The organism is Streptomyces sp. NPDC014861, from assembly GCF_043081625.1.
Lineage (GTDB): Bacteria > Actinomycetota > Actinomycetes > Streptomycetales > Streptomycetaceae > Streptomyces.
On the sequence record NZ_JBIBWV010000009.1, the window covers coordinates 1 to 57,671 of the forward strand.

48 protein-coding genes, 1 tRNA gene and 5 pseudogenes (1 of these 54 running past the window's edge) are annotated in these 57,671 nt (G+C 69.7%); 16 read left to right on the forward strand and 38 right to left on the reverse strand.

The window, feature by feature from the left end:
- Positions 1-6,396: 6,396 nt before the first annotated feature.
- The 4 genes from ACF1BN_RS20085 to ACF1BN_RS20100 form a co-directional block, all read right to left on the reverse strand.
- Positions 6,397-6,636 (reverse strand): hypothetical protein, encoded by a 240-nt coding sequence (locus tag ACF1BN_RS20085; protein ID WP_392332925.1) that lies wholly within the window; start codon positions 6,634-6,636, stop codon positions 6,397-6,399.
- Positions 6,637-7,623: 987 nt separating this feature from the next.
- Entirely contained in the window at positions 7,624-8,775 is a 1,152-nt protein-coding gene (locus ACF1BN_RS20090) for a GDSL-type esterase/lipase family protein (RefSeq protein ID WP_392332926.1), read from the reverse strand.
- Between the two features lie 61 nt (positions 8,776-8,836).
- A complete protein-coding gene (locus ACF1BN_RS20095; RefSeq protein ID WP_392332927.1) occupies positions 8,837-9,385 on the reverse strand; it encodes a YciI family protein in 549 nt (182 codons plus the stop codon).
- A 596-nt stretch (positions 9,386-9,981) separates the two neighbouring features.
- Positions 9,982-10,686 carry a DUF998 domain-containing protein gene (locus tag ACF1BN_RS20100; RefSeq protein WP_392332928.1) on the reverse strand — a complete coding sequence of 235 codons (705 nt, stop codon included), beginning with the start codon at positions 10,684-10,686 and terminating at the stop codon, positions 9,982-9,984.
- A 174-nt stretch (positions 10,687-10,860) separates the two neighbouring features.
- Between ACF1BN_RS20100 and ACF1BN_RS20105 the strand changes: the two genes are divergently transcribed.
- Both ACF1BN_RS20105 and ACF1BN_RS20110 read left to right on the forward strand, forming a co-directional pair.
- On the forward strand, positions 10,861-11,184 hold the full coding sequence (locus ACF1BN_RS20105; protein ID WP_392332929.1) for a YciI family protein: 324 nt from the start codon (positions 10,861-10,863) through the stop codon (positions 11,182-11,184).
- 122 nt (positions 11,185-11,306) lie between these two features.
- Positions 11,307-13,277 carry a sigma-70 family RNA polymerase sigma factor gene (locus tag ACF1BN_RS20110; protein WP_392332930.1) on the forward strand — a complete coding sequence of 657 codons (1,971 nt, stop codon included), beginning with the start codon at positions 11,307-11,309 and terminating at the stop codon, positions 13,275-13,277.
- Between the two features lie 853 nt (positions 13,278-14,130).
- On the opposite strand, the gene ACF1BN_RS20115 is transcribed toward ACF1BN_RS20110, so the two are convergent.
- Positions 14,131-14,694: a hypothetical protein gene (locus tag ACF1BN_RS20115; protein WP_392332931.1), complete on the reverse strand. Its 564-nt coding sequence runs from the start codon at positions 14,692-14,694 to the stop codon at positions 14,131-14,133.
- A gap of 435 nt (positions 14,695-15,129) precedes the next feature.
- Between ACF1BN_RS20115 and ACF1BN_RS20120 the strand changes: the two genes are divergently transcribed.
- Complete coding sequence (locus ACF1BN_RS20120) at positions 15,130-16,737, forward strand: ISL3 family transposase (RefSeq protein ID WP_392332932.1); 1,608 nt, start codon at positions 15,130-15,132, stop codon at positions 16,735-16,737.
- A 23-nt stretch (positions 16,738-16,760) separates the two neighbouring features.
- On the opposite strand, the gene ACF1BN_RS20125 is transcribed toward ACF1BN_RS20120, so the two are convergent.
- From ACF1BN_RS20125 to mobF, 5 genes and pseudogenes are all read right to left on the reverse strand, one after another.
- Positions 16,761-17,315, reverse strand: coding sequence for a YrhB domain-containing protein (locus ACF1BN_RS20125; RefSeq protein WP_392332933.1), 555 nt, complete (start codon positions 17,313-17,315; stop codon positions 16,761-16,763).
- Between the two features lie 298 nt (positions 17,316-17,613).
- Positions 17,614-18,216 (reverse strand): Imm21 family immunity protein, encoded by a 603-nt coding sequence (locus tag ACF1BN_RS20130; protein ID WP_392332934.1) that lies wholly within the window; start codon positions 18,214-18,216, stop codon positions 17,614-17,616.
- A 222-nt stretch (positions 18,217-18,438) separates the two neighbouring features.
- Positions 18,439-19,230, reverse strand: a complete 792-nt coding sequence (locus ACF1BN_RS20135; RefSeq protein ID WP_392332935.1) for an ArsR/SmtB family transcription factor — start codon at positions 19,228-19,230, stop codon at positions 18,439-18,441.
- 359 nt (positions 19,231-19,589) lie between these two features.
- Positions 19,590-20,144, reverse strand: coding sequence for a hypothetical protein (locus ACF1BN_RS20140; RefSeq protein WP_392332936.1), 555 nt, complete (start codon positions 20,142-20,144; stop codon positions 19,590-19,592).
- Between the two features lie 712 nt (positions 20,145-20,856).
- A pseudogene (mobF, locus tag ACF1BN_RS20145) lies at positions 20,857-22,080 on the reverse strand (MobF family relaxase); the annotation flags it as partial.
- 172 nt (positions 22,081-22,252) lie between these two features.
- On the opposite strand from mobF, the gene ACF1BN_RS20150 reads away from it, so the two are divergent.
- A complete protein-coding gene (locus tag ACF1BN_RS20150) occupies positions 22,253-24,013 on the forward strand; it encodes an FAD-dependent oxidoreductase (protein WP_392332937.1) in 1,761 nt (586 codons plus the stop codon).
- Here ACF1BN_RS20150 and ACF1BN_RS20155 read toward each other — a convergent pair whose 3' ends face one another.
- The 4 genes and pseudogenes from ACF1BN_RS20155 to ACF1BN_RS20170 form a co-directional block, all read right to left on the reverse strand.
- On the reverse strand, positions 24,014-25,051 hold the full coding sequence (locus ACF1BN_RS20155; RefSeq protein WP_392332938.1) for a polyprenyl synthetase family protein: 1,038 nt from the start codon (positions 25,049-25,051) through the stop codon (positions 24,014-24,016). It abuts the gene before it with no gap.
- Between the two features lie 347 nt (positions 25,052-25,398).
- Complete coding sequence (locus ACF1BN_RS20160; RefSeq protein ID WP_392332939.1) at positions 25,399-27,081, reverse strand: RICIN domain-containing protein; 1,683 nt, start codon at positions 27,079-27,081, stop codon at positions 25,399-25,401.
- A gap of 337 nt (positions 27,082-27,418) precedes the next feature.
- Positions 27,419-27,649: pseudogene (locus ACF1BN_RS20165) on the reverse strand (sortase domain-bontaining protein); the annotation flags it as partial.
- A complete protein-coding gene (locus tag ACF1BN_RS20170) occupies positions 27,628-27,996 on the reverse strand; it encodes a hypothetical protein (protein ID WP_392332940.1) in 369 nt (122 codons plus the stop codon). The gene ACF1BN_RS20170 and the pseudogene ACF1BN_RS20165, both read right to left, overlap by 22 nt.
- A 587-nt stretch (positions 27,997-28,583) precedes the next feature.
- Between ACF1BN_RS20170 and ACF1BN_RS20175 the strand changes: the two genes are divergently transcribed.
- A complete protein-coding gene (locus tag ACF1BN_RS20175; RefSeq protein ID WP_392332941.1) occupies positions 28,584-28,829 on the forward strand; it encodes a hypothetical protein in 246 nt (81 codons plus the stop codon).
- Positions 28,830-30,075: 1,246 nt separating this feature from the next.
- Here the strand turns inward: ACF1BN_RS20175 and ACF1BN_RS20180 are convergent.
- Both ACF1BN_RS20180 and ACF1BN_RS20185 read right to left on the reverse strand, forming a co-directional pair.
- Positions 30,076-30,309 (reverse strand): annotated as a pseudogene (locus ACF1BN_RS20180) (hypothetical protein); the annotation flags it as partial.
- Positions 30,215-30,880, reverse strand: coding sequence for a class I SAM-dependent methyltransferase (locus ACF1BN_RS20185; protein ID WP_392332942.1), 666 nt, complete (start codon positions 30,878-30,880; stop codon positions 30,215-30,217). The gene ACF1BN_RS20185 and the pseudogene ACF1BN_RS20180, both read right to left, overlap by 95 nt.
- Before the next feature lie 255 nt (positions 30,881-31,135).
- Here ACF1BN_RS20185 and ACF1BN_RS20190 point away from each other — a divergent pair, with 255 nt between their 5' ends.
- Positions 31,136-32,164 carry a tetratricopeptide repeat protein gene (locus tag ACF1BN_RS20190; RefSeq protein WP_392332943.1) on the forward strand — a complete coding sequence of 343 codons (1,029 nt, stop codon included), beginning with the start codon at positions 31,136-31,138 and terminating at the stop codon, positions 32,162-32,164.
- A gap of 63 nt (positions 32,165-32,227) precedes the next feature.
- On the opposite strand, the gene ACF1BN_RS20195 is transcribed toward ACF1BN_RS20190, so the two are convergent.
- Both ACF1BN_RS20195 and ACF1BN_RS20200 read right to left on the reverse strand, forming a co-directional pair.
- Positions 32,228-32,755 carry an ATP-binding protein gene (locus tag ACF1BN_RS20195; protein ID WP_392332944.1) on the reverse strand — a complete coding sequence of 176 codons (528 nt, stop codon included), beginning with the start codon at positions 32,753-32,755 and terminating at the stop codon, positions 32,228-32,230.
- Complete coding sequence (locus ACF1BN_RS20200; protein WP_392333094.1) at positions 32,683-33,780, reverse strand: MerR family transcriptional regulator; 1,098 nt, start codon at positions 33,778-33,780, stop codon at positions 32,683-32,685. The genes ACF1BN_RS20195 and ACF1BN_RS20200 overlap by 73 nt, the downstream gene beginning before the upstream one ends.
- 226 nt (positions 33,781-34,006) lie before the next feature.
- On the opposite strand from ACF1BN_RS20200, the gene ACF1BN_RS20205 reads away from it, so the two are divergent.
- The 3 genes from ACF1BN_RS20205 to ACF1BN_RS20215 all read left to right on the forward strand — a co-directional run bounded on the left by ACF1BN_RS20205 (position 34,007) and on the right by ACF1BN_RS20215 (position 35,932).
- Positions 34,007-34,243: a hypothetical protein gene (locus ACF1BN_RS20205; protein ID WP_392332945.1), complete on the forward strand. Its 237-nt coding sequence runs from the start codon at positions 34,007-34,009 to the stop codon at positions 34,241-34,243.
- A 180-nt stretch (positions 34,244-34,423) separates the two neighbouring features.
- Positions 34,424-35,644, forward strand: a complete 1,221-nt coding sequence (locus tag ACF1BN_RS20210) for a lipase family protein (protein WP_392332946.1) — start codon at positions 34,424-34,426, stop codon at positions 35,642-35,644.
- A gap of 141 nt (positions 35,645-35,785) precedes the next feature.
- Entirely contained in the window at positions 35,786-35,932 is a 147-nt protein-coding gene (locus ACF1BN_RS20215; protein ID WP_392332947.1) for a hypothetical protein, read from the forward strand.
- Between the two features lie 52 nt (positions 35,933-35,984).
- Here ACF1BN_RS20215 and ACF1BN_RS20220 read toward each other — a convergent pair whose 3' ends face one another.
- From ACF1BN_RS20220 to ACF1BN_RS20235, 4 genes are all read right to left on the reverse strand, one after another.
- Complete coding sequence (locus ACF1BN_RS20220; protein ID WP_392332948.1) at positions 35,985-36,689, reverse strand: cation transporter; 705 nt, start codon at positions 36,687-36,689, stop codon at positions 35,985-35,987.
- A complete protein-coding gene (locus tag ACF1BN_RS20225; protein WP_392332949.1) occupies positions 36,689-37,024 on the reverse strand; it encodes an ArsR/SmtB family transcription factor in 336 nt (111 codons plus the stop codon). The genes ACF1BN_RS20220 and ACF1BN_RS20225 overlap by 1 nt, the downstream gene beginning before the upstream one ends.
- A gap of 273 nt (positions 37,025-37,297) precedes the next feature.
- Positions 37,298-37,513, reverse strand: coding sequence for a hypothetical protein (locus ACF1BN_RS20230; protein ID WP_392332950.1), 216 nt, complete (start codon positions 37,511-37,513; stop codon positions 37,298-37,300).
- Between the two features lie 134 nt (positions 37,514-37,647).
- The gene (locus ACF1BN_RS20235) at positions 37,648-38,058 is read right to left on the reverse strand and encodes a hypothetical protein (protein WP_392333095.1); all 411 of its coding nucleotides are present in this window, start codon (positions 38,056-38,058) and stop codon (positions 37,648-37,650) included.
- A 605-nt stretch (positions 38,059-38,663) separates the two neighbouring features.
- Between ACF1BN_RS20235 and ACF1BN_RS20240 the strand changes: the two genes are divergently transcribed.
- Complete coding sequence (locus ACF1BN_RS20240; RefSeq protein ID WP_392333096.1) at positions 38,664-39,155, forward strand: RICIN domain-containing protein; 492 nt, start codon at positions 38,664-38,666, stop codon at positions 39,153-39,155.
- Positions 39,156-39,351: 196 nt separating this feature from the next.
- On the opposite strand, the pseudogene ACF1BN_RS20245 reads toward ACF1BN_RS20240, so the two are convergent.
- The 7 genes and pseudogenes from ACF1BN_RS20245 to ACF1BN_RS20275 form a co-directional block, all read right to left on the reverse strand.
- Positions 39,352-39,730 (reverse strand): annotated as a pseudogene (locus ACF1BN_RS20245) (IS5 family transposase); the annotation flags it as partial.
- Positions 39,731-40,040: 310 nt separating this feature from the next.
- Positions 40,041-40,114: transfer RNA gene (locus tag ACF1BN_RS20250), tRNA-Met, on the reverse strand.
- Between the two features lie 71 nt (positions 40,115-40,185).
- Positions 40,186-40,385 (reverse strand): annotated as a pseudogene (locus tag ACF1BN_RS20255) (cold-shock protein).
- Positions 40,386-40,535: 150 nt separating this feature from the next.
- Positions 40,536-40,817: an HU family DNA-binding protein gene (locus ACF1BN_RS20260; protein ID WP_392332951.1), complete on the reverse strand. Its 282-nt coding sequence runs from the start codon at positions 40,815-40,817 to the stop codon at positions 40,536-40,538.
- Between the two features lie 805 nt (positions 40,818-41,622).
- Positions 41,623-42,423, reverse strand: a complete 801-nt coding sequence (locus tag ACF1BN_RS20265) for a WbqC family protein (protein ID WP_392332952.1) — start codon at positions 42,421-42,423, stop codon at positions 41,623-41,625.
- Positions 42,368-43,033 carry a YdcF family protein gene (locus ACF1BN_RS20270; RefSeq protein ID WP_392332953.1) on the reverse strand — a complete coding sequence of 222 codons (666 nt, stop codon included), beginning with the start codon at positions 43,031-43,033 and terminating at the stop codon, positions 42,368-42,370. Before ACF1BN_RS20270 ends, ACF1BN_RS20265 begins: the two co-directional genes overlap by 56 nt.
- Positions 43,034-43,053: 20 nt before the next feature.
- The gene (locus ACF1BN_RS20275) at positions 43,054-44,157 is read right to left on the reverse strand and encodes a helix-turn-helix domain-containing protein (RefSeq protein ID WP_392332954.1); all 1,104 of its coding nucleotides are present in this window, start codon (positions 44,155-44,157) and stop codon (positions 43,054-43,056) included.
- Positions 44,158-44,314: 157 nt separating this feature from the next.
- Here ACF1BN_RS20275 and ACF1BN_RS20280 point away from each other — a divergent pair, with 157 nt between their 5' ends.
- From ACF1BN_RS20280 to ACF1BN_RS20295, 4 genes are all read left to right on the forward strand, one after another.
- Positions 44,315-44,749, forward strand: coding sequence for a hypothetical protein (locus ACF1BN_RS20280; protein WP_392332955.1), 435 nt, complete (start codon positions 44,315-44,317; stop codon positions 44,747-44,749).
- Positions 44,742-45,617, forward strand: a complete 876-nt coding sequence (locus ACF1BN_RS20285) for a 6-carboxytetrahydropterin synthase (RefSeq protein WP_392332956.1) — start codon at positions 44,742-44,744, stop codon at positions 45,615-45,617. Before ACF1BN_RS20280 ends, ACF1BN_RS20285 begins: the two co-directional genes overlap by 8 nt.
- A gap of 273 nt (positions 45,618-45,890) precedes the next feature.
- Positions 45,891-46,052 carry a hypothetical protein gene (locus ACF1BN_RS20290; protein ID WP_392332957.1) on the forward strand — a complete coding sequence of 54 codons (162 nt, stop codon included), beginning with the start codon at positions 45,891-45,893 and terminating at the stop codon, positions 46,050-46,052.
- Positions 46,053-46,110: 58 nt separating this feature from the next.
- Positions 46,111-47,202, forward strand: coding sequence for an IS630 family transposase (locus ACF1BN_RS20295; RefSeq protein ID WP_392332958.1), 1,092 nt, complete (start codon positions 46,111-46,113; stop codon positions 47,200-47,202).
- A 21-nt stretch (positions 47,203-47,223) separates the two neighbouring features.
- Here the strand turns inward: ACF1BN_RS20295 and ACF1BN_RS20300 are convergent.
- From ACF1BN_RS20300 to ACF1BN_RS20310, 3 genes are all read right to left on the reverse strand, one after another.
- Positions 47,224-48,098, reverse strand: a protein-coding gene (locus ACF1BN_RS20300; RefSeq protein WP_392332959.1) for an IS5 family transposase whose coding sequence is annotated in 2 segments (ribosomal slippage) — positions 47,224-47,705 and positions 47,705-48,098 — 876 coding nt in all. Because the reading frame shifts where the segments join, the coding sequence is not laid out codon by codon here.
- A gap of 266 nt (positions 48,099-48,364) precedes the next feature.
- A complete protein-coding gene (locus tag ACF1BN_RS20305) occupies positions 48,365-48,751 on the reverse strand; it encodes a hypothetical protein (RefSeq protein WP_392332960.1) in 387 nt (128 codons plus the stop codon).
- A gap of 472 nt (positions 48,752-49,223) precedes the next feature.
- Complete coding sequence (locus tag ACF1BN_RS20310) at positions 49,224-50,027, reverse strand: hypothetical protein (RefSeq protein ID WP_392332961.1); 804 nt, start codon at positions 50,025-50,027, stop codon at positions 49,224-49,226.
- Positions 50,028-50,289: 262 nt separating this feature from the next.
- Here ACF1BN_RS20310 and ACF1BN_RS20315 point away from each other — a divergent pair, with 262 nt between their 5' ends.
- Positions 50,290-51,093 (forward strand): hypothetical protein, encoded by an 804-nt coding sequence (locus ACF1BN_RS20315; RefSeq protein ID WP_392332962.1) that lies wholly within the window; start codon positions 50,290-50,292, stop codon positions 51,091-51,093.
- A 57-nt stretch (positions 51,094-51,150) separates the two neighbouring features.
- Here ACF1BN_RS20315 and ACF1BN_RS20320 read toward each other — a convergent pair whose 3' ends face one another.
- Both ACF1BN_RS20320 and ACF1BN_RS20325 read right to left on the reverse strand, forming a co-directional pair.
- The gene (locus tag ACF1BN_RS20320) at positions 51,151-51,525 is read right to left on the reverse strand and encodes a hypothetical protein (RefSeq protein WP_392332963.1); all 375 of its coding nucleotides are present in this window, start codon (positions 51,523-51,525) and stop codon (positions 51,151-51,153) included.
- Between the two features lie 118 nt (positions 51,526-51,643).
- Positions 51,644-51,907: a hypothetical protein gene (locus ACF1BN_RS20325; RefSeq protein WP_392332964.1), complete on the reverse strand. Its 264-nt coding sequence runs from the start codon at positions 51,905-51,907 to the stop codon at positions 51,644-51,646.
- Between the two features lie 1,767 nt (positions 51,908-53,674).
- Between ACF1BN_RS20325 and ACF1BN_RS20330 the strand changes: the two genes are divergently transcribed.
- A complete protein-coding gene (locus tag ACF1BN_RS20330; RefSeq protein WP_392332965.1) occupies positions 53,675-53,872 on the forward strand; it encodes a hypothetical protein in 198 nt (65 codons plus the stop codon).
- A 243-nt stretch (positions 53,873-54,115) separates the two neighbouring features.
- Here ACF1BN_RS20330 and ACF1BN_RS20335 read toward each other — a convergent pair whose 3' ends face one another.
- The 4 genes from ACF1BN_RS20335 to ACF1BN_RS20350 form a co-directional block, all read right to left on the reverse strand.
- The gene (locus ACF1BN_RS20335) at positions 54,116-54,292 is read right to left on the reverse strand and encodes a hypothetical protein (RefSeq protein ID WP_392332966.1); all 177 of its coding nucleotides are present in this window, start codon (positions 54,290-54,292) and stop codon (positions 54,116-54,118) included.
- Positions 54,293-54,536: 244 nt separating this feature from the next.
- The gene (gene zwf, locus ACF1BN_RS20340; RefSeq protein ID WP_392332967.1) at positions 54,537-55,991 is read right to left on the reverse strand and encodes a glucose-6-phosphate dehydrogenase; all 1,455 of its coding nucleotides are present in this window, start codon (positions 55,989-55,991) and stop codon (positions 54,537-54,539) included.
- A 191-nt stretch (positions 55,992-56,182) separates the two neighbouring features.
- Positions 56,183-57,025, reverse strand: a complete 843-nt coding sequence (locus ACF1BN_RS20345) for a universal stress protein (RefSeq protein ID WP_392332968.1) — start codon at positions 57,023-57,025, stop codon at positions 56,183-56,185.
- A gap of 279 nt (positions 57,026-57,304) precedes the next feature.
- Positions 57,305-57,671, reverse strand: the end of a protein-coding gene (locus ACF1BN_RS20350) for a low temperature requirement protein A (RefSeq protein WP_392332969.1). It continues 857 nt past the right edge of the window; 367 of the gene's 1,224 nt are visible here — the last part of the coding sequence; the start codon falls outside the window, past its right edge — the gene reads right to left on this strand; the stop codon is at positions 57,305-57,307.

Consider the following 57,671-nt stretch of genomic DNA (forward strand, 5'->3'; position numbering starts at 1 on the left):
GCGACCACAACGACAGCCCTGAGAGCCATCCCGGGCCGGGAGGAGCGGCCGGCCGGCGACTCCTCCCCGTACTGCAGAGGGCCACCCCTACCCACGGACCGGTTCGAACCCCAACCGGCTCCCGAACCACCCCCACACAGCGCGCGACAGCCACAGAAAGTGGCCGACGCCGGCTCGACGAGCAGCTTGCCGTCACACAAACCCTGACAGGACGAAAGACAAGACGCCCACGTTCAGCCCCAGAACCATCCCCACACGCGCGGAGAGCAGAGCGTGAGGAGGCGCAGCGTGGGACCATCCCCGCGGGCGCGGGGAGCAGTCCTTCGCCGACTTCAGGCGCTCGGCGTATCCGGGACCATCCCCGCGCGCGCGGGGAGCAGCCACCACGCCGATACGGCGGTTTCTGAACCCAGGGACCATCCCCGCGTGCGCGGGGAGCAGGCATCCCTTGGGCCGGTCGGTGCACCACGTGCAGGACCATCCCCGCGTGCGCGGGGAGCAGAGTGTGATCTACGCCTATACCCATTGGGACTGGGGACCATCCCCGCGTGCGCGGGGAGCAGGCGCGCTCGGCGCAGCCGTCGCCGTCCTCAACGGGACCATCCCCGCGTGCGCGGGGAGCAGATCTACGACCCCGACTCCGACCTCCTCGGCCAGGGACCATCCCCGCGCGTGCGGGGAGCAGTCCCAGAACGACCAGTTCACCGGCCCCGGCCAGGGGCCATCCCCGCGCGTGCGGGGAGCAGGCAAGAACCCGGACGCGGACCGTGGCGCCGACGGGGCCATCCCGCGCGCGTGCGGGGAGCAGTCCGGGGTCCTGAGCTGGAAGAGGCCGGCCAGGGGGCCATCCCCGCGCGTGCGGGGAGCAGACCTACTTCCGCGGCTCCGGCACCGGGAACGTGGGGCCATCCCCGCGCGTGCGGGGAGCAGTGACCGGGTCAGATCGGGGGAGCAAGTTAGTGGGGGCCATCCCCGCGCGTGCGGGGAGCAGATCCCAACTTCGAGTCCGAAGTCAGGAAGCGTGGGGCCATCCCCGCGCGTGCGGGGAGCAGATGGACGGCACCCTCGTCGGCACCGACTCGTGGGGGCCATCCCCGCGCGTGCGGGGAGCAGCGGGCGACGGCCTCGGCCGCGAGGCGGCTCGGGGGGCCATCCCCGCGCGTGCGGGGAGCAGCTCCCGATCCCGGCCGCCCTCAAGCGCGGGAACGGGCCATCCCCGCGCGTGCGGGGAGCAGACTTCCTGACCTGCAGTTCTACCCGACGACTACACGCTCCCGAGCAACTTTCACCGAAACAGACAAAACACCCCTGCGGCTCTGGAGAACCACCCACTCGTGAGCACCACGAGGAGCGCACGGCCAGGAACCCAGTACCCGCTCCCCCACACACCACGGCACTCACCGACAACAGCGACCCAAGCGACTGAGACCCGAACATCCCCGCGAAAACGGGGACAGATCCGACCGGCTGCGGACGCCCGAGGCGGTGCGGGAATCCCCGCGCAGGCGGCAGCACCTGGCAAAGCCCAGGCCGAGCTCCTCGTCACCAGAACCATCCCCGCTGGAGCGGGGAGCAGACGGTGAAGGCGCTCACGTTCCGGCTGATGGCGGGGCCATCCCCGCGGGCGCGGGGAGCAGAGCCGTCGGTTCCGGTGCGGAGTTCGGTGACGGGGGCCATCCCCGCAGACGCGGGGAGCAGCTCCTTGGTCAGGCCGCGCGGCGGCGGCCGAGGGGACCATCCCGCGGGCGCGGGGAGCAGCAGCGGGCCTACCGGATCTCCGTCCGGGCCTGGGGACCATCCCCGCAGGCGCGGGGAGCAGCCGTTCTCGCAGACGTCCACGACCGTCCCCTGAGGACCATCCCCGCGTGCACGGGGAGCAGGCACCCCTTCCGCAGGTGCAATGGGAACCGGGGGGCCATCCCCGCGTGCACGGGGAGCAGGCGGTGCAGCAGGATCACGATGTCGGCGTCCTGGGGCCATCCCCGCGGGCGCGGGGAGCAGAGGAGCAGATCCTCGAGCCGGATCGACCTCATGGGGCCATCCCCGCGGGCGCGGGGAGCAGCGGTAGCGACGAGGAGGACCGGTGGCTCAGCGGGGGCCATCCCCGCGGGCGCGGGGAGCAGCTGACCTGCCTGGGCTGGGCTGGGCAGGGTGGGGTGGGGAGCGGGGCCATCCCCACCGCGCCGGCAGGGAGCAGGCTCGACGACCAGGCCGTGGATGTGGAGCCCTGGTGCCATCCCCGCAGGCGCCGGGAGCAGCCGGTCTCGATGACCTCGTACAGGGCCGGGCGGGCAGGGACCATCCCCGCGCGCACGGGGAACAGGTGGTGAGGACGGGCTCCGGCCGGCCGGTGCCGGGACCATCCCCGCGCGGGCGGGGACCAGACCTTGTACGGGCGGCGAACATCGCAGCCTCGGGGCCATCCCCGCGCGAGCGGGGAGCAGGAGTAGTGGTGGCCCAGGTACCAGGCCCAGTGGGGACCATCCCCGCGGACGCGGGGAGCAGCACTACCCCACCCCCAGCTCGACGTTCACGCCGGGGCCATCCCCGCGCGGGCGGGGAGCAGCAGATCTCTCGCGTTATCCAGCACCTGGAGGCGGGGCAATCCCCGCGTGCGCGGGGAGCAGATGGACTTCCGCCCCGCCCCCACCACCACCGAGGGACCATCCCCGCGTGCGTGGGGAGCAGTTGGCGCCGTACCGCCACCCGATCTGACCGAAGGGACCATCCCCGCAGGCGCAGGGAACAGGTCATCGCACCAGCACGGTCCTCCGTCACGATCGGGCCATCCCCGCGCGGGCGGGGAGCAGTTACCTGCGCCCTGGCCGATCAGGCGAATCTCGGGACCATCCCCGCGCGTGCGGGGAGCAGCCGAGTTCGGCGACGGCGGACCGGTGTCCGACGGGACCATCCCCGCGGGCGCGGGGAGCAGCCCGGGCCGCACTGGTCGAGCGGGTCGTCGGCCATCCCCGCGGGCGCGTGGAGCAGATGACCGCCTTGGCGCCCGAGCACATCTTGGTGGGGCCATCCCCGCAGGCGCGGGGAGCAGTCGATGACAGCGAAGTCGATGTCCGCCTGCGTGGGTCCATCCCCGCGCGGGCAGGGAGCAGGTGAGGCAGGACGCCGGGTCGATGCCGTCGCAGGGGCCATCCCCGCGCGGGCAGGGAGCAGCAGGTGATGGCCGGCCGGTACGGGTGGGCGCCGGGGCCATCCCCGCGCGGGCGGGGAGCAGACGAAGTTCCAGACCAACGACTACACGGCCCTGGGGCCATCCCCGCGCGAGCGGGGAGCAGACCTCGTTCGGCTCGTTCGTCCGATCGTAGGCGGCACCATCCCTGCGCGAGCGGAGAGCAGCCCGTGCCGTCGGCCCGGCGGTTCGCCCTGTAGGGACCATCCCCGCGCGGGCGGAGAGCAGTAGAGGTACGGGTTGGTGTCGTTGCCGTCGTGGGGACCATCCCCGCGCATGCGGGGAGCAGTCCTGACCAGCAGTTCTACCCGACACCGGCCCGCTCTCAAGCAACTTTCACCGAAACAGACAAAACACCCACTCCTCCCCCGCCGCCACCGAACAGCGACCCAAGCGACCAAGCCCCGAACACCCCCGACACATAAGGAACGGTCGGGGCGAGTGGGCCGCTGATATCGACGTCAGGGGCCATCCCCGAGCGCGGGGAGCAGGCCCACAGCGCGACGCCGGCCTCGCCCGCCACGGGGCCATCCTGCGGGGGCGGGGAACAGGAGGAGGGACGGACCGTCGGCGTCCTCGCGGCGGGGCCATCCCGCGCGTGCGGGGAGCAGTTCCTGCCGGCACAGGGCGCAGCGGCCGTCGTGGGGCCATCCCCGCGTGGGCGGGGAGCAGCCCGCCGTGGCCGATCCGGCGCCGTACACCCCGGGGCCATCCCCGCGCGCGCGGGGAGCAGCGGCTCATGCACCACGGGCAGACGTGGACGTTGGGGCCATCCCCGCGCGCGGGGAGCAGCAGTTGGGTGCCGCGTTGGCGCTCACGGAGCTGGGGCCATCCCCGCGCGGGCGGGGAGCAGCCGCCGGTGCCGACTCTGGAGGCGGACGAGCTGGGACCATCCCCGCGTACGCGGAGAGCAGATGGCCATGCCGGACAGGTCCGGGAGCATGACGGGGCCATCCCCGCGGGCGCGGGGAGCAGGACGTCGGCGTGCTCCTGGTGGTGGGTCACGAGGGGCCATCCACACACGGGCGGGGACAGGGCCTGCCCCCCCCGAAGCGGCGAAGAACCCCACAACACCACCCCCGCGTACGCGGGGAGCAGCTGTACTACGGGACCCGGCACTCGCCTACCTGGGGCCATCCCCACGTACACGGGAGCAGTACCGAGACCTCGTGCCCGAACCCCCAGCCTGGGGCCATCCCCGCGCATGCGGGGAGCAGTTGCAGGTGGCGACCAGCCCGGCGGCGCAGGCGGGGCCATCCCCGCAGGCGCGGGGAGCAGACGGCGATGAGCTCGGCGCTGGCGCGGTCGACGGGGCCATCCCCACGCGGGCGGGAAGCAGACCGCACCGTTGGCTGCCGCGGCGAAGGCCATGGGACCACCCCCGCGCGGGCGGGAAGCAGCGCCGCGCGGGGAGCAGTGTGTGGTGAGGGCCGCCGGCTCGAGAGCCGCGGGACCATCCCCGCGCGAGCGGGGAGCAGGAGTAGTGGTGGCCCAGGTACCAGGCCCAGTGGGGACCATCCCCGCGCGGGCGGGGAGCAGGACGAGGCGTTCCCGAGGATCACGTTGTTCGAGAAACCATCCCCGCAGGCGCGGGGAGCAGCTCCTCGCCTTCGGCCTTCCGCGGCTCCCTGTGGGACCATCCCCGCAGGCGCGGGGAGCAGGAACTGGACACGGCCGCCGGACATGTCCGCGAGGGACCATCCCCGCAGGCGCGGGGAGCAGCCTTCCTGACCTGCAATTCTGCCCACAGCCGGCCCGCTCCCAAGCAACTTTCACCGAAACGGACAAATCGCCCACGCCCCAGGCGCTGAACAGCGACCCAAGCGACCGAGAACCCAACAACCTCACACGTGCGGGGAGCAGCTCGTCGAACGCCGACACGAGGAATCGGTCTGAGGCCCCCCGGGGGGAAATCGGCGTCGGGGCCATCCCCGCCGGCGCAGGAAGCAACCGTGGTGAGGTCCATGGTGAGTGCGGTGGTGAGTCACCCGTTGACCGCTCCCGCTCACCACGTCCGTCGACCACCGCGATCCAAACGACCGACGAACCGACCCAACCCACCATGCGGACCAGCAAACATCGCGCCGACCTCCGGGCAGAAGAGCTCCCCCGAGAAGTGCAGCCCATCCTTGGCCCCACATGGTCCTGCGTTCAAGCCGCACCCCTCCCGAACGGGCAGCCGCCACCGCGGCTGATACCGGCGACGAGGGCTCCCCACGGGCGCAGGGAGCAGCGGGGTCTCCGTGCACCGGAAGTCGGCGTTGCCGGGACCATCCCCGCAGGGGCGGGGAGCAGGGCGGCGGCAAGTCGTCGCTGGGCCTGCTGAAGGGGCCATCCCCGCGCGTGCGGGGGAGCAGGGATCTCCGCCGTCGTAGACCTCGTTCGGCTGGGGGCCATCCCCGCGCGCGGGGAGCAGTCGAACTGCCTCACCGCGTTGTAGATGGAGCGGGGACCATCCCCGCGGGCGCGGGGAGCAGCCCAGCGCCAGGGACACCGAGCGGATGCCGTCCGGACCATCCCCGCGTACGCGGGGAGCAGACTTCCTGACCAGCAGTTCTACCCGACGCCGGCACGCCCCCAAGCAACTTTCACCGAAACAGACAAACCACCCCCAGGGGCCACCCATGGTGAGCACTGTGGTGAGCCCCGCGCTGAGCACCCCCGGACATGGTGAGTTCGGTGGTGAGCATGGTGGTGAATACCCCCGAGCATGGTGAACTCGGTAGCGAGCGACCACCATGACCACTCCCCCACTCACCACGACCACCGACAACAACACCCACAGAGAGCCATCCCCACAGTCATGGGGAACAGGCCGGTGTCGCGGCCCTGGCAACCGCGAGGGACAGACCCATCCCTGCGGGCGCGGGGAACAGCTGGTCGCCTCGGTGGTGTGCAGAGCGAGGACGGGACCATCCCCGCGGGCGCGGGAAGCAGAGCCGGGCCGGGAGGATCACGTCAAGTCCCGCAGGGCCATCCCCGCGCGTGCAGGGAGCAGCCGCTCGTCCCGGGGAGTCGAATGCGCTCGACCGTCCGCCTACCCCCCTTCCGCGACCTCACACCAGCGAGGCCCTGGGCGCGCGCCGCGGCCCCGGGGCGCGCCGGGGCCGGTCGAGGAGCGACCGGTCACCGCAGCGAGGAGGAGCAGGCTGGAGCGGCCAGGCCGGGGTCGCGCCTCCGTGGCCTGGCTTGACGCGGAGTCGGCCGCGTCACGGGGTGCGGAAAGCTGCCGCGGCGGCGATGCCGCGGTCGAGGTCGAGTGCCGGGAACGGCGCGAGCGCCCGAAGCTGGTCGCGTGTGAGGTCGGGGCCCGCCGCGACTGCCGCGGCCAGCGCCTTGGAATCGACCTTGGCGTAGTCGGTGTCGTCGTCCTCATCGGCGTACTCCCAGGCATAGCTGTCCGCGACGTAGGAGACGACGAAGCCGAGCAGTTGGTCGTCTCCCAGCATCGGCGGGGCAAGGCGGGCGAAGCCGTCGGCGGCGTCGTGGGACGCCCGCCACCAGCAGCCGTCCGTGTACGCGTAGACGAACCCGACAGGGCCGACGAGGCCTGAGGGGATGCCCGACGCCGCCCACGCGGGGAGGCTGGCGAGGAGGGCGACCTCACCCAGACCGTTCTGTGCTCCGAAGCGGAAATACGTTTCGGAGCAGGTCCGGTCGTTGCCGACGAGGACGGCAGCGGTCGCCGTCGAGACGAGTCAGGACCACCCAGCTGCCGCCACCATCGCCGTACACCCAGCGGTGACCGTCTGCCCCCACCCTGGCATCCTCGAACCAGACTGCGTAAACAGCTGCGGCGACCGCCCAGTGATGGCGCAGAACGTCCGGTGTGGGAAGGTCGATGGCGATGGGCATGGCGGCGGGCATGGCGGTGATCCTAGGACGTACCCCTGCACTCCCATCGCCCGGGAGGGTCCGCCCACTGCGATGCGCGCGGTTTGCCGGAACCCCCGCATGACGACTCATCACTCCCGCACGGCCTTTGTGCTGCGGCGACCGTCGGACACACTCGCGGACCGGTTCGGCCCGGTGAACGCCGCTTACGATCTGCGAACGGGTCGCCTCCGGTCTCGCCCCGTACGCCTTGCGCGCCGCCGTCCCGCTGACCGCGCTGGAGACCCATACGGCCCGCTACGCGGCGGGCACCGCGTCCGCGGGGGATGCCGAGACGGGGCGCGGGCGGGGCCGGCTGCACGTGCAGGAGGGGGAAGCGACGTGCAGCCGGGCACAGGGGGCCCGCAGCTCCGCCCGACGCGGCTGACCCCGTCCGGGGGCCATACGCGTCCGCCCCCGGCCGGGAGGGGGCCGGGGGCGGACGCGGGGGGCGCACGGGGCCCGGCATACCCGGTGACGGCCGCCCGGGCGGAGCTCACTCCGGCGCTGACCGCCGCCCACAGAGCTTGACAAGGCCGGGTGCAAGGCGTGGCCCAGCCCACTCAGCGGAAGGGTCCGTCGGTTGCGAAGGCGTGGGCGGCGAAGCGCATGCCCATGCGACGGTACGCGGAGGCGGTGGGGTGAAGGCCGTCGGGTAGGTCATCTGCCTCGTCCGGGCCGAGGAGCTCGCGTCCGTCAAGATGGTGGAGGTGGGGATCGGACGCCTGTCGTGCCGCAGCGATGCGGGCCAGCTCGGCGCGGACCACCGCCAGCGACAAAGCCCCGGCGGCCACATCGGCCGGGTCGCCCAGGGCAGCGAGCCTGCCGTCCGGGCCCGTCGCGGTCGGACCAGGAGCCTCCTCCAGAGCCGGACAGCTCACCGGAGAGATCAGCAGCAGCGGGGTGTCCGGGTGTCCGTCCCGGATCGTGTCCAGGAATCCGTGCACCGCCGGTCCGAACGTCCGCAGCCGGAAGGCGGACAGGCTCACGATGTTGATGCCTACCTTGAGGCTGATCAGGTCGGCGGGCAGGTCCCGGATGGTACGGGCGACGTAGGGATCCAGCAGTGCATTGCCCGCCTGGCTGAGATTGATCACCTCCACGCCGCCGTGCGCGGCCGCGACCACCGGCCAGGTGCCGGTCGGGCCGTCGGCCTCGATGCAGTGGCTGATGGAACTGCCGTGGTGTACCCAGCGGCGCCGCCCGTCCGGCAGGGGTGCCAGCACCTCGCCGTCAGCGCGCAGGGATACCAGTTCCGTGGGGGTCTGCTGCGGCAGCCACAACTCGACGTCCTTCATGCCGGCCGGCAGCCCGGCGAACCGTACGGTCGCAGGCTCACCCGGGATGAGTCGCTGTACGGCCCCAGGGCCCGCCATCCGCAGTACGTTGCCCACCGGCGCCTGCTGACGGCCGGCCAGGACGCCGTCCAGCACCAACTCCAGCATCCCGGTCGGGCGAGGGTGGAGGTCGGAGTCAAGCTGACCGGTGGAGGTGAGTACTTCGAACTCCAATGCGCGCGCATCGGTGCGGAACACCAGCCGCACCCCAGAGGGCATCACGGTCGCCCCGTAGACCGACGGATCCTGGTACTGCTCCTTGGTCCACGCGGGCAACCGGCGCGGCATCACACCTGCCTGCGTGGTCTCCAGGTCCAGCACGCCCCGCAATTCCACCGGCCCGCCCACCAGCGGTACCGCCCGCAGCACCACCGTCACCACTCCTGTACCAGGTCGATGCGTACCGGGGACGACATCAACCACCCGGTGCCTGCACAGCTCATCGGCGCCCGCCGAACTCCCAGTCGTGGAACTCGATGTCCACGTACCGGTCCGCAGTCAGAACGGCTCGCGCCATGTCCGGATCCGGGGCCCTGAGCAACACCACCGTGCCCAGCCAGGTGTCGCCGTCGTCGGACAGCAGTGGCCCGTACGCGACCAGCTCGTCCCGGTCGAACGGCAGGACAAGATCAGCGGCCGGACCCTCGCCGAGACCGAGCACCAGGTACCGGTTGCCACCGGTCGGGCCACCGGGGAAATCCCACATTGAGCGCCCCAGCACGTTGTGCCACCGGCGCAGCAGCACATCCCGGTACGCGCCAGCCTGGTAATTGGGCTCGTCGAAGGCGAACGCGCGGGCAGCGGCGGGATCGGGCAGATCGACGATGTGCACGCTGCCGGTGGGTGTTTCACCATCATCAGCGAAGGTCGGGCCGCGAGCGATCAGCTCCTTCGTGTACCGGTCCATGTAGGACCAGTGCTCTTCCAGCAACTCCTCGCGCAACGCGAGGGAGCCGGGCCGGTCACGGTGGTAGCAGAAGTACTCCATGACCACAGACCCTTCCCCACCAAGGGCCGCACCTCAACTGGCTTTGGCAACGATGACCCCGTGCTACGAACGAGGCAGCACCGGCAGGAAAGACAAGTCCCGGCGACGCCGGGACCAGGCCAGGCACGAGATGACGTGGAAGCAGCAGCCGGCCCGTGCGATCCAGAGCCACCCGATGCTGCACCGCGGGACCGGAATTCCCGGCCCCGGTCCTGGTCCTGGTCCTGGTCCTGGTCCTGGTCCTGGTCCTGGTCCTGGTCCTGGTCCTGGTCCTGGTCCTGGCCGCCCGCCTCGCCGACGCGTGCCGGGGGTTCACGCGATCGGTGCTCGCACGCGGACGTCTCTGGGCGCATGCGCGTGTGCCGTCCTGCGGCCGGCCCCGACGCCGAGCCCTGCCCGCTGAGGCACTCGGGCCCACTCGGCCGTTGCCCAGGGCCCCGGCCGGCCTTGGCGAGGGTGACCGCCGTGTTTCGTGGTGGTGCTGCGCGGCCGGACGGTGGGTTGCTGCGGTGTAGTGATCGTCAACGCTTCGGGTGGCGGGAGCGTCGCGGCCGGGGTGGCTTGCCGGGAAGCGCGCGCCACTGTCCGTGTCGAACTCAGTGGCTGCGGCGGTAGCGGGCGGCGATCAGGGAGATCGTGAACATCGCGGCCATGACGCCCACGGCCAGCGTCAGGCTGCCCGCCCTGCCGCCGCTCATCGACCAGGCGTTGCCGAGCAGAAGAGCTGTGCCGCCCGTACGGGCGAGGACGGCGCAGCCGCGGTGGGCGGTGCGGCTGAAGTGGCGGGCCAGGACGTAGCAGGCGGCGATCATCGAGAGGAAGGTGACCGCGCCCGCGGCGAAATGGGCGTAGCTGTGCCAGGTGAGTGCGGTGGGCATTCCGTAGGGGGTGCCCACCGGGAAGCCGTCCGCCGGGTCCATGACGAACACGCCCGCCGCGATCATGCCGATGCCCGACACCCGTACCAGTCGGGGTGCCCAGGTGCTTCCGGGGGTGCCGTCAAGGGCCCGGCGAAGGCCGGTCGCTCCGAGGACGAGCAGGGCGCCCACGGCAAGGAAGTTGGTGATCTGGAGCCAGCCGAGAGAGCCGTTGCTCAGGGCGCTCAGGGGATGGCGGGTGATGTCGAAGCCTTCCCGGGTGGCGGCCTGTGTCAGGGCCACGACCGCCCACAGGGGCGAGGCGACCACCGCGGCGGTGAGCAGGCGGCGGGTCGTGGACCGGGCGGCGGCCGGGGTGCCCGTCGCGGTGGACGTGGTGGGGGTGGTGGACGTGGTGGGGGTGCGGTGGTCGAGGGTGGTCATCGGGTGCCTCCGGCTCGTCGTGTTCGTTCGGTGCTTGCCTTCACGTCGAAGGAGCGATGTGACAGGGAATGGTGGAATTCCCTGTCACATGAGCCCGTTCGACGTGAGGGTGGACAGAGGCCGCCGTGATTCACCGTCCCGGCGTCCCGGCACGAGAAGAGAAGAGGGATCCCCGTGCGCTATCTGATGACGACCAGGCCTTCCGCCACCGTCCCCGACGAGAAGCTGTACGCCGAGATGGGCAGGTTCATCGAGGAGCTGACGGCCGCCGGTTCACTGCTGGCCACCGGCGGCCTGGAGCCGGGAGGCGTCCTGGTCCGCTCGGCCGGCGACGAGATCACGGTCACGGACGGGCCGTTCGCCGAGGCCAAGGAGGCCGTGGCCGGTTTCGCGCTGATCGAGGTCCGGTCCAGGGAGGAGGCGATCGAACTGGCCCGGCGCTTCCGAAGGATCGTCGGAGACGGCGAGAGCATGGTCCAGCAGGTCTTCGGCCCCTGAGCCGGACCGTCGCCGCGACCCGGGGGCCGTACCCCCGGGATGCGGCGGGGTGTACGCCCGGGATGCGGGTGAGCCGGGGCGCGGGTTGCGGGTGAGCCGGGGCTCGTGCTGTCATCGGGTCTGTGTCTGCGCCCGAGGTCCATCGCACCGTCGACGCGGTCTGGAAACTCGAATCGGCCAGGATCGTCGCCGGACTCACGCGGATGGTCCGTGACGTCGGGCTCGCCGAGGAACTGGCTCAGGACGCGCTCGTCGCCGCACTGGAGCAGTGGCCCGCTTCGGGTGTGCCCGACAACCCCGCCGCGTGGCTGACGACCACCGCCAGACGGCGGGCCGTCGACCACATCCGCCGCTCCGAGCTGCTGACGCGCAAACAGGAGCAGCTCGCCCAACGGCTCGAACAGCAGCAGGACCGCGAACAGGACGACGTCCTGCGGCTGATGCTCGTCTCCTGCCATCCGGTGCTGCCGGCCGAGGCCCGGGTCGTGCTGACGCTGCGTCTGCTCGGCGGTCTGACGACCGAGGAGATCGCACGGGCCTTCCTGGTCACCGGGGCGGTGATCACCCAGCGTATCGCCGCTGCCAAGCGGACCCTGGCCGAGCTGCGGGTGCCGATCGACCTGCCGGAGGGCGCGGAGCTGGCCGGGCGGCTCTCCTCCGTGCTGGAGGTCATCTACCTGATCTTCAACGAGGGGTACTCCGCGACCTCCGGCGACGATCTGATGCGGCCCGGTCTCTGTCTCGAAGCCCTGCGGCTGGGGCGGCTGCTGGCCGAGTCGGCGCCCGGGGAGGCCGAGGTCCACGCCTTGGTCGCGCTGATGGAAATCCAGGCCTCGCGCTCGGCCGCGCGCACCGGCCCGGCCGGCGAGCCCGTCCTGCTGCACGAGCAGAACCGGGGCCGCTGGGACCAGCTGCTCATCCGCCGCGGCTTCACCGCGATGCTGCGGGCCAGAGAGATCGGGGGAACACCCGGCCCGTACCTGCTGCAGGCGGCGATCGCCGTGAGCCATGCCCAGGCGCGTACCGCCGAGGACACCGACTGGACACGGATCGCGGAGCTGTACGGGGCGCTGGTCCGGCTGCTTCCGACACCGGTCGTGCAGCTCAACCGGGCGGTGGCACTCGGCATGGCCCACGGTCCGCAGGCGGGCCTCGATTTGGTCGATTCCCTGCTCACTGATCCGGCTCTGCGCGACTACCACCTTCTGCCCGGCGTCAGGGGGGATCTGCTGCTGCGCCTGGGCCGGAAAGAGGAGGCGCGGCTGGAGTTCCACCGGGCCGCAACGCTCACCGGCAACGCCTCCGAGCGTGCCTTCCTGCACCGCCGTGCGCAGGCGATCACGCCCGCCGGCGCTGTCTGTCTTCCGACGCTCGCGCAGGCCGCGCACGATTTCCTGGGCCGTGACGACCTGGACGCCGCGACGCTCCACTCCTACGGGCAGACGCTGCGGCGTCTGTGCCTCACCCTCGGCGGGCAGCTGCCGCTGGCCGCGCTGACCGCCGAGCAGGTGGCGCAGACGTTTACGACCGCCTGGGCGGGGGCCGCGGCCAGTACCTGGAACCGGCACCGTTCGGCCGTCCGCTCGTTCGGCACCTGGGCCTCGCTCGGCGACCTCGCGGCCGGGCTGGAACGCCGGGCCGACACCCGCCCCGGCTCCCGGGCGCTGGACCGCCCGCCGCTCGAAGCGCTCTTCGGCCGCAGCGACCTGCCGTTGCGCGAACGGACCCTGTGGAGCCTCCTGCACGAGTCCGCGGCCGGAGTGAAGACCGTCCTGGCACTCGACGTCGAGGACCTGGACCTGGACGAGCGCAGCGCACGCACGGCGCGCGGCCGGCTGAGCTGGTGCTCCCGTACCGCCGCGCTCCTGCCCCGGCTCCTGGACGGCCGGACACGGGGCCCGGTCTTCCTCACCGACCGGCGGCCCGGACCGGCCCGGACACCCGCGCCGGCGGATCTCTGCCCGGACACCGGCCGCCGGCGCCTGTCCTACGAACGAGCCGAGTACCTGTTCAAGCAGAGCACCAAGTCCCTCGATCCCGCACGCAACGGCTACACCCTCCACCAGCTCAAACCCCGGCCGTCGGCGCGGTGACCCGCCGTGCCCAGGGCCCCGGGCACGGCAGTGCCGCCGGGAGCCGCGCAAGCGGGGACGAGGATGCGGGTCAGCTCCCGGCGGGGGTGGGTGTGTCCCGCGCTTCAGGCCGGCTGAGGGCTGCGCTGCCGGGCCTTACGGGGACTGCCCGCCGCGGGGCGGCATCGGGCGGCACGCCGCCCGCGCCGGTGTCGGTTGCGATGTCGATGTCGGCCAGCGCGCTGACGGCGGGCTCACTGCCGGCGCCGGTGCCCGTGACGGTGACGGTGACGGCCAGCGCGCGGCCGGTGCCGGTGCCGGTCGGCGTGCTGCCGGTGCCAGCCGGGATCGGATCGGCATGGCGACGGCCCAGAGTTCCGGGCCGGTCGCCTCCGTCCCTGACACCGGCCGGCTGATCGCGGTCGGCCGCCCCTGCTCGCCAGGCTCACCGGGAATCCGGCGCCGAGAGTCACCTGGCTCTCCGGCGGCCTCGGCGTCTGCCTAGTGCACACCGCCCCCGGCGGGGCTGATTTTGTCGGGTCATATGAGAGCCGCTGCTTCAGTGTGAACCAGAACGGGTGTAAGCCGTTCGTGGCGGGGGTGTACTCGCCCGAGGCCGGTGTTCTTCGGTGAGTCTGGAAGCCGCTTCGGCGGGATCGGGAGCCACTGATCGGGTGACCGGGCGAGGCCGGGCGGAGTGTCCGCCGGGATCGGGGCTGGGGTGTCGACAACTTGGTTGTCGCGGGCCCGGGTCGCCTCCCTGACAAGTCGCGGCCAGGGCCTTGCCCCTGTCATGGCGGAGGGCTGGACCCTGTGGGTCCAGCCCTCCGCGTTGTTGGCGGCAGGAGCCAGGTTGGGCTTGCGCTCAGGCGTGCTACCAGTGGTGCCAGACTTCCGCGGGGGCAACGTCCCATGAGGTGCCCGCGATCTCTCCCGGATTGCAGAAGAGTGCCCAGGTCACCACAGTGTCGCCGGCCCGCTGTGCGCCCAGCTCAATCTCGAAGCCATCGACGACCAGCTCGCCGCCTCCGGTCGACCGGAGCCCCACGTCATGCCGGTCCGCGTAGGACTCCATGTCCTCCAGAAGCTCCGACGGAACCCGGCCGATCAGACGGATCCCCTCGTGAGTGATCTGTGGACCGAGCCGTCCATCCACCAGCACGCACGTCAGTCCAGCGCCTTCGACGAAGTAGCACTTCACTGCTGGCCGACTCCAGGTCGGCTGCGGCTTGAAGAACGCAACTCGCCATTCCGTGCGGCCCGTCAGGTGCCAGCTCCCCATGTTGTGCTGCTTCGCAGTGAAGCCCTGCCCTGCCATGGCGGCGACGGCGTTCTCCCGACTCATTCCAAAGCCCAATGGCCCAATGGTCTGGAATGGGGCATAACGCCACTGGTCCCTCTCGGAGCCCTCGAGGACCACCCAATAATCAGTACTCACGTCCCAATGATCATCCATACGGTTCTACTCGGCTCAGCAGACCACAAGACTAGAAGGAGACTCCCTGGTCCGCAGTGGGGAAGAGGGATTCTTGGGTGGTCTGGTAGCGGCAGGAACCGGAGCAGACAAACCACCCACCCTCCCCGGGCACTGAACAGCGACCCAAGCGACCGAGCCTCGAACAACCCAACACCCACAAGGAGCAGCTCGTCGAACGCCGACACGAGGAACCGGCCAGAAGACCATCCCCCAGGGGCGAGGCCTTCGGCGCAGGAACCATCTCCGCACGAGCGGAGGCTGCGTAGGTCAGAAGCGGTTTTGGCTCAGGTTCTGTGACGGGGCCACGCTGAGTGACGACTGAGCTTCTCCGGGCAGTGCGTGAAGTCGCCCGAAAATCAGCCGTGGTCAAGGCAGCTGGACTGACAGTTCGGGTCCGTGGAAGAGATCGCGCCCCGGTTGAAGGAGCTGTTGTTCCCGTCGATCGCGGACGTCGCGGTGCTGTCGGTGGACGTGAGCATCGCGATAGTGCGGGTCGACGCGGAATGCACTGCGAACGGTGCCGCCTGCCCGGCGTGCCGGGTCTGGTCGAACCGGGTTCATGGTTCCTACCTGCGGTTTCCCGCTGATGTGCCCAGCGCCGGACGAAGCGTTGTTCTTCAGCTGAGGGTCCGCCGGTTCGCCTGCCGGAACTCGGAATGCACCCGCCGCACCTTCGTCGAGCAGATCCCCGGCCTGACCCGTCGGCACGGTCAGCGAACCGAGCGGCTGCGCGCGACGCCGGCCGCGGTCGGTCTCGCCCTGGCGGGCCGTGCCGGCGCCCGCCTGAGCTCCGCGCTCGGGGTCGGCGTCAGCCGGAGCAGCGTCCTGCGCCTGGTCGACGCCCTTCCCGAGCCGGAAGTGCCCGCCCCGCGTGTGGTCGGCGTGGACGAGTACGCCACCCGCAAGGGCCGCCACTACGGCACCGTTCTCGTCGACGTCGAGACCCGCCGCCCTGTCGACCTGCTGCCCGACCGGGAGGGTTCGAGCCTGGCGGCCTGGCTCGCCGATCGGCCCGGCGTCGAGGTCGTGTGCCGGGACCGGGCGCCGTTCTTCGCCCAGGGCGCCACCGCCGGTGCACCGCAGGCCGTCCAGGTCGCGGACCGGTGGCATCTCTGGCACAACCTCAGCGAGGCCGCCGAGCGGAGCGTCGCCCAGCACCGTCGCTGCCTCCGCGCCCTGGTCCCCACGGTTCCCGCACCGGCTCCCGAACCCGAGGCCGTCCCGGCAGCGGGCTCGCCCGGTTCTCCTTGGCCGCGCGGGCACCGATTCGCCGATCGGACCCGTGCCCGGCATGCCGCCGTCCACGCACTGCCGACGGCGGGACACAGCCGGCGGTCGGTACAGCGGCAGCTCGGGATGACCTACCGCACCGTCAAGCAGCTCGCAGACGCCGCGACGCCAGAGGAGCTGTTCACCGGTCAGTGGCAGAACCGGCCCTCCGTCCTCGACGACTACAAGCCCTATCCGGACGACCGCTGGAGCGAGGGCTGCAGCAACGCCTGGAAGCTGCGGGAGGAGATCGTGCCACTCGGCTACAAGGGCAGCTACCAGCGCGTTCGCGCCTACCTGCACGACAAGCTCACCTCACCGCAGCCGGTGTCTGCCCGGCCGCCCTCGCCTCGGACCGTCGCGGGATGGATCCTCCGCCGTCCGGACACCCTCACCGAGACCGAGCAACTTCAGCTCAAGGCCGTTCGGACACACTGCTCCGAACTCGACGCCCTCACCAGGCACGTCCGCTCCTTCGCGACCATGCTCACCGAGCGCCAGGGCGAGCGCCTGCCCGACTGGCTCGACGCCGTCCGGCAGGACGACCTGCCCAGCCTCCACACCCTGGCCGCCGGCATCGACCGCGACCGCGACGCTGTCATCGCCGGCCTGACCCTGCCTTGGAGCTCGGGCGTTGTCGAAGGCCATGTCAACCGGATCAAAATGCTCAAGCGCCAGATGTTCGGCCGCGCCGGCTTCGCGCTGCTGCGTAAGCGAGTTCTCCTCGCTTCGTGAGGACAGCTGCTGCTGTCAGCACCTCAACAATTCGCGGCTCTGCGGATGGTCACCACGGACGGGTCAGTAGACGCCACCAGCTCCCTGTAGGCGACGTCTACAAGGTGCGCCGGAGCGTCGCCGTGTTGCAAGGCGGTCACGTACTCGATGATTTGAGCGTGGGAGAGCACTGGCACTCGTTGGCGCAGGGTGTGCATGGCATGGACCCTCCCACGAGCGCCTGCCACCGCCCGGACCTCATCGTGCAGATCGTCCACTGCGGTCCGCGTGACCTGCCGTCGAATGCGCACTCGGTAGTCCGCCTCCCACGCGTCCGTTACTGCGGAGACGACACCGATCTGATGCAGGCTTCCGTCGACGCGGTCAACAAGGTACGGCCCATTCCCGGCCAGCGCGAAGTCTGGGTTTCGGGTGCGCAGGTATTCCTCAGATGTCCAGGAAATGATCCACACCAGCTCATGCTGCTCTACATGCGACACAACCATGCGTATCGGGACAAGCCCAAGCGACAGCTCTCGCTGGTAGTCGCGTTCCAGCTCTCCCTCAACGATCTGAACCGCGGAATCTCGTTCAATCACTTTGGCAGCATCTCGTACGACCCAGGTGGCTACCACCAAGTTTCGTGCTGGCTTCACGTCTTGGCAGACCGCAGTGGACGCAGGTGAACGGCGCCAAAAGGCGCTGCTGATTCTTGGAGCGACGGGGTACCCGACGATCACTCAAGGTGACCTCATCACAGAACCTGAGCCAGAACCCGAAAACTAGGAACGTGTGTCCTTGGTGGCGCGCACGGAGCGGTGGACAAACCAGCCCGCGCGGTCAGGCCGTGGGCTGTCAGCTTGGTGTTCGACCGCTGCTGTTCCGGCAGTGTGGGGGTCAAGCGGTAGGTCTCGGCTGAGTGGCGGCGGGGAGGAGCTGGACTACACCAACCCAGGGGAACTCGCCGGTCTTGTGGTAGGCACGGACTTCCCATCGCCCTGCGGGCACAACAACCGGGGCCTCCTCTGGTTGTCCCCTGCCGTCGGGGCAGGGCACGCCGAGGTCCTTGCCGGCCTCGGCAGAATCCATCAGAACCGCAGGGCCATCTGTCTCCCAGACCCCGCAGTCCTCCCACGGGGTCCCGGGGTCGCTCGAAAGGGCCTCTGCGGCAGCGAGGAGTTCGGCGTCGGAGTCAGCGGCCAGCCACCGCAGGAAGATCCTCTGCTCGGGCAGGTAGCAGGTGGTGGCGGGCTCATCCCCCAGCACCAGCGCGGACGCAGGGCGAGCGTCGCCCAGGCTGATCACTTCGGCGTACTCCTCGACCGCACAGGCACGGTCGTAGTCGTCTGGCTCGTCGGTGCCACCGACGATCACACCGTCCTCGGTGCAGCCGCCCCACTGGTACAGCGCGGACACGGGAACGACGATCAGCGGTCCACCCATCGACTCCACCCAGGTCAGACCGAGCCCGTGGCGGATGGCGTTGGCCCTATCACTCATGCGCGTAGTCTGCCCTCGCCCAGTGGAGAACCTGGTCAAGGGGTGGAGCGGACCTTGGACAGGGGGTCGGCCGAACCTGGACCAGGGGTGGAGCTGAACCTGGACAAGGGGTGGCCGTGCTGGGCGGAGTCCAGGTGCGGCGCACCGGGTGCAGGCGAGGGCGCGGATGGCGCGCACCCAGTGCGGTGCGGGACAGCGCGGTGCACCTTACATGCTTGGCTGTCAGTTCTGGCCGGCGCCGGACCACATGGAGACAGGCAGCGGCTTGCCGGATTCGGCGTAGGTCTTCAGGTTCGACAGGACCATCGCCCAGCCGCCCGCTGCCTGACGGCGCTCGGCCTCGTCGCGGAGGTTCTCGTGGGTCACCGTGAGCTGCACGGTGTCGCCCAGGGGCTTGATGTCGAAGGTGACGGTGGACGGGCCGCCCGGGCGTTCTTCGTCGGGCAGGGCCCAGGTGACGACCAGGCGCTTGGGCGGGACGGCTTCCACGACGGTGCCGACGACGTCGGCGATGCCGGACCCGTCCATGCGGCGGTGCTCCCAGGGGTCACCGGCCTGCCAGCCGGAGATGTTGTGGTGGCCCCAGTAGGCGGCGGTCGCTTCCTGGTCGGTCAGGCACTCCCAGAGCTTCTCGGGGGTTGCGGCGATGTAGGTGGTGTAGACGAACTCGGGCTTCGTGGCGGTGGTGGTCATCGTGTTCTCGGCTCTCTGTTTCAGTGCGCTCAGACCCCGCAGACGCGGCTGCTCGAACTTGTCGATCCACCGCTCCTGGATCTCGTGGAGCGGGACGGGGTTGAGGTAGTGGAGTTTTTCGCGGCCCCTTCGGACCGTGCTGATGAGATTCGCGGCCTCCAGCAGGCCCAGGTGCTGGGTCACCGACTGCCTGGCCATCTGCACGCTCTCGCACAGCTGGCCCAGGCTCTGGCCGTTGTCCTCATGCAACCGGTCCAGCAGGAGACGGCGGGTCGGATCGGCCAGAGCCTTGAAGACCCTGTCCGTGTCGCTGCTGCTCACCCCTCAATAATGCAGGCAAATACCTGCATGTCAAAACGTGGGCCCCCACCACCCGCAATCAGAGGACTCGCCCACCGGAAACAACACTGCGACACTCGACCAGGAACAGCTCGCCTCACCGGCAGCTCTCAGACCCTCGCCGGAGCCACCCGGATCCCCAGCCCTCAGGGGACGTGACAGGCCAGACCATGGCAGCCCAAAGACCTCAGGTCCTCGCGGTGCGCACCACGGCGGACCCCACTGTCAGCAGCCGGTTCGCACCCCCCATGTACGGCCAGTCACCCATGTACGTACCGTGACGATGAACATTTACGGCGCCGGATGACGAGGCCCGGCGCCGCGATGTGTCATGTGTCGGCTCAGGTCCAGCCAGCAGCCTGGAGAACGGCGGACGCGACGGCTGCGGGCGGTACGTGGGTCGTGTCGATGGTGAAGTCAGCTACGTCAGCCTGAACGAGGATCTGGTCGAGCTGGCCGGCGCGTTCCAGGTGCCAGGGCAAGGACTCGAGGTCGCTGTCGGCTTCATGGCGGCGCCGTAGCCGGCTGTGCACGACGGGAAGGTCCGCTGTCAGGCGACACACCGTGAGCGGCATGCCGATGGAAGTTTGATAGCGGTCGCGGTCTGCCCTGTTCTCGGCCACCCCGGCCAGGACGAGCCGCCGCACACCAACATCGAGGTAATTGGCGCTCAGGGCTCGCAGGTTGCGCAGCAGCAGACCGGAGTTGAACGGGTCGTCGTGCGGGGCGGGCCACGCCTGGCACAGGCGATCCAGGTCCATGACGGCGTGTGGCACACCGACGTCAGACAGGAGATCGCCCAGCAGGTCGGCAGCCGAAGTCTTGCCGACCCCGACGGTTCCGGTGATCAGCAGCGCACGCGGCTCTGCCTCGTGCGCATGGTCGTCGTGGTTCATACTGCTCGCTTTGCTCTGGTCCCGTCTGAATTGCGCATTATGGCCAAGATCGCGGATTCGAGCACCAGGTTTTCGGTACGTCGATCCTGGAGAAGCGTTGGCATCAGGGCTCGACGCACTGGCGTCTCGGTAACAGCAGGTATCTGTCGGCGGCCAGATATCTCCCCAGCAACTGGCCGCCTGTGAGGAATTCCCAGTGGCCGCTGTCACCCCACTCTGCGGAGCCCACTGAGTGGAGTGGCGCCCACCGGGTTGAGTTCATGGGGTCCACCGAGTGGAGCCCACACGATCCACTCCACCCGCTCCCGCTCGGTATCGGGGGCCACTCAGTGGACGAGTCCTGGTGTCGTCACCACAGCCAGGCGTTCGAGTGCCGCATCCGGGCCAGGGCGCGGGCGTCGCGGCGGCGCTGCCGATGCGGTGCTGCCGGGGCCGAGGCCGACGCGACTGGGCGCCGCAGAACCGGCGGACACGGGCCGCCTTGAGGCGCTTACGCTGCTTGGCCAGCTCCTCCTTCTCTCGCCTTGATGGACTTCGGCTTCCGGGGCCGCTTCCAGATCGGCTGCCAGTCCGTCGGCGGCGCGTACGCCTCGGCGCGCTTCTGGGCGGCCTGCTTCACCCGGGCTGCGACGGCTTCGATCCTCGGGTCCGCGGGCGGCGTAGTGGTCGTGCGACTCCTCCGGTGGGTGGTGTCCGGCCTCGCGGGCTGGACAGGCTGCTGGGCGTACGGCGGCGGAGCCGCCGCGGACTTGAGAGAGGAACTGCGGGCGGCGGCTCGCTCCCGGACTCCGGCCTGGAGGAGTGCGGCCATCTCGGCCGCGGCGGCCTCCAGCGTCCTGCTGGCCAGCTCCACCGCGGCGACATCCGTCATCGGCTCCAGGTCTTGGTCGGCCTTCCGCCCGAGGCGGGAGCTCAGGGAGGTCGGCACGGCGACGGTGTGCGGCCGGGGCCGGGAGTTCAGGGCGTCCGCGCGGCGTAGCGCGTGGACGCGGGCGGTCAGCGCTCCGGCGGCGAGACGGGCCCGCTCGTACGGTGCGGCGGAGCGCTTGCGGGTCAGCGCGCGCAGCACGGCCTGGTCCTCGGTGTCGTGCGGGTACAGGGCGCGCAGGTCGGCGGTCAGCATCCGGCCCCGGCCGACGGGGCGGGTGTAGTCGTCGGTGACCGCCTGCACGATCTGCTCGTCCAGGCCGGGCCGGTGCCGGCGGCCGCGCAGGACGTGGGCGAGGTGGCGGCGGGCTTCGGCGAGGAGGTGGTGGTGCTTGAACGCACCGCGCATCACGAACACCACGGCGGTGACGTCGACGGCCGCCAGGGCGACGTCGACGACCGGGCGGACCCGGGCCCAGATCGTTTCGGCGGCGGCTCGAGCTCGCTCGGCGAGCCGGTAGACGGTGCAGGCGCCGAACGCGGTGACAGCTGAGGCCCGCCACCGCATCCGCAGCTCGGTCAGCGACAGCAGTGCCGTGCGCTTGGGTGAGCGGGTCTGGTCGGCGGCCTGGCAGGCCAGTGCGTAGGCGGCCCGCTCCCCCGGTGCGTGCCCCTGCCGTTCCTCGTACTTGGCCACTGGGACGGGGAGGGCGTCTGCGATCTGCTGGCGGCGGGTCGACTGCCGGCCGATCAGTCGCCGGTCGATCCCGGCGATGTCCATGACAGGCCGGCGGCCCGGGGTCACCTCGCGCGGCTCCCACGCCCACCCGAGCCGCGCCGTCACCTCCTCCATGAAGTGGAGGGTGTAGAGGGTGTCGGCCGCGACGATGTGGGCCAGTATCGAGTCGGTGGAGAGGTTGCGCCATGTCCCGTCCGGCCGCCGGGCGCGGATCGAGACGACCGCGTGGTCGTGGAGCAGCGGCGTCGGCTCGGCAGCGCGGGACTCGTAGGGCAGGAACACCGCGACGACCAGCCAGTCCTTCACGGGCCGACAGCGCTTGCCGCCGCTCCCGCGGCTTGGCCGGAGCCAGCTGCTTGCCGCCGGTACGCGGGCACGGAACCGCTCGGCGTGCTCGGCCCCCGGCCGGGCACAGCTGCGGTTCACGACAGCCGTGTGCTGATCTTGTCCGAGCGGTTCGGGTACGCCGGGCCGGAGTTGGGTGCGCGCGGAGGGCAGAGGCGTGGGGACTGCTGGGAACAGGGCAGGGGCGAGCGCTGCAGGGTCTGGTGCGCGAAGGCACGGCCGGGGCGGGCGTCCCGGACGGCGGGTGGTGGTGATCGGGGGCGGGCCGGCGGGGCTGACCGCGGCGATGGAGCTGGTCGAGCGGGGGTTCGCGGTGACCGTGGTCGAGGCCCGGGCGCTGGGTGGCAAGGCGCGCAGCATTCCTGTTCCAGGTACGGGTACGGAGGGGCGTCGGGATCTGCCGGGTGAGCACGGGTTCCGGTTCTTCCCGGGGTTCTACCGGAACGTCACAGAGACGATGACGCGCATTCCCTCCGGCGGCGGCTACGTCGCCGACCGGCTGGTGGCGACCACGCAGATGCTGTACGCGCGGGACCGGCAGCGCGACGGGGTGGTCATCGACATCTCGGGGGGACCCGCTGCAAGGAGCGTCGAAGCCACACTGCGTGCGGTGGGCCACCTGCTGGCCCGCACGCCCGGCCTCTCCGCCGAGGAAAGCGCCCACTTCGCCAACCGGCTGCTGGTCTGGGCCACGAGCGGGGCCGCCCGCCGCGACGGCGAGTTCGAGAACACCTCCTGGTGGGACTTCACGGCGGGTGCGACCGCCTCCGAGGAGTACCGGCGGCTCTGCGTGATCGGTCCCACCCGCACGCTGGTCGCCGCGAAGGCCGAGGTGGCGAGCGTCGCCTCCATCGGGCGGACCCAGGTGGAGTTCTGGTCCGGGCTGCTCGGCGGAGGCAGTCACGCCGAGGCCGACCGGGTCCTCGGCGCGCCGACCACCGAGGCGTGGATCGGACCGTGGGCCACGCATCTGGTCGAGCTCGGCGTCCGGTTCCTTGTCGGACACCAGGTACTGCGCCTGCGGACGGCCGGTGGCGCGGTACGGGCCGCCGTCGTTCGCACTCCGTCCGGTGCCGTGCACGAGGTGGAGGCGGACTGGTTCGTCTGCGCGGTCCCCGCCGAGGCCGCCGTACGCACCCTCGGGCCGGAGGTGTGCGAACTGGACGAGAGTCTGGCGGACATCGACCGCCTGGAGACGGACTGGATGACCGGCATCCAGTTCTTCCTGCGCGAGCCCACCCCACTCGTACACGGCCACGTCATCCACGTGGACTCCCCGTGGGCGCTGACGTCCATCGCCCAGGCGCAGTTCTGGTCCGGCATCGACATATCGGCCCGGTACGGCGACGGCACCGTCCACGACTGCCTGTCCGTCGACGTGTCGGCCTGGGACGTCCCCGGACCCCTCACCGGGAAACCCGCCCGGGCCTGCACCCGGCAGGAGGTGATCCGCGAGGTCTGGCACCAACTGGCCGACTCACTGCGCTGCGACGGCCGCGAGCTCCTCTCCCCCGAGCTCGTGCACTCCTGCTTCACCGATCCCGCCATCCGCTGGCCCACCGCGCCCGGGGGGCTCTCGCACAACTCCGAACCGCTGCTGATCAGCACGGCGGGCTCGCGCCGCTGGCGGCCCAAGCCGGCCGGGAAGGTCCCGAACCTGTTCCAGGCCGGCGACCACGTGGACGTCGACCTCAACCTCGCCACCATGGAAGCCGCGGACCAGAGCGCCAAAGCCGCCGTGAACGCCCTCCTTGCGACCGCCGGCTCCACCGCACCGGCATGCGTCGTGCGTGGCTGGGAGCAGCCCGCCGAACTCGCCCGTCTGCACCAACTGGATAACGAGCTGTACGCGGCTGGCCTGCCCAACGCCTTCGACCGACCCGCCCCATGGGAGCGAGGATGGCCGCCTGTCGGGTGATCAGTACGGGCGGCCCGTGACGAACGCGGCCAGGGTCCTCAGGTCCTGTCCCGCTTCCTCGTCCGGCGGGCAGACCCGGGCCAGGGATTCGAGGGCGGTCCGCTCGTGGCGACGCGCGGCCGCCTCTGCCACGGAGCGGGCGCCGGTATGGTCGATGAGTCTGCGTGCCTCGTCGGTCTCCGCCGCCGTCCAGGACTCGGTGCGGGCGTAGAGACGGACCAACCTCCGGCGGGCGTCGTCTGCGGCCCTGTCCGCTCCGGTCGTCGGGGCCAGGGCGACGGCGACCGGGTAGGACTTCTTGCGGGCCGCCAGGTCCGAGCCGGCGGACTTCCCCGTGACCAAGGGGTCTCCCCAAATACCGAGAACGTCGTCGGTGATCTGGAAAGCGACGCCGAGGTGTTCCCCGAAGGCCGCCAGCTCCGCGGCCGCGGCCGGGGCGGCGCCCAACTCGCAGGCGCAGGAGAAGAGCGAGCCCGTCTTATCGGCTTGCACGCGCAGCGTCGCGGCGACGCCGGGGTGAGCCTCCTGCTCCAGGGCGAGGTCGAGGGCCTGGCCCTGGGCCAGCCGCACGAGGGCCGCACCGAGCACGCCCGCCGCGCGTGCGGGGCCGCGCAGCACCTCCGGGGCCCGAGGGCCGGCCGCGGGGTCCGGTTCCGGGCGGACCGCCGCGTCAAAGAGCAGGCCGACGGCGTGCGGGGTCAAGTGACGCACGGCGTTCTCGACAGCTTCCGCCCCGAACACCCGCCACGCCGCCGGACGCCCCCGCCGAAGCGTGTCCCCGTCCATCACATCGTCGTGGAGCAGAGAGAGCGTGTGCAGTATCTCAACGGCGGTGGCCCCGGCAAGCACCAAAGGATCGTTGCCGGAGCGGCCCGTGGCCCGGGCGGCCCCGAACACCAGCGCGGCACGCACCGCCTTGCCCCTCCCTGGTCCGTCGGCGGGCACGGGCCGGCCCTCGAGGTCCCGCAGGCCCCACTGGTAGGCCAGCACCTGGGCGGGACCTGTCTCCACGCGCTCCAGAAGCGCCCCGACCACCACGTCCGTACGATCACGCGCCTCGGACAACAGACGGGCGACGGGTCGGGACGTTATGGCGGACGACATGTTCAGCAGAGCTCCGGAACCGGTCGGCGGTGAGAGCGGGAGGGGGTGCAACGCCCAGGGCCGAGCCTAACCCGCCCGGGTCCCGCTCGGATCCGACCGTCTGGACCGCCCGTACTCGCCCCCTCCGCCCACCCGGCGTACCGCAGAGTCCGGCAGGCTACGGGTCGGGGCCCGGAGGGCCCCGACCCGTGCTGGTGAAGCCCGAGGATCAGTCAGGTTCGGCGGCACTGCTCGATTCCGGGCCTCGCTCACCGGCGACAAGCAGATCAGGCTCAGCCCGACTAAAAGTCGCGAACATGCCACTTCTGGTAGACGTTCTCCGTGACCGCAGTGTCCTTGGTCCAGAGGGTGAGCCACACGCCGCTGTCCAGGGAGTTGCCCTTGGGTGTGATGACTTTTCCGTACCCGTTGATGATCTGGCCGCCGACCTGGGAGAACTTCTGGACGTCGCTTGCCGGATTACAGGTCCAGAGGGTGAGCAGGGCGCCGTTGACGTTTGCTCCGTTCCCCTGGGGGGTGAGGCACTTTCCGCTGGTCTTGTGCACGATGAGGCCGTTTTCCAGCTTCCACCTCTGGGATTCCGAACCCGAGCAGGCCCAGATCGTCACCGGGGTGCCGTTGTCGGCCTTGTCGCCTTGCGGTGTCGCGCAGATGAAGCCCGGCCTCCAGGGGTTGACGAGCCAGCCGTAGCCTTGCGCGTCCGCTCGGCCTGCGTACGCTTCGAGTGAGAACACCACTCGCTGTGCTCCCCAGCCCTTGTCGTCGAGACCCTCGTTGAGGCCCCACAGTCGCTGTGCGCGCCAGTCCCAGGAGAGCCCTTGTGTCAGCTGGGGCGCCTGCGACAGGACGCGGGGCGCATCGCCGGCCTTGGCCATATGGAGGCACGAGTACTTGTTCTCGCCCTTTTCGCCCATCGGGTAGCCGGCGGGGCACACGCCGGACATGAAGTAGTTGCCTGTCGCGCCGTCCAGGGCGATGCCCTGGATACCCCACACGGAGCTCTCCATCCATGCCCCCGTCGATGTGAGCTTCACGGACGGCGGGGCGAAGGCGAGGCTGGGAAGGTCCCAGCGGACGACGCGTCCACCGGCCTTGCCGTAGTTCTCGGCCGAGACCATGGTGTGGCTGTAACGGTCGACGCTCACGGTGCTGAGACAGAGCGGCCCGAGGTGGGGGCCGCAGGCGCGGTGGCCGCCCGCGCCGAAGGGCTGCGGGTCCGTGTCGATCTGGGCGTTCGCCTTGGTGGTGTAGCGCGCGACGAGGGGCAGTGCCCAGCGGTGGTGGCGCGCCGAGCTCTTGCCGCCGGACAGACCGGTGCCGCTGCTGGCTGTATCGGTCATGCGCCAGATGTGCCGCAGGTCGTAGACCTGGAGTTCCATCCCGTTCGCGACGAACAGCATGTCCTCGTACCACGCGACACCATCCGCGTGAGAGAGGTACTTCAGCTCCTTGAAGTTGCCGTTCACGGGCTCGACGAGCGCGATGTTTCCGTAGGAGACGGCGTTGTTGAAGGCCTGGGAGAGGGTGACGCGTGTGTACTCCTCGATGGTGGTCGGGTTCCGTTTGTCCACCCACGTGCCGAAATACCAGGACGAGACGTTGAGCGAGGACTGCCCTTGGTAGAGGCCGGAATCGGTGGCGGCGTGGGCCCCGGCGAAGCCTTGGGGCATCCAACCACCCGCCGGATCGGCGTAGTTGCTGTGGTCCAGCTCTGAGCCCCAGCAGTATCCGTCGTACCGCAGCGTTCCGTTCAGGCCCGTGCCATGGCACAGACCCGCGATGCCGTCGTTCTCCCCGAGTACCTCGGTGATCGAGGCCTTCTGAACGCCGGCCGCTTCGACCGACGCGATGAGATGGCGCTTGTCACCGTCCACCCGCGTGAGCGTCCACGAACCGGCGCGCTCGACGAGATCTGCCGCCGCAGCCGGCTGCGCGGGTACCAGCACGGTGGCGACGATCGCCACACCAAGTGAGTAGCGAAGGAGGCGCCGAACGCGCCCGAACATAAGTTTCACCGCGACAGGATAGGGGGCCCGAGACACGCGCTGACCTGGCCTGCGCTGGCGGCCGCTTGTCCGGCACGGGTGCGGCGGAGCGACATATTCACGGGTGCACCTCGACGCGTTCCAGGCCCGCCCATCTTTCAGTGGACAGCAGGGTGGAGAGGCGTGGGTGGGCCCGTGCGACACGGGCCCGGCTCTGTTCCAATTGCACCTGCGGTCACCGATGTGTGTCGACCTGCCGAGCCCTGCCAGAGGTCTGGTCAAGAGCCTCGATCCGCACGCCGGAGAGGACGTGCGCTCAGGCTCTCCTCTCATCGACGGACGTGAGGTGGGCGAAGGCGACGACGTTGTCCGCGTACCCCTTGCGCTCGTCGAAACTGCCTCCGCAGGTGATGAGTCGGAGCTCCGGGCGACCGGTGGACCCGTACACTTTGTCGTCGGGGAATGTGTCCTTGGGGTAGGTGTTGACTTCCTCGACGTTGAAGACAGCGACTCGGCGGGCGTGCGTCACTCCCCCGGCTCCGCCTCTGCCGCCGCACGCCGCAGACGGCTGTACTCCGCCAGCAGGGCCGCCGACTCCCGAGGATCCTCAGCCTTCCCCGCACGGGCCTCGAGATCGTTCAGATGCGCCTCCAGAAGAGGATCGCGGGCGATCGCGTACTGGGTCCACCACAACTGCATGAACGCCGGCACCGGAGTCAGACTGAAAGCATCCCCGATCGCACGCCGCCAGTGGGACTCGAAATCCGGCAGCAGATGCGGAGCATGCTCCGAGATCGCCAGACGCAGAGCCTGAGGACTGCCTTCCGGCATCGGCGGGATTCGACGCGGGTCCTCCCCGCCGGGACCGTCGAAATGGACGGGTTGCGCTGTCATGACGAAAGAATCTCCCAGATCCGCACGGCCGGTCCTGCTCAGGCCACGTCCCGGCCGCCGGCACCAGATTAGCCAGCGTCTTACCCTTCCGCGTGATCGCCGCAGCCTCACCCGCGATCCGCGTACGATCCAAAATCTCCCCCATACCCTTACGCAGATCAATCGTCGAATACACCCTCGGCTCCATACCCACCACCCCAACCCCCAACTATCACAGTTGCCATACTTCCAGACCCCCCAACCCCGCGCGTGCAGGGAGCAGAACGCCTCGGGCGGCCGCGCCGGTATCGCCACAGGGCCATCCCCGCCCGTGCAGTGAGCAGTCTCGGCCTCGCCGGCGCGTACGCGGGATGGCGGGGCCATACCCGCGCGGGCGGGGAGCAGCCAATCGGCTCGTTCGTACGCCGGTGTGATGTGCGACCAGGACATCGTGGCGCTGGCGAGGACGCCCATAAATGGCGCAACTTCTACGCGGATGTAGAAAGAAGGACAGTGATGAAGTACAAGGACACTGGCACGGGCAATCCCAGTTCTGCCTCCGGGGCCGATCTCTTCCAGTACTACATGGATAATCTCTAGGAGTGTCAATGCGATTCCTGATTGAAGCCGACCGGCAGATGACGGTCGTGTTCGAGCCGACGGCGGAGGAGTTCCGCTTGTCGGCGGGCGAGACCATCGTCGTGGAATGGTTCGCCGAATCAGAAGACGGCATGGTGTCCATGGAAGCTGGAATGTTCATCGTGTCGGCGCCGAGGGGCGGCTACACCAGGGCTTGGCGTGGTGACGGCACGGAGATCTACATCGGGCCGGAGTCGGGTAGCGAAGCGTCCTGACCAGAGGGCAGCGAGCACGTCCCACCGTGAGGTAGAAATGCCATAGAGCATCACTACAAAGAACCGATGTAGTGAAGTTCGGGCTCTTGGGAAGGAGTCCGGACTTTGCCGTTTCAGAGGGCCTTAAGAACCCCTAACAGAATGACGTCCGGCAACCTGGTTGTGTCTGAAGATCCGGTTCAGCACCATGAGCTCTGACAGGTGTGGGCGGGCAAGCAAGAGGGGGCACAGTGGAACTGATCAGCCTCGCGGATGGTGGCAACAGCTTCCGGGTGCTCGTGTTGGGGCGCAGGCGCCGCGACGGCGGGCTTCGCCACAAGCTGCTCGGGTGCGGCCGCCGCACCGGAACCATCCCTGCGCGCGCGGGGAGCAGACTTCCTGACCTGCAGTTCTACCCGACGACGGCCCTCTCCCAAGCAAGTTGCACCGAAACAGACAAGACGACTCCAGGGGTCCGGAGAACCACTCATGGTGAGCCCCGTGGTGAGCAGCCCGGGCATGGTGAGCTCGTTGGTAAGCACGGTGATGAGTACCGCCGAGCTCGGTGACGAACGACCATGACGACCTCTCCCCCACTCACCACACCCACCGACCACCACTCGCAGAAGCTTTGCCGTCCACCCCCGCGGGAGCGGGGAGCAGTGACGCCGCTGTCCACGGCCCGCGTCACCAGGCTCGGGTCAATCCCCGCGTGGCTCTGTCGATGACGAAGAGCAGCGCTTGGCCGGCGGCTCGGGAGGCGCTGCCCGCGTCGCATATCGATGGCTTCGGACAGCAACTCGGCGCCGGCCGGCATGTTGCCGTCTGCCGTTCGTCCGGGGCCCGGGACAAGAGTGCCGGCCACCGGCGTAGGTGGCGGCCACCGTCCCGCAGTTGCCGAGTGTCGGTGGGCGCCTCCCGTCCTCGTCGACATCGAGATCCGGGCGCGGTGAACGCCTCCCGGGGCGACCACCGCTGTCGTGCGACGTCGACGAAGCCACCCCTGCAACCCACCCCTGCCCCAGGCAGGGCGCTGCTGTCCTTTGACGTCGAAGTTGGAGCATGTGCCACCGAAGTCGGACAGGCTGATCGGCGACCTGGAAGGGCCGTACGGTGGTCAGGGGTGGGTCCGGTGCCAGGGTGCGTTGGGTCGGGTGGGGACGGCGTCGGGGGCGACCCGCAGTGCGTACACGGGTCGGTCGCCGGGGACGGGGCCGAGGTATTCGTGCCCGGTCATGTGGCTCCAGGCCGGGAGGTCGAGGGGCGCGGCCGGGTCGGTGGCGAGGACGTGGACGACCGTGCCGGGTCCGGCGGTGGCGATGCGGGCGCGCAGGCGGAGCAGGAGGGCAACGCAGAGCAGGCCGGTGCCGTCGACGTGATGTCCGCGGCCGGGATCGGTTCGGGATTCACCGGGGCAGGGTCTGGGTGACGCGCCACAGGCGGCGGGGCAGGTCGCCCTCCTCGAAGGCGTGGACCTCGTTGAGGGTCCAGCCGGAGGCAAGGGTGTCGACCAGGTCGCGGTCGAAGAAGTGGACGGCGAAGCCGCCGTGCTCGTAGATGTCGTCACCGTGCGCGGTGCCCGCGCCGTGGTGGGCGTCGCCCGTGTGCCGGACGGTGTAGACCAGGACGCCGCCGGGCCGCAGGACACGGCGGATCTCGCCCACCGCCGCGCGGATCTCACCGGTGGACAGCGCCATGCACAGCAGCATGTGCGCGAACACGGCGTCCACGGAGGCGTCCGGCTGCGGCAGTGCCTCGCGGACGTCATGGACGGCGGTGGTGACCCGGCCCGCGATGTCCTGGGCGCGGGCGGCCTCCCGCAGCTGCTCCAGGCCGACAGGGCTGAAGTCGGTGGCCTGCACGGTGAAGCCCTCGCGAGCGAAGTACAGGGTGTCCCGGCCATGTCCGGCACCGAGTTCCAACACCTCGCGCACGCCCGCGGCCCCGAACACCCCGGCGGCGTGGATCGCGGGCGCGGAGGGCTGCTCGCCGTACATACCCGGGTGGGCGGCGTAAGTGCCCTGCCAGTGCTCGCGCTGCACGCCCGCCAGATCCTTCTCAGTGCTCGCCACGCCACAGCGCCTTCCTGCTTCCGTCCCACAACCGATGCCGTGACCAGCCTAGATCCCGCCGGTCCGGCGGAACGGTGGCCCCACTCCGCCGGCAATCGGTCCAGGGTCACTGTCACCGGACAGCAGCACACCATCTCCGCCAACCCCAGCCGGCAACCAGGACACCGACCCGGCCCACAAACCGGTCACGTAGCTTTGTAGGTGAGGCGGCGGGGGCGGGGCCACACGGACTACTGATCGCACAGCGGGCGAGACATGGCTGTTCCCCCGAACGGGGGAGATCGGGGGACCACCGAACTGCGGGAGAGGGCCGGGGATCGAAAAGACGCCGAAGCCCAGGCCCGGCAGAGCGCAGACCACGGCAATCCCACCGCCCTGTACCGCCTGGCCCATCTGCGAGAGGAGTCCGGGGACCGAGAAGGCGCCGAAGCCCTGGCCCGGCAGAGCGCAGACCACGGCTATCCCATGGCTCTGTGGCGCCTGGCCGAGATACGGGAGAGGGCCGGGGACCCGGACAGCGCCGAAATCCTGGCACGCCAGGTTGTCGTCTACGGCAGCACCATCGCCCCGGCCAGCCTGGCCGAGATGCGGGAGAAAGCCGGGGACCGGGACGGCGCCGAAACCCTGGCCCGCCAGGCCGCAGAACACGGCAACTTCACCGCCATGGGCCGCCTCGCCGAGATGCGGGAAAAGGCCGGCGACCAGGACAGCGCCGAAACCCTGGCCCGCCAGGCCGCAGAACACGGCAACTTCACCGCCATGGGCCGCCTCGCCGAGATGCGGGAAAAGGCCGGCGACCAGGACAGCGCCGAAACCCTGGCCCGCCAGGCCGCAGAACACGGCGACATCACCACCCTGTTCAGCCTGATGCTGATACGGGAGGAGGCCGGGGACCGGGACGCCGCCGAGGCCCTGGCCCGGCAGGCCGTCGAGCACGGGAGCATCGGCGCCCTGTACCGCCTGGCGCACAACCGGGAGAGGACCGGAGACCGGGACGGCGCCGAGGCCCTCTACCGGCAAGCCGCCGACCATCACGACCCCATCGCACTGCTGCGCCTGGCCGAGATGCGGGAACAGGCCGGGGACCGGGACGGCGCCGAAGTTCTCTACCGACAGGTCGTCGACTACGGCAATCTCACGGCCTTTCGCCGCCCGACCGAGGAGTCGAAAGTCGCCACCAGGCTGTGGCCGCATGGTCTGGATCCAGACGGCACCCCTACATCTCCATGGCGGGCGTCCGTGTCGGCTGAGAGGAGCCGGCCAGTTCCGCAGGGCATGTCGTAGGGATGCTGCCGCTTGCGGCTGGTGCCGGTGCACTCGCGGACGTCACGTGTACGCCGGCACCCCTCACGACGGACGAGTGAGAAGACTTTCGGCTTGCACCGGGGTGGCCTGAGCGCTGAGGCGGGAACGGAGGCGGGCCCCGCTCCCGGGGAGACGGGGGCGGCTACTGCTCCCATAGCGATGGATCTGGAACAGCAGCTTGGCGCCCTTGCGGTCCAGGTTGAGGTAGCCAAACTCGTCCAGACAGAGAAGATCGATCTTGCTGCAGCGGGCGGTGACCGAGGACCGGCGGCGGTTCGCGTCGGCCTCGGCGAGCTCGTTCACCAGCGCCGAGGTGGTGGTGTAGCGGACCGGCAGGCCGGTCTCGGCGATCGCGGTGCCGATGCCGATCAGCAGGTGGGACTTGGCGGTGCCGGAGTCGCCGATCAGCACCAGCGGTCGCCCCTCACGGACCCAGGTCGGGGACTTCAGGTCCGCGACGACCTCGGGGGGGGCGTTCGGTCCGGACCGTCGCCCATTCAAGCTATGAGCAGGCGGAGGCCGAGGTCTGCCGTGTCGAGGTGGGCGAGGTCGCTGTTGCGCTCGGCCCATCGGCCGGAGTCGAGGTCGTCGCGCAGGTTTTGCACGGCCCGCCGCTCGGCGTCCGGCCCGACCCTCGTCCACACCGACATCGCACGACGGACGTGCTCCTCCAGATACGCTCCCGGTCGGCGCCAGTACGCCTCGAACAGGCCGTCAGCGCAGTCCCACGGGATGGGCACCGGCTCAGCGCGGGCGCCGATCGCGTCGGCCATCGCCGCAAGTGAGGGAAAGTCTGCGAGGACGGTGGCGAACTCGGGCAGGTAGTCGCGGGTAAGCCAGAACCGGTCCTGCCATCCGGGCTCGTCGGTGTCGAACGTCAGCACCACCACGCGGCGCGCCACGCGCCGCATTTCGCGCAGCCCCGCTATCGGATCCTCCCAGTGGTGAACAGTGGAGACGGCCATGGCGACGTCGAAGGAGTGCTCCTCGAACGGCAGGCTCTCCGCGGCGGCGGCCACGCACAGCGCCGAGCCGGCAGGCCGCTGACGCCGCATGACCTCCGACGGCTCCACAGCGGTCACCTCGCGATCAGTCGGCTCGTAGGAGCCGGTGCCGGCCCCGACATTCAGCACCGTCCGCGCGTCCCCGAGCGCGCCCAGGATCTGTGCTGCGATCCGCGGTTCGGTACGCCGCGTTGCCGTGTAAGCGCCGCCGATCACGTTGTACAGCCGTGCACCGAGCATCCCCAGTTGCTCCTCCGGTGTCACCCTCAGTCCCCTCGCCCGTGTCTCAAGTTCCCTGTCAATGGCCGCCACCATGGCGTCAGCACGATCACGCCGCTCCAGCAGCAGGCCACGCAGTCGGCGCAGGTGCGCGACCGCGTCGGTGGAAGAGTCACCGACCAGTTCCGCAACCTCCCGCAGCCCGAAGCCCAGTCGCCGGTAGGCCAGCACTTCCCTCAGCCGCTCGACGTCACCCGCCGAGTAGGCCCGGTACCCACCTGCGGTCCGCGCCGATGGACGCACGAGGCCGATCTCGTCATAGTGATGCAGCGTGCGGACGCTCACGCCGGCCAACTCGGCCACGCGCCCCACGGTCCAGTGATCTTCCACGGCACCGACTATGCAGCCTGACGTCACGTGAGGGTCAAGGGCCTCAGGCATGACCCGCAAGAGCCGACGCGGAGCCGTAGCCGCACGCCGCATCACTGCCAGAAACGGCCGTGTTCTCGTATCGCTACGGCGAGGTTTCGTGCAGCACTGCGTGACGCTCAGGTCTGCGGTCGCAGTGAGGGTCGGCAGTTCAGCGGATGCGGTAGCAGTGCTTCAGTTTTCGGGGTCGCCCGACGACATCGAAGACCTGGACGGCTGGACGCTCCACCGGCTCCGCCACAGTGCCCTGACACACGACGCGGAGGACGGCACCTCCACCCCGATGCTGCTGGCCCGCTCCCGCCACGCCTCCGTCCGCTCCCTGGAGCGGTACGCGCGCCCCGGCGTCGACTCGGTCGCCCGGCATGTCGCTGAGCGTGACCCAGCTGTCCGCCTCCGTCGCTGAACATTCGCAACCTACCAGCGGGTTACTTGCTCCCCGGTCTCCGAGCCGGGATTACAGGGCCTGTCACGAAGGGATAGGGCACCCGGGCATCCCCTACGGGTCCCGAGGGGGTTTTCCCCCTTTGCGGCCCGGGGGGTCGCTCCATGTCCCAGCGGAGCGGCCGACGGGCATGATCCATCCATGACTTTACGGCGAACAAGTATCCGGATTCTGGCTGGTGCGGCGGTTCTCGGCAGCGTGTCCGCCCTGGTGACTCCGGTCTCGGCGGCGGCCGGCTCCCACAGTGAGCGGGTACAAGGCGGGGCTGTCGTCTCCGTCGAGCAAGCGGCCGACCTCACAGCCGAGGAAGTGGCCGGGGAGCTCCGGGGAAAGATCGACTCGTCCCAGGTCCGTCACGGCGTGACCGCCTATCGGGTCACCTACCGCACCACCGACAGCGCAGGCGCCCCCACGACCGCGAGCCAGCTCGTCGTCCTGCCCAAGAACGGGGCGCGCCACCTGTCCACCGTCTCCTGGCTGCACGGCACCACCGTCTACCGCAAGGACGTCGCCTCGGAGAATCCGAAGTCGAACGACCGGCTCGTCGCCCTGCTGTTCGCCTCGACCGGGCGGGCCGTTTCGGCGCCCGACTACGTGGGCCTCGGCTCGGGCGAAGGCTTCCACCCGTACGGTGACCCTCGGGCCACCGTCGCGGCCTCGGTGGACGGCCTGCGCGCGGCCAGGACCTTCGCCCACCGAAACGGCCGGGAGCTGAAGCGGAAGGTCCAGGTCAGCGGGTTCTCGCAGGGCGGCCCCGCGACCATGCTGGTAGGCCGGGCGCTTCAGCAGGAGGGCGCCGACCGCTACTTCCGGCTGGGGGCACTCGCCCCGGTCAGCGGCCCCTACAACCTCTCGGCCTTCGAGGCCGCCGCGGCCGACGACAAGATCGCCAAATCCGGCATCTACCTCGCCTACTTCGTCACCGCCTGGAACAAGATGTACGGCCTTTACACGTCACCCGGCGATGTCTTCCGCTCCCCCTACGACAGCAAGGTGGAGGGTCTCTTCGACGGCCATCACACCGCCGGGCAGATCGTCAGCGAACTCCCGGCGGCCTCCAAGGACCTGTTCACCGAGGACTTCCTGAACAAGATCCGCAAGCCCGACGGAGTCCTGAAGGACAAGCTGCACCCGATGGACAACACATGCGACTGGCGGCCGAACGTACCAGTGGAGATCTTCCACGGCCGGGGCGACAAGGACGTCGACTTCAGTCACGCGGCGTACTGTGCCGACCAGTTGACGAGGAACGGCGCCGCACGCCGGCTGACCGACGTCGGCGACCACGACCACAACGAATCGGTGCGGCAAGCCCTGCCCCGGATCGTCAGGTTCTTCGACGAGTCGGCGAAGACCAACTGAAGCACGCCACCGGCGACGGCTGAGAACAGAGGATGTACGCGCAGCGGCACGGACAAGAGCGACAAGTCCACCCAGTGGATCCTGGATTCGCGCGATCCGACCAGGACTGAATCGAGCGCCGAGGACATCATCCTGGTTTACGTGAACGCACAGAACGATTCGGTGAAGAAGTTCCAGCTCACCGGCGCCCGTCCTACGTCTTGGAGCGCGGCGGACTTGCCTGCGGGTGAAACCGGTCAGGGCGACGAGACGCTCGAACTCACATACATCACCTGCGATCCAGTCTGACTTTCACAGACCGTCCCCGCTCCGGAGAGCGGGGACGGTCCTGCGGGGGCGGTCAACAGCAGTCGCAGCCGGGGCGGCAACCGCAGGCGTCCGCCGACGGCGCCACCGCGACGGTGGGTGCGCAGCAGCCCTTGCCCTGCCAGGCGTCGCGGCCCTCCTTCACCGCGATGGCCGCGATGACGAGAGCGGCGAGGGGGTCGGCCCAGGACCAGCCGAGGGTGGCGTTGAGGACCAGGCCGAGAAGGAGGACAGCGGACAGGTAGGTGCACAGCAGTGTCTGCTTGGAGTCGGCGACCGCGCTGGCGGAGCCGAGCTCGCGGCCGGCCTTGCGCTGGGCGGCGGACAGGAACGGCATCACGGCCAGGGAGAGGGCGGCGATGACGATGCCCGGGATCGACCGCTCCGCCTCTCCGGTGCTGACCAGGGCGCGGACGGCGTCGAAGGAGACGTACGCGGCGAGCGCGAAGAAGGAGACGGCGATGATCCGCAGGGTGCGCTGTTCGCGGGCCTCGCGCACGGCGTGGTCGCGGGCGGAGAACTGCCAGGCGACCGCGGCGGCGGAGGAGACCTCGATGACCGAGTCGAGGCCGAAGCCGATCAGGGCCGTGGAGGAGGCGATCGCCCCGGCCGTGAGGGCGACGATCGCCTCGATGACGTTGTAGGTGATCGTCGCGGCGACCAGCAGCCGTATCCGGCGAGCGAGCACGTCACGGCGCGCCGGGGAAGGGACCAGGGACACCAATATGTCTGCGGTCATCAGCAGCAGCCCTTCTCGTCGGCGTCCACGCAGGTGCGGTCGGTCTCCACGGCCACCACAGCGGTGCGCAGGGCGTCCAAGGCGTTGCCGAGGCGCTCGTCGGCGAGTTCGTAGCGGGTGCGGCGGCCGTCGGGGACGGTGACGACCAGCCCGCAGTCCCGCAGGCACGCGAGGTGGTTCGACAGCCGCGTACGGGAGACGCCGAGGGCGTCGGCGAGGTCGGCCGGGTAGGCGGGGGCGTCACACAGGGCCAGCAGGACGCGGCAGCGGATCGGGTCGGCGAGCGCGCGGCCGAACCGGGCCAGCACCTCGACGTCGGAGGCAACAGTCAGCACCCCACGACAGTACATCTGATCCTGAATTCAGGAAATCATGGATCGTTGCTGAATCGCCCACGCTCACCCTGACGGGGCACAAGACGACCGCCCCGTGCCCGGAAGGGGGGTACGGGGCGGGGCGGTCGCAGACCGCAGGCCGGCCGGGGGAATGGCCGCAGACCCACGAGCCGAGTGCGTCCCATGCGCTCGACCGCCGCCTACCCCACCCCCAGCACCCCACACCCACGGGGTTTGAGGCGCTACACGTGCAAGGGAGGAGCGGACGTGTCTTCAGGCGGCATCATCGAGGACGATGTCGAAGGTGTGCCGGGTGCCGGTGATGTCGAGGAGGCGGGCGATCGGTCCGGGGAACGGGCCGATGAGAATGTGCCGCTCGGGCCGGGAGCGGGTGGCGGTGAGTTCGTGGACGAGGGCGGAGTCGCCGAAGCGGACGGCCGCCAGATCGAGCAGGACGAGCTCGATCTGCGGGGTCCGTACCGCGTCCACGGCCTCGCGCAGGCATAGGGTGGTGTCGCGGTCGAACTCGCCGCAGAGGACCAGGGCGGCCGTGGGCGAATAGGCGGTACGGGACCACAGGTATGCCTGAAATCCGGGTCCGGGTCCGGCGGGGCGGGGGGGTTTCAGGCCGTGGTGAGGGCGGCGAGGGACTTCTGGAGCCGGCGGATCGCGTCCTCGCCATCCGTGTACTGCTGGAGGGTGGGCTGAACGGCGCCGAAGGTCGGTCCCTCGCCCGGGGCCAGGGCGCGCCAGTGCAGAACGGGGGTGAGGGCAGTGGCGGCTGCGCCGAGGAACCAGGCCAGGCGTCCGTGCACGTGCGCCAGGGTGACGGCCAGAACAGCGAGTGCTTGGCGGAGGGCTGCCAGCCGGTCGACCAAGGGCAGCTTTTCGTGGGTTTTGGGTGGGCCGATGAGGGCTCGTAGGGCGGCAGCGGCCTGGGTAGCCAAGGCATGGTCGGCGGTGCTCAGGATCCACACGTGCTCACGGACCTGCCGCTCAGCCTCGTCCGCCAGCTCCTCGACCACCCTCAGCATCCCCACACACAGCAGCCTATGGCCTCGTCTGTCGGCGCCGTACGGGCAAGCCCCCGAGAGGGCGCGGGTCCGCGTGGGGGCACCCTCTCTCCGCCCAGGCCGGGCGGGCGGGCGCAGGCCAGGGACTTGCGGTGTTAGCGCAGCTTCATGCGTGGGCGCGGGCTCCGCGCCACTCGACCTATGCGGGGTCGTCCACGGCCCTGCCGGGGCCCGGGACACCTGTCCGGTCGAGGAACACCACCAGGGTCGTGATCCGAGTAGGCGACGCCCAGGATCTCGTCCTGACCGTGCCGGTGCACGGTCACCCGCCGGCCCCCGGACGGCGAGGGCCGGTGCACGGTGATCGGCGCCGAGCTCGTCTCCCCAGCCTCGGAGGAGTCGCTTGTGACAGCGCAGAATACGGCGGCGAGGCCGGGTAGTGGCAGGGGTTCGATTCGTAGCGGTGGTTGAGCCGGGCGCGACGTTCGGTCATGCGGTCGATCATGGACAGTTCAAGATCAACTACCATGTGGTTCGACGTGGTGGCTGGAGCCGCCAGTCTCATGATGCGGGGGATTGTTGTGCTCAATATTTCACGCTGGGTTCGCCGGGTCTCTGGCGTAGCCATGGCTGTGGCCGCCATAACGGTATTCCTTCCGGCTTCGTCGGCGTCCGCGAACTGGACTGTGCATACCTTGTACACCTATGAAGCTGGAAAGTGTCTTGAGATCGCCGACTGGCGTACGGACGACGGGGCTCCTGCCCGACAGTGGACTTGCAAAGACCGGCACGCAAATCAGACCTGGATTTTCTCTTATGTAGGAAATGCCGCCGATGGCGTTGTGACTTTGCGGAACGGCCACAGTGGCAAGTGTCTTGAGATTGCCGACTGGAGTATGAACAACGGTGCTCCTGCCCGCCAGTGGCAGTGCACCGGTGGGGAGAACCAGCAGTTCTATATGTGGCCTAACCCGAATGGGTATGGATACGCTTTCCTCCCCAGGCACTCTGACAAGTGCCTGGAAGTTGCCGACTGGAGTCATGCCGATGGGGCTCCAGTAAGGCAGTGGACGTGTGGCCCGGGTCCGCAGGGCAACCAGCATTGGCTGACCCGGTAACCCATGCTGGAGGGCGGATCTCCAACTCCGTACGGGATCTGAGGTAAGCGATCCCCGATCAGACGGGTGGGCGGAAATACTGAGATCCGCCCAGCTACCGAAGGCGCTAACACCGTGGAACGGGGTCAGCGCCTTCGGCCGCTTCCGGCGTTGTCGGCTTTACGGCCGGATCTTCCAGTCCGTCCGTCGGCTTTACGGCCGGATCTTCCAGTTCGTCCCCTGCCGCCGCCCTTTTTTACGGGCGCCGGCGGCGTGCTGGTGGGCCCGGTTGACCGTGGAGTCGACCGAAACCGTCCGCTCCACGGTTCCGACGGAGTCATCGCGGACCTGGACCTGCTCGAGCAGACGGGCTCAGGTCCCGTCAGCCCCCCAGGGGCGAACCGCTCATAGACCGTCTGCCACGGTCCATAACGCTCCGGCAGGTCACGCCACGGAGCACCGGTCCGCAACCGCCACAACACCCCGTTGATCAGCTGCCGATGATCCGGCCACGGACGACCACGCCCACCCACCTGCGGCAGCAGCGGCGCTATCCGCTCCCACGCCGCATCCATCAGCTCACCACGACCCACCACAAGATCAATTATCAGACACGTCCTAGGCCGACCCGAAGCTGGAAGGTCGGCGGCATCCCGGGCGTCCTCGGTCTCTCCGGGCGTAAGGCCGACCTGGTGGCACTGCTCCCAGAGCGCACGGGGCACCGGTCATCACCCGCGCGCGGGGATCAGGTCGGTGACGGCGTCGGCGCAAAGCCGTCAACACGCGGGCGGGGAGCAGAGCAGGCCCGCCGTCGGTAGAGTTCGCCATACGGAGGAGGCGGCGGACTGCCGCACGCAGTGACGAAACGCGACAGGGACCCGGCGTCAGCCGGGCCCCTGTCTTTCGTAGCGGGGACAGGATTTGAACCTGCGACCTCTGGGTTATGAGCCCAGCGAGCTACCGAGCTGCTCCACCCCGCGTCGGTGATACCAGCATACACAGTGGCCGAGGCGGGACGGTGTGCCCTGCGGGTGGGAAGCGGCAGGTCAGCTCAGTTGCGGAGGATGTTCTCGGCCTGGGGGCCTTTCTGGCCCTGCGTCACGTCGAAAGTGAGCGTCTCGCCCTCGACGAGCTCGCGGTAGCCGGTGCCGGACATGTTGGAGTAGTGGGCTAAGACATCGGGGCCGCCGTCCTGGCGATGAAACCGAAGCCCTTCTCGGCGTTGAACCACTTCACGATACCGCTGGCCATTCTCATGTCCTTCGATCAAGCCGGGCGCCCGGCCGGCTGAGAAAGGGAGGGGTCTCCTCCTCTGGGGAGACGCCCGGTGCCCGTCCTACCCCATCGGTGATCCGGCTAATCGATCATGTGGCTATCGGGTCGGAGCGGGGGGTGAGGGTCCTACTTGCTCTTGGCGGCTTCCTTGAGCTTCGAGCCCGCGGAGACCTTCACGCTGTAGCCGGCCGGGATGTCGATCGGGTCGCCGGTCTGCGGGTTGCGGGCCGTGCGCGCGGCACGGTGGGTGCGCTCGAAGGTGAGGAAGCCGGGGATGGTGACCTTCTCGTCGCCCTTGGCGACGACGTCGCCGACGGTGTCGGCGAGGGCCGTCAGGAGGGCGTCGGCGTCCTTGCGGGTCACCTCGGCGCGGTCGGCCAGCGCGGCGATCAGCTCACTGCGGTTCATGGGTGGACGCTCCGTCTCTGTAGACCGTCCCGGCCGTCTGATCGCGGGCGGGACTACTGCCCGCTACCCTGCCACCGGCCTCTGACACCAGCCGGGAGCCGACGCTTGAGATGCGCCGTATGGCCCCCTCAAGGGGCCGCCGACCGCCCACAGGGCCGAGTGCCGGCCCAAGGCAGACGGCGTACCACTCGGCTGGGCTGATGCCGGAGGGCTGGTTCGGTCGGCAGACCCACGGCCAGGGGCAGCATCGCGAGCGTCACCTCGACCGTTGAGGAGCCCACAGCGCCGCGGAAACGGACTCACCGTCTGGTCCAGGCGTCGAAGAACGAAAGCCGGGGTTCGTGTGGGGCGAGGCATGCGCTCTCGTACCAGGCGGTCGCGTGTCAATGGCATGAGTTGCACGCCGGCTGAGTGGATCATGCGAAAGATCATGAGGGCCTGGGCTATCTCGATGGCTCTGGCCCGTTGTGTGGTGCTCCCGGCCGCGTCACCTGCGGCCGCGGACAGCAACGCGTGCACCCATCACATATCCGGACCGCAGGTCTGCATCCGCCTGGAAGCTCGTGGCGGTTCGAATGGCGTCACCGGCTTCTGGTCCAACCCGCCCAAGAGCGCGAAGTCGCGGACGGTGTGGGTGACGGTGAACGGCGAGCGGTACGGGAGGAAGGAGAAGGCGACCCGGGTCAGCAAGACCATCAGCTACCACTGGACTCGCTGGGACCAGGGCACGGACGCCAAGATCTGCGTCCACTTCAAGGGGATCGACCGCGTGGCCTGCGAGAAGACCAAGTCATCGGCAACCGGATCAACTTCTGAGCCCACCGCTGTTCGCCGGCCGCCCGAACCTCGGTCCGTGATCGAGGCGGGTGGCCAACGCGGTGGGGCCGAGGTGGGCCAGGGTCCAGAGAGCGGTGACCTGCCGGGCCTGCGGATGGGTTCCCGTGGGTGGGGGCAGGAACGGGATGACGGTGAGGGCTTGGCTGGTGAACGGGGTCGGGTCGAGGTAGGTCATGCCGCCCGTTCCGCATAGGTAGATGTCGGCACCGGCGGCCTGGGTGAGGTCCGCGAGTCTGCGGGAGCGGCCGGGGTGGGTGGGGAACGTACTCGCCTTCACGACGCGGCCGCGCCAGCCCAGGAGGTTCAGCAGGGCGCGGGTGGAGGCTTCGGCGACCACGGCCGTGCGGCCCGTGTCGAAGGCCGGCCAGACCGGGTCGAGGGCCGAGCGGAGGGTGGGCCAGTGTCGGGAGGTTCCGTACTCCTGGCGGAGCATCGATTCCGTACGGTTCCTCGCTCGGGCCGGATCGACGATGTGGGCGTCGCGGATGGCGGTGCGGCGGCCGTGGGGCAGGTGGGTCGGGATCGACAGCCATCTCCAGCGGTCGGCGTCCTGCAGTGGTGCCAGGCGGGTGCGGTGCTGGTGGTCGCGGCGGGCGAACTGGACGTCGTCGAGGACGATCCAGGTGTCCGCCGCGTACAGCTTGGCCAGGGTGCTCAGTCGGGGGAAGAGGTTGGGCTGGTGGATCGCGCAGGTACGGGCCCGCGAGTGTGCGTCAGGCGATGAGGCGGCTGGTGAATCCGTCGTGGATGAGGGACTCGTAGGCGGCATGCACGTCCTCCGGGACGTCCTGGGCGATGGCGAAGCCCTGCTTCGGGTACTCGATGACCCGCTGGAGGTCGCCGACAAGCATGTCGATCACGAGCTTCTCGTCGCCGATGCTCTTGACGTAGTCGTCCAGTTCCAGGGGTTCCGACGCGCAGACGAGGCCGACGTCGGGCCACAGCTTGCTGGCTGTGGCGAAGGAGCGGCGCTCCATGTAGGGCTTGGAGATGAGCATCACCGTCGTCGGGGCGATACCGGCGGCCGCGAGCAGGTCGCGGCTGAGGGTGATGTTCTGGCCGGTGTTGGCGGCGTTCGGCTCGACGAGGATCGCTGAGTCGGGTACGCCGAGTTCGAGGGCGTGCTCGCGAAAGTGGACGGCCTCGCCCCGGGGGAATCGGGCCCGGGTGGTGGGGCTGTTGCCGCCGGTGAACACCAGGGTGGGGAAGAGGCCGCGGTGGTAGAGGTCGGCGGCGGCCGCGGCGACACCGAGGTCGTGGCTGCCCAGGCCGATCGCCACGTCGACGGGGCGCGGGCCGTGGCCCATGAGGTGGTAGTTCCAGATCAGCTCGGTCCTGCGCCACTGGTCCTCGGTGATCGTCTGCTGGTCGTCGCCCACGCCTGGCTCACTCTCCCTGGTCAACGGCTGCCGGGGCCGGACGGCCCCGTGCTCGTGGCCTTGATGTTCTCGATGCTGGCCAGTTGGTGCGACAGCCCGAAGCGGGCGGCCATGGTCGCGGCCTTGTCGAGTACGCGAAGCCCATCATCGCTGGTCGCCGGATCGCTCAGCAGGATGTGCCCGTGGGCGGTGTCCAGGCGTACCCGCTGCATGGGGGCGTCGGTGGTCGCGGTGCCCCGGGCGACCGTGATGAGGTGCAGGGCGGTGGAGAGGTCGCCGGCGCCACGGTGCGCCAGGGCGATCTTCTGGTGGGCGACCGACCAGTCCTCAGGTTCGGACAGGTCTTCGAAGTCCCGGGTCGCGGCCACCATCACGCGGGTCGCGTAGTCGTGCCGGCCGTCCTTGCTCAGCGCGGTTCCCACCCACAGCTTGGACCTGGCCCGATCGCGGCGGGAGAGGCGGTCGTCGACCGCCAGGTGCTCGTACGCGCGGGCGGCGGTCTCCAGCCGGCCCGACATCTCCGCGACCACGGCGAGGGAGAGGTCGAGTTGGGCGATCCGGCGGGGGATGTCGAGCTGGGTGAAGAGGGACCTGGCGGTGATGTAGGAGTGCTGGGCGGAGAGCGGGCCGACGACGCTGCCGCGGTCCCGCTGGAGGTCGCCGAGCAGGGCAGTGGCGCGGGCAAAGAGGTACAGGCCCCGGTCGTCGAGTCTGAGTGGGGTGAAGCGGCTGGTCCAGCGGCCGATGAGGTTCTCGGCGAAGGTGAAGTCCTGCCGGGAGAGGGCGACCACGGCCCGGTCGAGGTCGTCGGTCCACGACTCGTACTCCCAGGCCAGGGGCCCGGCCGGGGTCACCCGTCGGCCCGCGGTCGCTGACCCGGGCCGTCCGGACTCGGAGAGGAACGTCTCGAACCGGAGGTGCGTGGCGGCGTCGGCGCGGGCGAGGGCCGTGTCGAGGATCGCCTGGGTGTCGGGGCGGGGCTCCGTGTCCGCCTGGAGCTTCTCCCACTTCGATACGGTCCGCACGCCGACGCCGAGGTGCTCGGCGAAGGCGCGGACGCTCAGCCGCAGCGCCTTCCGCAGGGCCTTGGCTTCCAGTCCTGTCCAGTGGTGCACGGTCGCCACACGTCGCTCCCTTCCCCTTCTTCATCGAAGCACGTCGCACTGACACGGGGGGACGGAAGTGCAGCGGAAGTGCAACAGGCGGTCATTTCCGGCTGATCGACGGCGGGCCAGGCTTGGTGAAGTCACCCGTTGCCGGAGTTCCCGGAGGTTGTGAGTGATGGAGCCCGTCACTGAGCATCGCCGTGTCAGCGGCCCTGTCGTGTACGGCTTCCTGAGGCTGGTGCGTGTCTCGCCGGCCCGTCAGGTCGCCCTGCACGACGCCCTGGTCGAGTACTGCCGCCGGCACGAGTTCGCCCTGCACGGCGTCTTCGTCGAGCGCGCGTCGGGCGGGCACCGCGCGGCCGCGTTCACCGGTCTGCTGGACGTCCTGGAGCTGCCCGGCGCCTACGGCGTCGTTCTGCCGTCCCGGGCGCATCTCGGGCCGAAGGCGGTCGCCGTCTCTCGCCAGGAACGGATCACTGCCTCCGGTGCCCGGCTCCTGCTGGTCCGCGGGGGCTGCGCCCCCGACTCCGGCCGGGACGCGCTCCGGCCGGTCCACCGAGCACGTCCTCACCCCGCCCCGGACACCGACTTGCGAGGCCGCCATGCCTGAAGCGACGCAGAGGTTCTTCGACCATCAGCCCGAATCGGTCAGGGCGGCGCGTGACTTCACCACGCGGACCCTTGCTTCGTGGGGCCTCGACGACACCGGCGACATCCGCCTGGTCGTCTCGGAACTCGCCACCAACGCGCTCGCCCACGGCAGCGACGACGAGCACGGCTTCCTCGTCCGCTTGGAGCCCTCCGACGGCGGGATCCGGCTGGAGGTCCACGACAGCCGTGACCCGCACGAACCGCCGCCCGTGCCCGCCGTCCCGGAGCCGGCAGCCGAGACCGGCCGGGGACTCGTGATCGTCGACGCCCTGGCGGCCCGCTGGGGCGTCGCTCGCCGCCGGCCGTTCGGGAAGGTCGTCTGGTCGTACTTCCCCGCCGGGCGCCGCGTATCGACGCCGCCGCCCCAGGGGCCGTCACCTTCCCTTCCGCCCCTCATTCCGAGAGAGAAGGACCCGTCCATGGACCACCACCGCACACATGCACCGCACGGCACGTTCACCATCGGCAAGACGTTCGTCTTCGAGACCGGCCACCGGCTGCCCGGCCTGCCGCCCGAGCACAAGTGCTCCCGCCAGCACGGCCACGGCTATGAGGTCGAGGTCATCCTCACGGCGGCCGAGCTGGAGGAGCCCGGCTTCGTCACGGATTTCGGCGCGCTCGCCCCGTTCAAGAAGTTCCTGGACACCGAGCTCGACCACCACAACCTCCACGAGGTCCTCGACTTCGAGCCCACCTCCGAGCGCCTGGCCCGGTTCCTCGCCGACTGGTTCATCGAACACGTGCAGCCGGGGATCCACGGGCGATTGGTCGCCGTTCAGGTACGCGGGGCCGCGCGGAGCTGGGCCCGGTTCGAGGTGGCGTCGTGACCGCCCCGGACGCCGACGAGACGGCTGGGGCCGGCGGCCGGCTGATCGTCGCCGAGTGCTTCGGGGTCGAGTCGCCGACGTTCCAGGGCGAGGGGCCCAGCTGCGGGCACCCGGCCGTGTTCATCCGCCTGTCGCGGTGCAACCTGACCTGTGAGCGCTGCGACACGACGTACACGTGGGACTGGTCGCGGTTCGACCCGCGCCGGGAGGCCACTCGGCGGACCGTCGCGGAGCTGGTCGCCTGGACCATGTCCTCGCCGGCCGGCCAAGGCGGTGGGCGACGTTCCCGCCCTGTCGCTGTCCGACGGTGTCGACGTCATGCGGCACCAGATCTGTGCGCGCGGCCCCCTCGTCACCACCTACACCATCGACGTCGTGCCACCGAAGCCGGAGTTCTTCGGGGCGGGGAAGGCCTACCAGCGGTTCACCGGCTGAAGCATCCGCGCCTAGTCTTCTGAGTCAGGAGTTCTGTTCAGATGTATAAGCTTGGTCCGTGGCGCGTACTGGGCGGCCGAAGGCCGAGTTGATCCTGTCTGATGAGGAGCGGGCTGCGCTGGAGGGATGGGTGCGGCGTCGCTCCACGCCGCAGGCGTGGGCTCTGCGGTGCCGGATCATCCTGGCTTGTGCGGAGGGTGCTTCGAACAAGGACGTCGCGGCCCGGCTCGACTCGACTCCGCATGCGGTGGGCCGTTGGCGGGCGAGATTCGTCGAGCACCGGATCGCCGGCCTGGGCGACATGCCCCGCTCGGGCGGTCCCCGGTCGGTCACCGACGAACAGGTGGCCGCGCTCGTCGCCAAGACCCTGGAGTCCGCCCCGAAGAACGCGACGCACTGGTCGACACGGTCGATGGCGAGGCAGACGGGGCTGTCGCAGTCGACGGTGTCACGGGTCTGGCGGGCGTTCGGTCTGCAGCCGCACCGCTCGGAGACCTTCAAGCTGTCGACGGATCCGTACTTCGTCGACAAGGTCCACGATGTCGTCGGCCTCTACCTGGACCCGCCCGAGCGGGCCCTGGTCTTCTGCGTGGACGAGAAGTCACAGATCCAGGCCCTGGACCGGTCTCAGCCGGTGCTGCCGATGATGCCCGGAGTGCCGCAACGCGTCACACACGACTACGTCCGCGCAGGGACCACCACCCTGTTCGCCGCCCTGGAGGTCGCCACCGGCAAGGTGATCGGCTCACTGCACCGGCGCCACCGGGCAGAGGAGTTCAAGAAGTTCCTCATCAAGCTCGACAGGGAAGTGCCCGATGGTCTCGAGGCCCACTTGGTGCTGGACAACTACGCCACCCACGAGACCCCGGCCATCAAGACCTGGCTCCTGGCGCATCCCCGGTTCCACCTGCACTTCACACCGACCGGATCGTCCTGGCTCAACCTGGTGGAGCGATGGTTCGCCGAACTGACGAACAAACAGATACGGCGAGGCGTCCACAAGACAGTCCAAGCCCTGGAACAGGACATCCGGACCTGGATCGCCGCCTGGAACACCGACCCCAAGCCCTACGTCTGGACCAAAACCGCGGACGAGATCCTCGAACGCCTCGCCTCATATCTGAACAGAATTCCTGACTCGGAAGACTAGGGCGTGTTGTGAAAGTGCTGGTCACAGCCATTCGTTGATGGCTGCGACCAGCACGGTCGCTTCGTAGCGGACGGCGAGTTTGTCGTAGCGTGTGGCGACGGCCCTGTGCCGCTTGAGCCGGTTGATCCCGCACTCGACGGCGTGCCGCTGCTTGTAGTCGTCCTTGTCGAACTTCGGCGGGCGGCCGCCGCGCGAGCCGCGCTTCAGCCGGTTGCGCACGCGGTCCGCGGGCACCGGAATCGTTGCCTTGATTCCGCGTCTGCGCAGGTAGGAACGGTTGCTCCGGGAGTCGTACGCCTTGTCGGCCCGCACCCGGTCCGGACGCTTGCGCGGCCTGCCGAGCCCGACCCGGGGCACCCGGATCGCCTCCAGGACCGGCTCGAACTGCGGGGAATCGCCGCGCTGCCCGGCAGTGATCACCACCGACAGGGGCTTCTGCCCCTGCTCGACGGCGAGGTGGATCTTGCTGGTCAGCCCGCCACGGGAGCGTCCGAGTCCGTGGTCGGCCGGCTCGACGAAGACACCGCCGGGCGGCTCCTTCTGGAGGTCCCCATTTTCGCCGCCCCGGCGGCGTGCTGGTGGGCCCGGCAGACGGTGGAGTCGACGCTGACCTCCCAGGTGATCAGGCCTTTCGCATCGGCTTCGGCCTGGAGCCGGGTGAGGATCCGGGCCCAGGTCCCATCCCGCTGCCAGCGGCGGAAGAGGTCGTAGACCCGGTCCCACGGCCCGTAGCGTTCGGGCACGTCCCGCCAGGGGGCGCCGGTCCGGGTCCGCCACCGTATGCCGTCTATCAGCTGCCGCCGCGTCCACACCTGCGGACGACCCGGCTTGATGCCCGTCGGCAGCAAGGGCTCAAGCCGGGCCCACTGGCCGTTCGTCAGATCACCACGTCCCACGACAGGTGATCATCAACGAACAAGATCCACTTTCGCAACAGACCCTAGGCCGCCGACGTCACCGAGCGGTTCGAGTGCACCGCCGTCGAGAAGGACCGTGACGGCCGGTCGGTGGCCTTTGGCCGGCTGACCGTGCCGTGCACACCGACCTGCAGGGGCGTCGACCTCTGGTACCTGTTCCACGAGTACGAGTGGAGGAACGACGACTGGGAGGAAGCTTGTTGATTACCAGGAGCCCGGCCTCTTCCGGCCACACCGCTTCCTATTCAGGCCGCCCAGACCGTGACCGTCACTCTCAAGTTGTAGGAGTACTGATCCAGCCGGGTACTTGAATCGACGCGCATCAGGGCGATCATGCCTTTTGCGGTGTAGATGCAGATATTCCTGCCGTCCAAGCCGTAAATTTCGAGATAGTCCACGTACGCGGAGCGGCGCTGGCAGGTTGCGAAGCTGGGGTCCTCATCCTGGTCGAGGAGCACGAAGTGCGCTCCTCCGACTGTCTGGAGGATGGTCGCCGACATGTCGCTGTTCCACACATGCCAGTCGCGCTCGGTGTCGTTCGGCTTGGGTCGCAATTGCGCGCTGCCGACCTTGAAGCCATAGCCGTTGGCAAGATCGAAGCTCTCGGTGCGAAGCACCGTGCCGGGCGGCACAGACGCCGACGCTGATGGTGTGGTCGGCGGTGGGGAAGACGGTGGTGCAGAGCCGGTCGGTGTAGGCGTGGGGGTGGGAGTGGGCGTCACGGTGACATACACCGTCTCCGTACGTGCTGTGGGCGACTTGACGAGCGCAGGCAGGCCGAGGAAACCAAGCGCTACACCCGCTACTGCGGCAACAGCCGAGATCAGAGCTGCCCACTCCCCTAACCTGCCGTTCGATCGCCGACCGCCGGGCGACCCCCCGCCTGCCGGCGTCGCAGGTGGATCCGGCGGTACCGGCGGTGTTGCGGGTGGTGTCGGCGTCGCCCCCGAAGCGTCACCCCTGTCCTGCGAACTGCTGCTCATCGTGCCTTGGCCTCCGCTCGTGGGGTGGTTCACGTCGTCGCGCAATAAGACTCATACAGCCCGACGACCGGCAGACCTCAGCGGTTTCATCGTTTTGTGATGCTCTGGCCGCCTCGACTCCTCACGCCGCCCGCCACCATCGGCGGCGCGGCTCCGGCGTCGCCGGGGCGACGTCGTCCTCGGAGCGGAGCATGGTGCGTGTTGCCCTAACCAGTTCAGCCAGCTTCTCTTCAAGAACGTTGGATTTCCGTCCCCCTGTCTCGATCCACTGTAGGCGGTTACCTCCTCCGGAATTGACCGCCAGCTCGTGAGCCAGTGTCTCTGACAGCCCTGGGACTCCTCGGAGAGCTCGCGTACGACTCTCGTAGGTTTCACCGGTCTCCGCGTTAAGAACGTTTTGGGCTACGCGCGCAGCCCTGGCCGTCTCCATATCTCTACTGAGATACAGGCGAGTGAAAACCGCCTCAGCATGCGCAGTCGGGCCACTATCCATAGCCTCTTGCTCAAGCTCCTCAGCGGCGAGGAGAGTGGCCTCCACGACGTTGACGACTTCTTCGGTGGCAATGAGGATCAGTTCCGCCGCTTTGAATTCAATAGCCTGATAAGCCGCATGCACCAGCTGGCGCAATTCTTGATCGTCTGGCTCTGCTTCATAGAGGCGCTGACTTGTCGCGACTGCTTCACGAACGCAGCGAATAAACTCCGCGACCTGAAGCTGCCGCACGTTCCAGAGCGCGGCTACCCGCTGAGCCTCGGCAGCGATCTCCGCAGCCTTCTGAGCCGCATCGGCCTGGGCCCGGCCGCCGTTCGCCTGGATCTTCGCACCGATGACGCTGCCGAGGAGGCCGCCGAGGATGGCGATGGCGGCGACCAGGGCGGCGAAGATCTCAGGGTTGTCCTCGAAGTACTGTCTGAACGCGGTCACCGGGCCATCATGCCGAACTGATCGGAGTGCCCGCAGAGTTACGCCGCCACCAGCGGCGCTGCACGGGCACCGTCGATGCGTCGTCGTCCTTGGACTGGAGCATCTCTCGGGAAACCCCAATCAGCCTCGACCGTCTTCTCCAGGACACGATCCCGAGCTTCGACATATTTCTCATGGAGCGGCGGGCACCGCTCGACGGCGGCGAGACCGGCCCGCTAAATTTCGACCCATGTGCGCCCCGGGCTCCGTAACGATCATTGGCATGACGGACAAGGAGGACGAGTACCTCCGTCAGTTGCTGTCCCTTCTGGACAGCACCCGGAGACTCGACGCGCACACCCAGCAGAACCGCGGCCAGTGGGAGGTCAAGCTCCGCAGCTCGCTGGCGGGAGACGATGCCAAGAGCGCCCCGTACCAGGTGTCCCACGGCGCATGGCATGCCCTGACCGTTGCGGTCGACCACCTGCAGTGCCTCCGGTCCTCTCTCTTTACGAACAACGCTTCCGCTCTCATCCACACTCACGCTCAAGCCTCGTTGGTAAGGGGCGTCTTCGAGAACGCGGCTCGTGCTGTGTGGCTCCTGGAACCGGCGAATCGTCTTGAGCGCATCACCCGGCGCCTGGGATTGCAGGCCAAGGAGCTTGAGAGCGGGAATCGGGTGCGGGAGCTGGTAGGGGTGCCGGGCGCCAGGACGAGGGAGGAGCATCTCCAAGTTCTGGAAGCCCTTCTTGTCGCTGCCGGCGCTGTCCCCACTGACGCGAGGAAGGCCGTGCGAGGCAGCAACCGCCCCTCCTACAAGCGCATCGTCAGGGCAGCCGGCCGGGACCTGGGTATGGGCGAGGACGTGGCCGAACTGATCTGGAGCGCATGCAGCTCGCTCGCGCACGGGGATGCCCATGGCACATTGGCGTTCCTGGACCGCCAGATCATCGCATCGGACGGAAGTGTCGCCCTGGCGCAGGTGACCGGGAGCATCTCCCTGATCTTCTACGCCACTCACTTTGGGGTTCGGATGATCGACCGCGGCCTTCAGCTGTATGAGGAGCGGGCGACAGCGCACATCTAGGGACGCCCAGATGGGACGGCTGTGACGGGGACAGGGCGTCGGCGCTTCGCCCGCCGCTCACACGGCGCGCAGTCGCGGAGTCTCGGTTACAGTCGCCTCCTCGACCTCGACCACATCGCCGCTTGCGGCCGTCTGCTCGGCGGCGTCAGCGGGTACCTCGTCGTGTTCGGCCTTGCGGTCGTCCAGGTGGCTCTTGAGCTTCATGCCCGCGTACACCAGACCGCCGCCCACCGTGGCGGACACCGCGGCGACGCCCGCGACAACACTGGTCGCGGAGCGCAGGCCCGCGTGACCGACGATCTTGTTGCCCGTCCCGCGCAGCAGGGCCCTGAGTACGCCGGGAGCGCTCGATTCGGACAGCGCCGTCCAGTCCGGGTGCTCGACCACTTTCAGGGTGTAGCGCACGCCGTCTTTAACCCAGCTCATGACCATGGCGCAACTGTACGGACGCTCCCCCGCCTCGCGGAGTGGAATCGGGTTCTTCGCCGCTGTAGCAGGCGACCGGGGTGTGTGCCGGAGGGCAGCCAGGTCCTCCAGCCCCTTCGGTTGGTCATGAGGAAGCCGTGGTCCCCTGGCTCTGGGGCGGAGGCGGGGGCGCTGCCGGGGCGGGTACCTGGACCGGGGGGAGGAGGTACGTCACGATGATCATCCCGAGGGTGGCGATCGCGATGAACGCGCCGCCGCCGGTGCCCACGGCCACAAGGGCAGTGGCGCCGAGGGCGGCCGTGACGATCCCGGCCCCGAGGCCGATGACGACGGCGAGGAGGACGGCGATGACGACGGCGATGATCCGGACAGCCTGACGGGAAGACACGGTGAGGTCCTTTCGGGTGGGAACGGGTGGTGGAGGGGCAGATTCGGGCGGCTTTCGTCTCTGCTGGCGCTTTCCGTTCGGGGCAGGCAGTGCTGGGCCGGGGCACCCCTGAGAGCCGCCGCCAGAGGGCGTCCAGGGTTTTCCCAGGTCTCGTCGTCCAGGACGCCGGCCGACGGCAGATCGACGGCGTTCAGGAGCTGGTCCTCGCGCGGAGGGGAGACGTCGAGACGGACGCAGCGGCGCAGGAAGGCGGCGGGGAACTGCCGCTCGCCGTTGCTGGTGATGACGACGAAGGGGAGGGCCCGGCACCGCACGAGTCCGTCGGCCACCGGGGCGGTGCCGTCCGGGTCGTCGGTGAACACCCGGGCCCGGGACTCCTGGTGGCGGGCGCGGACCAGCGCCGGGATGTCGTAGGAGCCGTTCTCCAGGACGTGCAGCAGGTCGTTGGGCAGGTCGATGTCGCTCTTGTCGAGCTCGTCGATGAGCAGGACGCGGGGCAGTTCGTACGGGAGCAGGGCGGTGCCCAGCGGGCCGAGCCGGACGAAGTCGCCGATGCGGGGCGCGGTGGCGGGTCCGTCGCCCTCCGGGGCCTGGTCCGGGGTGCCGCTCCGCTGGGCGGGGACGGGCGCGGGCGCCGGGTGGCGGGCGCCGAGGGAGGCCTGGGCGCGGCCGATGGCGTCGTACTCGTACAGGCCGGAGCGCAGGGTGCTGCGGGAGGTGATGCCCCAGTGCAGGACGCGGCCCAGGCCCAGCTCGCGGGCGACCGGATAAGCGAGGGTGGATTTGCCGATGCCGGGCAGGCCGGTGACGAGCAGCGGCCGGCGGAGCAGCAGGGCCGTGTTGAAGGGGCCAGCGGCGTCGAGCCTGCGGTCGGTCTCGGAGCTCCGCCTCAGTGCTCAACCGCATCGGCGCACATCGGACCGCGCATGCCGTCACCGAAGGACGGCGCCCCGGGTTGGGGTGCCGCCCTTCGGCCGTGTGCGGTGGGGGTCAGCCGATGTACGCGCCGGCGATGAGGTCGGCGGCGGCCTGGCGACGCTGTCCGGCGACGGTGCGGGAGGCGCCAAGGGTGTTCTGGACGGTCTCCAGGGCCGGGAGGGGGCGCAGTTTGTTAGGAGGCGCGGGTGCGGGTCACTTCTGGCCGGTTCGCTGTCCGCTCAGGGCTTCCTGGACGGTCTCCAGGGAGACGGCGTTCATGTCGGGTTCGGCGGGGCGCTGCTCGGCCGGCAGGTCGTGCTGGGCGGCGAGGACGAGGCGGGCGACCTCAGACCCGAGCGGCTGAGCCTCAGCAATCCGGTCCGGAACCCTGGCACTCCTCGCGGCAGCGTCGAGTGCCCAACATGGACGGTTCCCAGCATTCGAATCGCAGAGGGTTGAGGTTTGCGTACCGGCACCGAATACGAGTAGCCGCCCTGTAGGGTTTGCATGCCAATGAGTTCCGCAGGTCCATAATCCGGGCCGGCGCCCAGTCCATGAACCCCGCGCCCTCAACCTGCGGGGCGCGCTTCCATGTGGAGGCGGCGGACTGGCGTACGGAAAATGGGGCTCCTGCCCGGCAGTGGGATTGCGGTGACCGGCAGGCAAATCGTCGTCCCGTCGGCGACCGACGTGATGCGCGAGCACGGTCTTCCCTGACCTGCCGTACAGCCACCGGGCGCTCTGGCGCGCGTTCACCGTGCCGACCCAGGCGGCTCGCTACCGTCTGATCGGCACACGGGCTGCTGCCCCAGTCCCTCCAACCGACCCACCCCCGCAGAGGAAACCCGCATGGTGCTTCTGGAATCGATTGTCTGGTCGGTCAGGGCGCTGGCCACGGCCGCCCTTGTGCTCGGTCTCGTCAAAAGGACAGCCGACCGGATCACCTCTGGCGCCCCGACCGGACCCCTCTCCACCGCGATCACCTTCGCCCAGATGGCCGCCGTTCTCGTCTTCCTCTGGGTCCTCTGGCTGGTCGTGCCCTCCTGATCTCTTCCAGCGACCTGACCCGACACGCCAGCGAGCCCCCGTCTCAACTTCACCCGATCACCGAGCGCTTTCTGGGTGGCCATTGATTCCCCATGATGTCGTCAAGCGGCGGTAGTGACCTACTGTGGTCGGGTCATATCGCTGACGCGCCTGCGTGCCCGCTGTTGCGCCGGGTGCTATCGCGTAGCGAGCCGGCAGATCACCGGCTGACCGCCGCCGACACCGTACGTGCAGGTGCCGCCGTCATCGATCAGCGTATCCAGCCAGTACGCATCCTTGTCCCTTGATACGCATCTGCTTCATGAAGTTCGCGAAGTGGCCGCCCATGGATTCCTGGTTGTGCATGCCCGAGGTCGCCGCCCGGCCACACACCTCGTTGAACGTGGGGTCAGCCCCGTTCCGCGAGAACAGGTGGATCATGCTGTCGTGCTTCTTCGCGTACACCCGACACGGACCGAACTGGTCGGCTCGGCTCCCGGTTCCGGGCACTGGCCGGGGGTGCTCGGCCACCGGACGGACCTCGTCCGCCGGTTCGAGCGGGGCCTGATCAGCAGCGTCGCCCTCGCCTCCAGCGAGTCTTTCGGCTGGTGGACGATACCGTCACCGACCCATGCTTCTGCGCGGCCGTCGTCGATCGCCTCCCGTTCGACCGCATCAGGGGCAGTCAGGTGTTCTGAGGCAGGTGCCAGTGGTGGGGCCGGATCAGTTCGGCTACCGAGTTGGGGCCCCAGGAGCCTTTCGCGTACGGCTGGACCGGGGGTGGGGACTGGAGGAGGGGGGTGGCGGCGGCCCAGAGGGTTTCGATGCCGAAGGCGTCGGTGAAGAGGGACTGGTCGCCCAGCATCGCGTCCAGGATGAGGCGTTCGTAGCCTTCGAGGGCGTTGTCCTGGGCGAAGGATCCGGCGTAGTCGAAGACCATCTGCGCCTGGGTGAGGCGCATTTCGGGGCCGGGGCGTTTGGCGAGGAAGCGTGCGGTGACGGTGCCGGGGTCGTCGAAGTCGATGACGAGTTCGTTGTGACGTCCGTCGGCGGACTCCTGTGCCGCGAGCGGGAACATCCGCAGGGGTGGTTCGCGGAAGCCGAGGGTGATGACGTGGCGGCTCTCGGCCAGAGCCTTTCCGGAACGCAGGTAGAAGGGGACGCCGGCCCAGCGCCAGTTGTCGATCTCCAGGCGCAGGGCGGCGAAGGTCTCGGTGTCGGAGGCCGGGTCGACGCCCGGCTCGTCGCGGTAGCCGTCGTACTGTCCGCGGACCACGTGCGCGGGGTCGAGGGGGCGCAGGCTCTGGAAGACCTTGTCCTTCTCGGCGCGCAGGGAGGGGGCGTCCAGTGTGGCGGGGGGTTCCATGGCGATGAAGCCGAGGAGCTGGAACAGGTGGGTGACGATCATGTCGCGGAAGGTGCCGGTGCCTTCGAAGAAGTGGGCGCGACCCTGGATGTCGATGTGTTCGGGGACGTCGATCTGTACGTGGCTGATGTGATCGCGGTTCCAGACCGGTTCGAGGAGTCCGTTGGCGAAGCGCAGGGCCAGGATGTTGTCGACGGATTCCTTGCCCAGGAAATGATCGATGCGGAAGACGCGGGATTCGTCGAAGACGGTGTGGATGGCCTGGTTGAGGGCGCGGGCGGAGGCGAGGTCGGTGCCGAACGGCTTCTCGACGATGACCCGCGCGTGGTGGGCGAGGCCGCAGTCCCCGAGCATGCGGACGACCGAGGCGCATGCCTGCGGGGGTACGGCGAGGTGGTGGAGGCGCTGGGGGCTGCCTCCGATCTCCCGCTCGGCCTGCTGGACGGCTTCCACGAGGGGGTGGGGGTTCTCGGGGTCGGCGGCGCCGAAAGTGAGGCGGTCGGCGAACTCCTGCCATGCTCCGCCCTCGGGTGCGGCCCGTCCGAACTCGGCCACCGCCCGGCGCGCGTGCTCGCGGAAGGCGGCGTCGGTGAGCGCGTCCGCCGCGGGGGCCGAGCCGATGACGCGGAAGCGGTCGGGCAGGAGGCCCGCCCGGAAGAGGTGGTAGAGGCCGGGCAGGAGTTTCCTGCGGGCCAGGTCACCGGTGGCGCCGGAGATGACGATGACGTGGTCGCCCGGGACGGGTCCCTGGGTGGTGGCGGAGGGCGTGGCCACTCAGTTCCTTCTTTCGACGTGGCCGCCGCGCTCGCTGCGCGTGGCGGAGAGGGGCTTGCCGGTGGAGTCGACGGGGCTGCGTGGGTGGGAGAGGCGAGCCGGGGCGGGCTCGGGTGGACGCCGGACAGGAGCTGTCACCGGAACGGTCGGTGGGTCAGGCCCCCTGCGCGAGTCGGCCGTGAGGAGGCGGCTCAGGCGTGGGGGACCACGGCCACGGGGCAGGCGGCATGGTGGAGGGCGGTCTGGGTCGTGGCACCGATACGGGTGCCTGCCGGCGCGTGCCGGACGCGGCGGCCGACGACGAGGAGCCCGGCGTCCGAGGCGGCGGCGAGGAGGGCGTGGGCGGGCCGCTCGTGAACGACGTCCTCGCTGATGTCGAGATGTGCGTGGCGCGTCCGGTGGCGGCTGACGGCGGCCGAGACGGCGGCTCGCATCCGGTCCCGCGCTTCGGACACGTCGCTGTCGGTGTGGTGGTGGGGGAAGACGGAGTGCCAGGCGGAGACGATGCGCAGGGGGAGCTCGCGGCGTGCCGCGAAGTCGAAGGCGAAGTCCAGGACCTCGTCGGCGGGGCGCTCGACGTCGAGGCCGACGACGACGGGCCCGGTGGCGTCGGCGCCGTCGTCCTCGCGGACCAGGACCACGGGACGTTCGGCCGCGGCCAGGACCTCCTGGGCCACGTGTCCGGAGAGGAAACCGGATCCGTCGGCCGTGCGGTGGGACCCCAGGACCAGCAGTTCGGCGTCGGCGGCACGGGCCAGCAGGAGCCGGGACGGCGCGTCCACGGTCTCCTCCACGGAGGTGTCGACCTCCGGGTGCGCCGTGCGGGCGCGGTCGCGGGCCTGCTCCAGGATGTCCCGCGCCAGCTCGGCCATGACGTCATGTGGCCGGCGTACGGCGGCGACCTGGTGCTCCTGCCACAAGGACGCGTTCACCAGCTGCAAGGCCGCTCCCCGTGACGCGGCCTCCTTCACCGCCCAGTCGACCGCCGCCAGGCTTCCACCCGTACCGTTCACTCCTACCGCGATCTGCTTCATGGGGTTCACTGTGATCCCGCGTCCGCGCCCAGGCACGCCTGACGGGCCGTCCGGGCGACCATCGCCGCCCCTACCCCCCCGTAGGGACACCCCCGGCCCGGCCGGGTACGCGCTGCCGGTCCGGCGCCTTTCGGTCGACCTCACGGTACGGACCGAGCTTCCCGACCTTCGGTGAGGGTCGCGCACCGGGGGTGACGGTCGGAGCCGTTCCCTCGCGGCCGGGGGGCCGGTCCCCCCACCCTGTTCCGGTGTCACCTTCGGCGCAGTGTCGAGGCTCGCTCAGTGCGGCCCAGCGGGTTTCGTTCGCGCACGGCGCTTGTCGTAGAGCCAGGGCCAGCGGGCCACCGCGGCCAGTGCCCACACCAGCGCGGCCGGATGGACGTGGTGGGAGACGGCGGCCAGGACGATGGGCGCGGCGGCGACGGGTACGCCGACCGCCAGGATCCAGCGAACGCCACGCCCTGACAGCGCGCCTCCCAGCAGCCCGACGGTCAGGAACACGGCGACGCTGCCGCACAGCAGCCATTCGACATCCGCCGGCAGCGGTTCCCCGGCGTCCTCGATGGCTCCGCCCAGGGAAGCGGCGAGAGCGGCGAGAGCGGCGGTCGCCACGCAGTGGAGCGGCAGCGCGAAGCGCGGGGCGAGC

What these genes read in the sequence shown, in the direction of transcription:
- ACF1BN_RS20220 (WP_392332948.1), bottom strand. Translation starts at nt 36,689, where the DNA reads ATGACCGCAGACATATTGGTGTCCCTGGTCCCTTCCCCGGCGCGCCGT.
- ACF1BN_RS20190 (WP_392332943.1), top strand. Translation starts at nt 31,136, where the DNA reads ATGGCTGTTCCCCCGAACGGGGGAGATCGGGGGACCACCGAACTGCGG.
- ACF1BN_RS20285 (WP_392332956.1), top strand. Translation starts at nt 44,742, where the DNA reads ATGCCTGAAGCGACGCAGAGGTTCTTCGACCATCAGCCCGAATCGGTC.
- ACF1BN_RS20330 (WP_392332965.1), top strand. Translation starts at nt 53,675, where the DNA reads ATGGTGCTTCTGGAATCGATTGTCTGGTCGGTCAGGGCGCTGGCCACG.
- ACF1BN_RS20280 (WP_392332955.1), top strand. Translation starts at nt 44,315, where the DNA reads ATGGAGCCCGTCACTGAGCATCGCCGTGTCAGCGGCCCTGTCGTGTAC.
- ACF1BN_RS20195 (WP_392332944.1), bottom strand. Translation starts at nt 32,755, where the DNA reads ATGGGCCGAGCGCAACAGCGACCTCGCCCACCTCGACACGGCAGACCT.
- ACF1BN_RS20320 (WP_392332963.1), bottom strand. Translation starts at nt 51,525, where the DNA reads ATGGTCATGAGCTGGGTTAAAGACGGCGTGCGCTACACCCTGAAAGTG.
- ACF1BN_RS20210 (WP_392332946.1), top strand. Translation starts at nt 34,424, where the DNA reads ATGACTTTACGGCGAACAAGTATCCGGATTCTGGCTGGTGCGGCGGTT.
- ACF1BN_RS20240 (WP_392333096.1), top strand. Translation starts at nt 38,664, where the DNA reads ATGGCTGTGGCCGCCATAACGGTATTCCTTCCGGCTTCGTCGGCGTCC.
- ACF1BN_RS20315 (WP_392332962.1), top strand. Translation starts at nt 50,290, where the DNA reads ATGACGGACAAGGAGGACGAGTACCTCCGTCAGTTGCTGTCCCTTCTG.
- ACF1BN_RS20265 (WP_392332952.1), bottom strand. Translation starts at nt 42,423, where the DNA reads ATGCCGCCTACGAGTCCCTCATCCACGACGGATTCACCAGCCGCCTCA.
- ACF1BN_RS20100 (WP_392332928.1), bottom strand. Translation starts at nt 10,686, where the DNA reads ATGACCACCCTCGACCACCGCACCCCCACCACGTCCACCACCCCCACC.
- ACF1BN_RS20140 (WP_392332936.1), bottom strand. Translation starts at nt 20,144, where the DNA reads ATGAACCACGACGACCATGCGCACGAGGCAGAGCCGCGTGCGCTGCTG.
- ACF1BN_RS20085 (WP_392332925.1), bottom strand. Translation starts at nt 6,636, where the DNA reads ATGCTGGGAGACGACCAACTGCTCGGCTTCGTCGTCTCCTACGTCGCG.
- ACF1BN_RS20130 (WP_392332934.1), bottom strand. Translation starts at nt 18,216, where the DNA reads ATGAGTGATAGGGCCAACGCCATCCGCCACGGGCTCGGTCTGACCTGG.
- ACF1BN_RS20345 (WP_392332968.1), bottom strand. Translation starts at nt 57,025, where the DNA reads ATGAAGCAGATCGCGGTAGGAGTGAACGGTACGGGTGGAAGCCTGGCG.
- ACF1BN_RS20095 (WP_392332927.1), bottom strand. Translation starts at nt 9,385, where the DNA reads ATGGAGTACTTCTGCTACCACCGTGACCGGCCCGGCTCCCTCGCGTTG.
- ACF1BN_RS20170 (WP_392332940.1), bottom strand. Translation starts at nt 27,996, where the DNA reads ATGACAGCGCAACCCGTCCATTTCGACGGTCCCGGCGGGGAGGACCCG.
- ACF1BN_RS20335 (WP_392332966.1), bottom strand. Translation starts at nt 54,292, where the DNA reads ATGATCCACCTGTTCTCGCGGAACGGGGCTGACCCCACGTTCAACGAG.
- ACF1BN_RS20260 (WP_392332951.1), bottom strand. Translation starts at nt 40,817, where the DNA reads ATGAACCGCAGTGAGCTGATCGCCGCGCTGGCCGACCGCGCCGAGGTG.
- ACF1BN_RS20235 (WP_392333095.1), bottom strand. Translation starts at nt 38,058, where the DNA reads ATGCTGAGGGTGGTCGAGGAGCTGGCGGACGAGGCTGAGCGGCAGGTC.
- ACF1BN_RS20175 (WP_392332941.1), top strand. Translation starts at nt 28,584, where the DNA reads ATGCGATTCCTGATTGAAGCCGACCGGCAGATGACGGTCGTGTTCGAG.